At 34.1% G+C, this 46,064-nt stretch carries 42 protein-coding genes, 6 tRNA genes and 1 other RNA gene; 41 read left to right on the top strand and 8 right to left on the bottom strand.

Annotated elements, in window-relative coordinates:
- Positions 1-119 precede the first annotated feature (119 nt).
- From DFR79_RS12595 to DFR79_RS12560, 8 genes are all read left to right on the top strand, one after another.
- Positions 120-1,079, top strand: coding sequence for a sugar ABC transporter substrate-binding protein (locus DFR79_RS12595; RefSeq protein ID WP_133515826.1), 960 nt, complete (start codon positions 120-122; stop codon positions 1,077-1,079).
- A gap of 61 nt (positions 1,080-1,140) precedes the next feature.
- Positions 1,141-2,646 (top strand): sugar ABC transporter ATP-binding protein, encoded by a 1,506-nt coding sequence (locus DFR79_RS12590; RefSeq protein ID WP_133515825.1) that lies wholly within the window; start codon positions 1,141-1,143, stop codon positions 2,644-2,646.
- Positions 2,647-2,685: 39 nt separating this feature from the next.
- Positions 2,686-3,693, top strand: a complete 1,008-nt coding sequence (locus DFR79_RS12585; RefSeq protein ID WP_133515824.1) for an ABC transporter permease — start codon at positions 2,686-2,688, stop codon at positions 3,691-3,693.
- A gap of 160 nt (positions 3,694-3,853) precedes the next feature.
- Positions 3,854-4,208: a transfer-messenger RNA gene (gene ssrA, locus DFR79_RS12580) on the top strand.
- 166 nt (positions 4,209-4,374) lie between these two features.
- Positions 4,375-4,797, top strand: a complete 423-nt coding sequence (locus DFR79_RS12575; RefSeq protein WP_133515823.1) for a hypothetical protein — start codon at positions 4,375-4,377, stop codon at positions 4,795-4,797.
- Between the two features lie 58 nt (positions 4,798-4,855).
- Entirely contained in the window at positions 4,856-5,824 is a 969-nt protein-coding gene (locus tag DFR79_RS12570; RefSeq protein ID WP_133515822.1) for a sensor domain-containing diguanylate cyclase, read from the top strand.
- A 13-nt stretch (positions 5,825-5,837) separates the two neighbouring features.
- A complete protein-coding gene (locus DFR79_RS12565) occupies positions 5,838-6,992 on the top strand; it encodes a mechanosensitive ion channel family protein (protein ID WP_133515821.1) in 1,155 nt (384 codons plus the stop codon).
- Positions 6,993-7,277 (top strand): DUF503 domain-containing protein, encoded by a 285-nt coding sequence (locus DFR79_RS12560; RefSeq protein WP_133515820.1) that lies wholly within the window; start codon positions 6,993-6,995, stop codon positions 7,275-7,277.
- Here DFR79_RS12560 and nagB read toward each other — a convergent pair.
- The 5 genes from nagB to DFR79_RS12535 form a co-directional block, all read right to left on the bottom strand.
- Positions 7,242-8,012 carry a glucosamine-6-phosphate deaminase gene (gene nagB / locus DFR79_RS12555; RefSeq protein WP_133515819.1) on the bottom strand — a complete coding sequence of 257 codons (771 nt, stop codon included), beginning with the start codon at positions 8,010-8,012 and terminating at the stop codon, positions 7,242-7,244. The two genes, DFR79_RS12560 and nagB, sit on opposite strands and share 36 nt — an antisense overlap.
- A 30-nt stretch (positions 8,013-8,042) precedes the next feature.
- Positions 8,043-8,774, bottom strand: a complete 732-nt coding sequence (locus DFR79_RS12550) for a GntR family transcriptional regulator (protein WP_133515818.1) — start codon at positions 8,772-8,774, stop codon at positions 8,043-8,045.
- A gap of 107 nt (positions 8,775-8,881) precedes the next feature.
- Complete coding sequence (locus DFR79_RS12545) at positions 8,882-9,445, bottom strand: chromate transporter (RefSeq protein WP_133515817.1); 564 nt, start codon at positions 9,443-9,445, stop codon at positions 8,882-8,884.
- Positions 9,445-10,032: a chromate transporter gene (locus tag DFR79_RS12540; protein WP_133515816.1), complete on the bottom strand. Its 588-nt coding sequence runs from the start codon at positions 10,030-10,032 to the stop codon at positions 9,445-9,447. Before DFR79_RS12540 ends, DFR79_RS12545 begins: the two co-directional genes overlap by 1 nt.
- A gap of 223 nt (positions 10,033-10,255) precedes the next feature.
- Positions 10,256-11,629 carry an IS4 family transposase gene (locus DFR79_RS12535; protein ID WP_133515815.1) on the bottom strand — a complete coding sequence of 458 codons (1,374 nt, stop codon included), beginning with the start codon at positions 11,627-11,629 and terminating at the stop codon, positions 10,256-10,258.
- A 392-nt stretch (positions 11,630-12,021) separates the two neighbouring features.
- Here DFR79_RS12535 and DFR79_RS12530 point away from each other — a divergent pair, with 392 nt between their 5' ends.
- The 23 genes from DFR79_RS12530 to DFR79_RS12420 all read left to right on the top strand — a co-directional run bounded on the left by DFR79_RS12530 (position 12,022) and on the right by DFR79_RS12420 (position 32,420).
- Positions 12,022-13,083: an ABC transporter permease gene (locus tag DFR79_RS12530; RefSeq protein ID WP_133515814.1), complete on the top strand. Its 1,062-nt coding sequence runs from the start codon at positions 12,022-12,024 to the stop codon at positions 13,081-13,083.
- A complete protein-coding gene (locus tag DFR79_RS12525; RefSeq protein ID WP_166638051.1) occupies positions 13,076-13,573 on the top strand; it encodes a hypothetical protein in 498 nt (165 codons plus the stop codon). Before DFR79_RS12530 ends, DFR79_RS12525 begins: the two co-directional genes overlap by 8 nt.
- Complete coding sequence (locus DFR79_RS12520; RefSeq protein WP_243727792.1) at positions 13,533-14,489, top strand: ABC transporter ATP-binding protein; 957 nt, start codon at positions 13,533-13,535, stop codon at positions 14,487-14,489. Before DFR79_RS12525 ends, DFR79_RS12520 begins: the two co-directional genes overlap by 41 nt.
- 23 nt (positions 14,490-14,512) lie before the next feature.
- Positions 14,513-16,081, top strand: coding sequence for a sensor histidine kinase (locus DFR79_RS12515; RefSeq protein WP_133515813.1), 1,569 nt, complete (start codon positions 14,513-14,515; stop codon positions 16,079-16,081).
- Between the two features lie 24 nt (positions 16,082-16,105).
- Positions 16,106-18,355, top strand: a complete 2,250-nt coding sequence (locus DFR79_RS12510) for an N-acetylmuramoyl-L-alanine amidase family protein (RefSeq protein WP_243727793.1) — start codon at positions 16,106-16,108, stop codon at positions 18,353-18,355.
- A 1-nt stretch (position 18,356) separates the two neighbouring features.
- Positions 18,357-18,890: a GerMN domain-containing protein gene (locus DFR79_RS12505; RefSeq protein ID WP_133515811.1), complete on the top strand. Its 534-nt coding sequence runs from the start codon at positions 18,357-18,359 to the stop codon at positions 18,888-18,890.
- 24 nt (positions 18,891-18,914) lie between these two features.
- A complete protein-coding gene (gene murI, locus DFR79_RS12500; RefSeq protein WP_133515810.1) occupies positions 18,915-19,766 on the top strand; it encodes a glutamate racemase in 852 nt (283 codons plus the stop codon).
- Positions 19,766-20,485 (top strand): ribonuclease PH, encoded by a 720-nt coding sequence (rph, locus tag DFR79_RS12495; protein WP_133515809.1) that lies wholly within the window; start codon positions 19,766-19,768, stop codon positions 20,483-20,485. The genes murI and rph overlap by 1 nt, the downstream gene beginning before the upstream one ends.
- 1 nt (position 20,486) lies before the next feature.
- The gene (locus DFR79_RS12490; RefSeq protein ID WP_133515831.1) at positions 20,487-21,086 is read left to right on the top strand and encodes an XTP/dITP diphosphatase; all 600 of its coding nucleotides are present in this window, start codon (positions 20,487-20,489) and stop codon (positions 21,084-21,086) included.
- Positions 21,087-21,225: 139 nt separating this feature from the next.
- A tRNA-Pro gene (locus tag DFR79_RS12485) sits at positions 21,226-21,302 on the top strand.
- Between the two features lie 24 nt (positions 21,303-21,326).
- A tRNA-Gly gene (locus DFR79_RS12480) sits at positions 21,327-21,403 on the top strand.
- Positions 21,404-21,415: 12 nt separating this feature from the next.
- Positions 21,416-21,493: transfer RNA gene (locus DFR79_RS12475), tRNA-Arg, on the top strand.
- Positions 21,494-21,519: 26 nt separating this feature from the next.
- Positions 21,520-21,596: transfer RNA gene (locus tag DFR79_RS12470), tRNA-His, on the top strand.
- Between the two features lie 224 nt (positions 21,597-21,820).
- A complete protein-coding gene (locus DFR79_RS12465) occupies positions 21,821-23,368 on the top strand; it encodes a putative bifunctional diguanylate cyclase/phosphodiesterase (RefSeq protein ID WP_243727791.1) in 1,548 nt (515 codons plus the stop codon).
- A 115-nt stretch (positions 23,369-23,483) separates the two neighbouring features.
- Entirely contained in the window at positions 23,484-24,119 is a 636-nt protein-coding gene (locus DFR79_RS12460; RefSeq protein ID WP_133515808.1) for a TetR/AcrR family transcriptional regulator, read from the top strand.
- Positions 24,120-24,190: 71 nt separating this feature from the next.
- Positions 24,191-24,604 carry a YkvA family protein gene (locus DFR79_RS12455; RefSeq protein WP_133515829.1) on the top strand — a complete coding sequence of 138 codons (414 nt, stop codon included), beginning with the start codon at positions 24,191-24,193 and terminating at the stop codon, positions 24,602-24,604.
- Positions 24,605-24,821: 217 nt separating this feature from the next.
- A tRNA-Leu gene (locus DFR79_RS12450) sits at positions 24,822-24,907 on the top strand.
- Between the two features lie 113 nt (positions 24,908-25,020).
- Complete coding sequence (gene tig, locus DFR79_RS12445) at positions 25,021-26,301, top strand: trigger factor (protein ID WP_133515807.1); 1,281 nt, start codon at positions 25,021-25,023, stop codon at positions 26,299-26,301.
- Positions 26,302-26,438: 137 nt separating this feature from the next.
- Entirely contained in the window at positions 26,439-27,035 is a 597-nt protein-coding gene (gene clpP / locus DFR79_RS12440) for an ATP-dependent Clp endopeptidase proteolytic subunit ClpP (RefSeq protein WP_133515806.1), read from the top strand.
- Positions 27,036-27,056: 21 nt separating this feature from the next.
- Positions 27,057-28,328 carry an ATP-dependent Clp protease ATP-binding subunit ClpX gene (gene clpX / locus DFR79_RS12435; protein ID WP_133515805.1) on the top strand — a complete coding sequence of 424 codons (1,272 nt, stop codon included), beginning with the start codon at positions 27,057-27,059 and terminating at the stop codon, positions 28,326-28,328.
- Positions 28,329-28,547: 219 nt separating this feature from the next.
- A complete protein-coding gene (gene lon / locus DFR79_RS12430) occupies positions 28,548-30,896 on the top strand; it encodes an endopeptidase La (RefSeq protein WP_133515804.1) in 2,349 nt (782 codons plus the stop codon).
- The gene (yihA, locus tag DFR79_RS12425) at positions 30,886-31,488 is read left to right on the top strand and encodes a ribosome biogenesis GTP-binding protein YihA/YsxC (protein ID WP_133515803.1); all 603 of its coding nucleotides are present in this window, start codon (positions 30,886-30,888) and stop codon (positions 31,486-31,488) included. The genes lon and yihA overlap by 11 nt, the downstream gene beginning before the upstream one ends.
- A gap of 2 nt (positions 31,489-31,490) precedes the next feature.
- On the top strand, positions 31,491-32,420 hold the full coding sequence (locus tag DFR79_RS12420) for a class I SAM-dependent DNA methyltransferase (RefSeq protein ID WP_243727790.1): 930 nt from the start codon (positions 31,491-31,493) through the stop codon (positions 32,418-32,420).
- 121 nt (positions 32,421-32,541) lie between these two features.
- On the opposite strand, the gene DFR79_RS12415 is transcribed toward DFR79_RS12420, so the two are convergent.
- Positions 32,542-34,320: an FAD-dependent oxidoreductase gene (locus DFR79_RS12415; protein ID WP_133515802.1), complete on the bottom strand. Its 1,779-nt coding sequence runs from the start codon at positions 34,318-34,320 to the stop codon at positions 32,542-32,544.
- A gap of 314 nt (positions 34,321-34,634) precedes the next feature.
- Here DFR79_RS12415 and DFR79_RS12410 point away from each other — a divergent pair, with 314 nt between their 5' ends.
- From DFR79_RS12410 to DFR79_RS12365, 10 genes are all read left to right on the top strand, one after another.
- Complete coding sequence (locus DFR79_RS12410; RefSeq protein WP_133515801.1) at positions 34,635-35,684, top strand: FAD:protein FMN transferase; 1,050 nt, start codon at positions 34,635-34,637, stop codon at positions 35,682-35,684.
- Positions 35,674-36,633: a polyprenyl synthetase family protein gene (locus DFR79_RS12405; RefSeq protein ID WP_133515827.1), complete on the top strand. Its 960-nt coding sequence runs from the start codon at positions 35,674-35,676 to the stop codon at positions 36,631-36,633. Before DFR79_RS12410 ends, DFR79_RS12405 begins: the two co-directional genes overlap by 11 nt.
- Positions 36,634-36,824: 191 nt before the next feature.
- Positions 36,825-36,901 (top strand) — tRNA-Arg (locus DFR79_RS12400).
- Between the two features lie 196 nt (positions 36,902-37,097).
- Entirely contained in the window at positions 37,098-37,394 is a 297-nt protein-coding gene (locus DFR79_RS12395; protein ID WP_133515800.1) for a hypothetical protein, read from the top strand.
- A gap of 81 nt (positions 37,395-37,475) precedes the next feature.
- Positions 37,476-37,961, top strand: a complete 486-nt coding sequence (locus DFR79_RS12390) for an HD-GYP domain-containing protein (RefSeq protein WP_133515799.1) — start codon at positions 37,476-37,478, stop codon at positions 37,959-37,961.
- A gap of 109 nt (positions 37,962-38,070) precedes the next feature.
- Positions 38,071-39,588 (top strand): sensor histidine kinase, encoded by a 1,518-nt coding sequence (locus tag DFR79_RS12385; RefSeq protein WP_133515798.1) that lies wholly within the window; start codon positions 38,071-38,073, stop codon positions 39,586-39,588.
- A 34-nt stretch (positions 39,589-39,622) separates the two neighbouring features.
- Positions 39,623-41,131 (top strand): response regulator transcription factor, encoded by a 1,509-nt coding sequence (locus DFR79_RS12380; RefSeq protein ID WP_166638050.1) that lies wholly within the window; start codon positions 39,623-39,625, stop codon positions 41,129-41,131.
- A gap of 126 nt (positions 41,132-41,257) precedes the next feature.
- Entirely contained in the window at positions 41,258-42,241 is a 984-nt protein-coding gene (locus DFR79_RS12375; RefSeq protein WP_133515796.1) for a TRAP transporter substrate-binding protein, read from the top strand.
- 77 nt (positions 42,242-42,318) lie between these two features.
- On the top strand, positions 42,319-42,870 hold the full coding sequence (locus DFR79_RS12370; protein ID WP_133515795.1) for a TRAP transporter small permease: 552 nt from the start codon (positions 42,319-42,321) through the stop codon (positions 42,868-42,870).
- Positions 42,870-44,159, top strand: coding sequence for a TRAP transporter large permease (locus DFR79_RS12365; protein WP_133515794.1), 1,290 nt, complete (start codon positions 42,870-42,872; stop codon positions 44,157-44,159). Before DFR79_RS12370 ends, DFR79_RS12365 begins: the two co-directional genes overlap by 1 nt.
- 130 nt (positions 44,160-44,289) lie before the next feature.
- Here the strand turns inward: DFR79_RS12365 and DFR79_RS12360 are convergent, their stop codons facing one another.
- Both DFR79_RS12360 and DFR79_RS12355 read right to left on the bottom strand, forming a co-directional pair.
- A complete protein-coding gene (locus DFR79_RS12360; RefSeq protein WP_133515793.1) occupies positions 44,290-44,808 on the bottom strand; it encodes an HD domain-containing protein in 519 nt (172 codons plus the stop codon).
- A 2-nt stretch (positions 44,809-44,810) separates the two neighbouring features.
- Positions 44,811-45,806 carry an SDR family oxidoreductase gene (locus DFR79_RS12355; RefSeq protein WP_133515792.1) on the bottom strand — a complete coding sequence of 332 codons (996 nt, stop codon included), beginning with the start codon at positions 45,804-45,806 and terminating at the stop codon, positions 44,811-44,813.
- Between the last annotated feature and the right edge of the window lie 258 nt (positions 45,807-46,064).

Here is a 46,064-nt window from a genome sequence, read left to right as displayed (position 1 = left end):
AGGGGGAGGGATTCCTGCATTTAATGCAGATTTCTAACCTGACAACCATGATAACTATTAATATTTTTAAAAAAACTATTAGATTTGACGTAACGCTTTAATTTTAAGGAGGGAAAATAATGAAAAAGTATTTATCGTCCTTATTAGTTGTTGTTATGGTCTTGACGTTATCTTTAGCATTTGTGGGTCAGCAGGCCAAAGCTCAGGAAGATGAACAAATGGAATTCACTTTAGTAGCACACTCAGCGGCAATTTCTTTCTGGAGACCTGTTAAACGGGGTATGCAGGATGCTGCAGAACAATTAGGAGTAAAGGTTAATTTTACCGGACCTCCCAAGATGAATCACAGTAGACAGGTAGCAATAATTGAAAACTTAATTTCTTCTAATGTAGATGGAATTGGTACCACAATTACCAGTCCTACAGCTTATGATAATATTGTTCAGAAAGCACTGGATAATGGCATTCCTGTAATAGCATTTAACACTGATGATACAACCCCTAATCCAAGAATGGCATATATTGGTCAGACTCCAGTTGAAGCTGGAAAGAGAATGGGACAGGAAATAGTAGAATATATTGAAGATGGATCAAAAATAGCATTTTTAATTGGTGATCCAGGCCATACAGCTCTTCAGGCTCGCTTAAAAGGAGCTCAACAGATTCTGGATCAACATAATATAAGTTATGATGTAATTGATACTACAACTGATCTGGCTAATGCAGTAAGTACAGTAATGAATTATTATCGAGGCCATCAAGATGTAGCTGGCTGGTTTGGTGTAAGTGCCACAGCAACTGCTGGTGGAGCTAAAGCTGCCGAAAAATTAGGATTAAAAGGTGAAATTGTAGCCGGAGGTTTTGATTTAACACCAACTACTTTACAGGCTATTAAAGATGGATATGCTAAATTCACTGTAGATCAAAACCCCTATTTACAGGGTTATTATACTGTTCATGCTCTATACCTTTATAATAAATATGCTCTTTCTCCCTCTAATATTAATACCGGTGGAGGAATTATTGATTCTTCAAATGTAGAAAAAGTTATAGACTTAGCCCAGCAGGGATATAGATAAAATTTAACCTAATTAATAGGAGGGGCCTGCCCCTCCTATTTTATAAAGGGGGGATCAATTAATGTCGGAAAATATTATAGAATTCAAAGATATTACAAAGAATTTCGGAGGTACCACTGCTCTAGATCATGTTTCGTTTACAGTTAAAAAAGGTCAGGTTACTGGTTTAGTTGGTGAAAATGGAGCTGGAAAATCAACTTTAGTTAAAATATGTGGCGGAGTATTTCATCCTGATGAAGGAGAAATAATTTTAGAAGGAAAAAAAATTTCCATTAAATCTCCCCGCCAGGCAGAAAGTATGGGAATCAGTTTTGTCCATCAGGAGCTTCCAATCTGTAAAAATTTAAATGTGGTTCAAAATATTTTTTTAGGTCCTGAACTTCCCGGTAAATGGGGATTTCCAGATAAAAAATATATGTATCAAGAAGCTAAAAAATTATTTGATCGTTTAGATGTAGATATAGATCCTCATAAAGATGTAAGTAGATGCAGTATGGGAGAACAGCAGTTGATTATGATTGCCAGAGCTATAAGTAGAGATGCTAAATTCATCTTAATGGATGAACCTACAACTGCTCTGTCTCCAAAAGAAGTAAAAGTTTTATATAATGTAATTGATCGGCTAAAAGAAGAAGGGATTAGTGTTGTATTTATAAGCCACAGATTAAATGAAGTCCAGAGAGTTTCAGACCGAATTTGTGTTTTAAAAGATGGCGAGTATGTTGGAAGTTTGAGCAAAGAAGAAGCCAGTGAAGATAAGATTGCCAGTATGATGGTTGGAAGAGATGTAAAAATAATTTCCAAAGAGGAAAATGAAGATATTTCTGATAAAAATGTTCTTGAAGTAAAGAATCTAACTCAGCAGGGTTTAGGATTACATGATATAAATCTGGAGCTTAAAGAAGGAGAAATTCTGGGAATAGCTGGTTTGAGAGGGGCTGGAAGAACTGAGCTGGCCCGGAGCATTATAGGAAATTATAAAATTGATGCTGGTGAAATTTTAGTTGAGGGCAAGAAAGTAGAGATAAATTCACCTAGAGATGCAATAAAAAATGGAATAGGCTATTTACCGGAAGATAGAGGAGCACTTGGTCTTTTTCATAAGTTAAGTGTGAGGGATAATATATGTATGGCTGAAATAGATAATTTTGCCGATAAGGCTGGTTTAGTAAATAGAAAAAAAATGAATCAAGTTTCAGAGAAGTATAAAAAGGATTTGGAAATTAAAATGCATTCCCTTAATCAAAATATTATAAGTTTAAGTGGAGGAAACCAGCAAAAAGTTTTGATTGCTCGCTGGCTTGCGGTTAAACCCAAGATATTGATAATGGACGAACCTACAAGAGGTATTGATGTGGGAACAAAAACTGAAATAAGAAAGCTTATAATGGAATTAGTTAAACAGAATTTCTCAATTATTATGATTTCTTCTGAAATGTTAGAAGTGATGGCAATCTCAGATCGAATCCTGGTAATGAGTCAGGGGAGAATATCAGGAGAGTTCTCACAGAAAGAGGCTACAGAAGAAAAAATTATGAAAGCTGCAGTAGCTGAAAGAACAGGTTAATAATATCGTTTAAAAAACAGATAATGAGGATGTGATTTCATGGCAGATAATAACCCCCAAAAAGGTAATCTTGATAATGAAAGTCAGATAAGTCCGGGAACTAAGTTTAAAGAACTTTTAAGAAAAAAAGAATTTGGTGTTTTCCTGGCACTTTTATTGATAGGACTTTTCTTTACTATTATGACCGATAGATTTTTAACAGTCGGAAACTTGATGAATGTCTTAAGGCAGACGGCAGTTCTGGGAATAATAACTGTAGGAATGACCATGTTGATTACAAGTCAGGAATTTGATCTATCTGTAGGATCTATATATGCTTTAACACCAATTATTGCTGGCCTCCTGGTTAGAGATTTTGGCTTAAATATCTGGGTTGCAGTAATAATAACAGCTGGTGTTGCAGTTATAGCAGGTTTAATAAACGGATTTATTACTGTTAAAATTGGAATACCATCTTTTATAACAACCCTTGGAACTATGATGTTTTTTAGGGGTTTAACTCTTATTTTATCTGATGGCTGGCCAATTGCAGGTCTACCTGATTCTGCATTTTATTCAATAGTTGGCGGTCAATTTTTTAGTATTCCGATGCAGTCTATCTGGTTTATAATTATAGTTCTGATTGGCTATGTAGTTTTTGAGAGATCTAAATTTGGATATAAAATATTTGCCACTGGAGGTAATAAAGAAGCAGCTCAACTCTCAGGAATAAATACTGATAAAATTAAAATGATATGCTTTATTTTAACAGCTTTAACTGCAACTTTTGCCGGACTTACTGATCTGGGATATTTAGGTTCAGTTTCCCCTACTCAGGGTTCGGGCTTAGAATTAGAAGTAATTGCTGCTAGTGTAATTGGTGGAACTGCTCTATTTGGTGGTTCTGGATCTATTGTTGGTGCCTTTCTTGGTGCTTCTATTATGGGAGTAGTCAGGAATGGATTAACCTTAATTGGGACAAGTGCTTACTTTAAACAGGCTTTAATTGGTTTAGTTATTGTTTTAGCAGTAATTGTAAATGTTAAGTATACTTCTAATAGTGAGTAATAATTGTAAATAATAAAGAAAGATCTTAAGTTTATAGCCAAAAAAGGAGCTCCCTTTTTTGGCTATAACAGCGTAGAATTAATTTAATTTTTTTTGATATATAATTTGACATTCTCTGACCTTTACGGTATAATATTAAATGTAAAAGAAAGACTTATTCGGGGGTGTTCTGGCTTCGCCTGGATAGTGAACCCTTTAGAAGCGAGCCGAGGAGTTCCTTTCACTCGTTAAACACTGGGAATATAAATTATCTGCAAACGATAATAATTACACTTTAGCTGCCGCGTAGGCAGTTAACGCCTGAGCGGATCCTGTCTGTGGAGTCGTCTTAGGTGCCATACAAAACAGGCTCACCTTCTTCTGATGTCTGTAGGAAGAAGGGACATTTAACAGGCTGGCAGTAAGCAATCCTGTTCAGCGGAGTGTTTACTGTGAGACGAAAAGCTGAACTACGCTCGTAGAAACTACTGGGTGAGCTATTTAGTACGTGGGTTCGACTCCCACCACCTCCACCAAATAAAAAAATAATATAACATAAATCTTGGAACCTGATTAAAAGGGTTCTTTTTTTTATGAGCTAAGAAGTTATACATAATGTTGGGCTGCTTATTTAGTAAAAAAGAAGGAAATTATGCTCAAATGTTTAATATATATAATAGAAATCTGAAAAGGGGTGCCCTTATGTCCAGGATTGAAATTAAGGAATATATCTTAAATAATAGAGAGAGTCTGGTAGAAAAAATTATGGCCCGGCAGTGGCGGTTAATGCCCGAATTAAAAGAAAAATACAATACTGCTATGGTTGAAAAGACTAAAAGTGATACTTCATATAACTTAAACTATCTGACTCAGGCTGTTTTTATAGATGAGAAGAGTACCTTTTCTAATTATTATAACTGGCTTTATACTGTTCTAAAAGAACGAGGGATTGGGATAGATGTTTTAAAAAAACACCTGCTGGCAATTTCTGCTACTTTACCCACCCAATTAGAAGAAAGTAAAAGTTTAATAAACGCTGTTCGCGAAAATAATAAATTTACTAATCTTAAAATTATGGTTGGTGGGAGGCTTTTTCTTGAAAAAGTAATCTCTGGCAGAAAATAGGAGCAGATAGTTTTGCAGATGACGCAAAAGAAGCAGTAAAGGTGGCTGATTCATTATTATGATTAAAAAAAATCAACAGAGCAGTGGTTTTATTTTAAAGATAAATGATGACAGTCAGATAAAAGAGGTAGTTTTTGGAAGAGAAGTCAATCTGAAATTCGGGAAAAAATCAGAGTCATATATTTTTATTGTACTTAACAACCTGGATAGTGATATTATTTTGATAGCTGCCAACCAGTCAGATGGAGTAATTACTGCTGACCGGGATGATTTGATAGTCTATTTAAATGCTAAGGCCGAAGAAATGCTGGGCTGGTCTCAAAAAGAGGCAAGAGGTAAAAAGTGTACAGAAATTTTTAAAATTTTAATTGAAAAAAATAATGATCATAATATAGAGATTATTTCAGGTGAAATTTCTGAAGCTGAAGAACTAAAAATTGATCTTTCAGCAGCTTTGGTAGAAAAAACTCAGGGTAAAGTTATTATTTTCAGGGAGATCAGTCAGAGAAAAGATATGGAGGCACAATTAAAAAAATATGCTGCTACTGACCGTTTAATTGAAGTTTTAAATAGAAGAGCCGGGCTTGATTATCTTAAGGACGAAATGGAAAAGGCTGAAAAGACCGAAAATACTCTCTCACTTATTTTTATTGATGTCAATGATCTTAAACTGGTTAATGATAACTTCGGTCATCAAGAAGGTGATGAACTGCTGCAAATGATCAGCAAGATTTTACAGCATTCTCTGCGGCAGGATGATAAGGTTGTCAGGCTCGGAGGAGATGAATTTTTGTTAATTTTACCCCAGAGTAATAAGAGAGCAGCAGAGAAAGTTTGGCTGCGAATTGAAGAAAAATTAAAACAGGCTGCGGCAGCCAATGAAAAAGATTATGAAATTTCGGCCAGCCATGGTGCTGCCGAATACAGCCCTGATTATCAAAAAAGTTTAGACCAACTTATCAATCAGGCAGATCATGAAATGTATGAAGAAAAGAAAAAAATCAAATCTGAATCTGATATCAGATAAAGGAGGAAGTTTGATGCAGGAAATTGGACTTGGGACAATATTATTAAATAATAGTCTGGGAAATTATATTTTAGCGCTTTTATTTTTATTTACAGTGGTTTTTATAGTAAAAATTTTCGATAAATTTTTGCTGGAAAAGATGAATTTATTTGTGGGCAGATTTTCGCGTTCTTTTTCAGTCTTATTAAAGAAAACAATAAAAAAGCGAATATACCCCTTACTCTACCTTTTTACTCTTTATTTAGCCTTTAAAGAACTTGAGGCGAGTACTCAGATTGATAACTTTATCAATCTGACTTTAATGATCTTAACAGTTGTTTTTGTAGTTTTAGCTGCTCTTGATCTGATTACTTACAGTTTAAAAAAATACTGGGCCAAAAAACAGAGAAGTGAAGAACAGCAGAAGGTTTTAACTATTTCACTTTTTCTGGCCAAAATTATTGTCTGGATAATTGCCTTTTTATTTGTTTTAGATAATTTAGATATTCAAATTACAGGGCTGGTAACCGGACTTGGAATTGGTGGTGTTGCAATTGCCTTTGCTGCCCAGAATATTTTAACTGATCTCTTTAATTATTTTACTATCTTTTTTGATAAACCTTTTGATATTGGTGATTTTATTATTACTGGAGAGTACAGAGGTACAATAGAACATATCGGAGTAAAATCAACCAGAATTAGAAGTTTAAGTGGAGAACAGCTGATTATTTCTAATACTGATCTTGTTAATTCGCGGATTAATAATTACAAAAGGATGAAACAGAGAAGGATTAACTTTAGTTTTGGGCTGACCTATGATACTTCTCTGGAGAAATTAAAAAAAGTACCCGGGATTGTAGAGGAAATTATTAGATCTATTGATAAAACAGAATTTGATCGGGCTCACTTTACCGAATTTGCAGCTTCCAGTCTCCTATTTCAGGTTGTTTATTATGTCAAAGATAGTGATTATAAAGTGTATATGGAAATTCAGCAGCAGATTAATTTCAGCTTAAAGGAAAAAATTGAGGAACTGGGAGCTAGTTTTGCTTTCCCAACTCAGACTATTAATTTTTCCAATCAAAACAATTTAAGCACTAAACTTGAAGATATTCAAAAAAATAGTACTGAAACAATTGAGAATCAGCCAGACAATGATCAATTAAATTTAGAAAGGAAGAGTAATTAGATGTTAATTGCGAGCTGTGAAATTAAATTATACTTACCAGGAGCGGCGACTTTAAAAGATAAGCGGCAGATAATAAAAAGTCTGCTGCAGAAGAGTAAAAATAGATTTAATCTTGCTGCAGCAGAGGTAGATGCTCAGGATTATATTCAGACTGCTGTACTTGGAGTAGCTGCAGTTGGCAGTGATTATAATCAACTGCAGAGTCTGATGGATAAATATCTTGATTTTATCGAGTCTTTTCCAGAATTCTCACTCACAGATTTCGAAGTGACAATCAGCCGATAAATCATCTTTATTAATTAAGGAAGCAGCTTCCTGATCAAGCAGAATAGTGATTTCCGGGTGTGTCTGCAGTAAAGTAGCTGGAACCTGGGTAGAAATTTGACCGCTGACAGTCTTCTTTATGGCTTCAGCTTTGCTTTTTCCACTTGCCAGCAGAACAATTCTATCTGCCTTTAAAATAGTTGCCATTCCCATTGAAATTGCTTTTCTGGGGACTTCGTCTTTACTTTCAAAATAGCGGCTGTTGGCCTTAATAGTCTCTTCAGTTAAATCCACTACCTCGGTTGCTACATTTAAGTTTTCAGCAGGTTCATTAAAGCCTATATGTCCATTTGAACCAATACCCAGAATCTGCAGATCAATCCCCCGGGCTTTTTTAATAGACTTTTCGTATTTTCTGCATTCCTGCCTGGAATCTTCTGCAGTACCGTCTGGAATATGGATATTTTCTTTTTGAATATTTATTTCATTAAATAAATTCTCAAACATATAATGGTGATAGCTGTTGGGATGATCTGCTTTTAGCCCATAGTATTCATCCAGATTGAAAGTCTGGACCTCACTAAAATCTATTTCATCATTTTGATACATTTCAATTAAATTATTATACATTCCCAGTGGAGTTCCTCCTGTAGCCAGTCCCAGATTACTATCTGGTTTTAAAGTGATCTGACTTGCAACCATTAAGGCTGCTTTTTTACTCATTGCCTGATAATTTTTTTCTACAATAATTCTCATTTTTACACATCCTTTATAATAATTTTAAAATTAATCTAAATCAAAATTAAATTTAAATTTGTAGTTATCATTTCTGTAATAAGCTGAGGTATATTCTATTATTTCAGCATTTTCATTTTTACTGAACTGCTCAAAGTAGAGTCCGAGCAGTCCCTCCTTGACCTGCATTTTATCTGCAATATCGCCATCCAAAATAACGGCTTCAATTTCTGCTTCTGCATTACTCAGCTGGATATTATATTTGTTTTTAATAAGCTTAAATAGAGAATTGTTTTTTAGTTCATCTTTTTTTAAATCGCTAAAATGTTCTACAGCTAAATAGGTGTTTTCCAGCAGAAAAGGTTTATTTTCTATTAATCTGAGTCTTTCCAGCTTGAAAAGATCCGCTTCAGGATTCAGGTTCATTTTTACAGCAATTTTTTTTTCTTTGATTTTAGCAAAATTTAAAATTCTGGTAGTATAGTTTAACCCTTTTTTCTCCATTTCTTTAGTAAAACTCAAAAGGGGAGAAATGCTGCAGCTCTGCTGATAATCGCTGACAAAGGTGCCGCTCCCCTGTTTTCTAATCAGATAGCCATTATCAACCAGGATATCAACTGCCTTTTTAACCGTCATCCGACTGATATTATGATATTCAGCCAGTTCTCTTTCTGATGGCAGCCGATCACCCACCTCAAACTCTTTATTTTTAACTGCATTAAGAATACTTTCTTTGAGCTGATAATAAAGGGGTAAAGGACTTTTTTTATTAATTTCCTGCATAATTTTGCCTCCTAGAATAGGAATATACAACATGTGGTCTATACCAATTATAATACAAAAAATTATCATCTGCAAGTTTAAAAGAGACAATAATTTTTAAAGATATATTAAAATTTAAAAATAATACCGATCAGTGCTGCTGCCATTATGTAAAATATGGGGTGTTTTTTAAATTTACGAATTGCTGCAAAAATAATAATTAATAATAATAATGATTTGAAATCAAAAAATTGAAGCAGATTATTATTTAACTGTAAATTATTTAGATTAAAAATTCCTCCCCGGGCCAGCTCAAAGGCAGCTGAGCCAATTAATCCTGCCACTGCAGGTCTAATGCCGCTAAATGCTGATTTTACCAGGGGGTGCTGATTAAAGCTTTCAAAATAATGAGCAATGATCGTAATTATAATAATTGATGGAGCTGCGAGACCAGCTGTCGCAATAATTCCACCCGTAATTCCAGCAGTATTATTACCAATAAAGGTGGCTGTATTAATTCCAATTGCTCCCGGTGTTGATTCTGAAATAGCAATCATATTCAGCAGTTCGGCAGCGGTCATCCAGCCGTATTTTGCGATTAAATCCTGTAAAAAGGGGAGAGCAGCCAGTCCACCTCCCAGTGCAAACAGACCAACTTTAAAGAATTCTAAAAATAAAATAAGATAGATCATTATTTATCACTTTCCTGATTCTGGTTGTGGTAGTTGTGATAGGCAGACTGGAGATTACCTCTATAATATTGGATTGAAATACCGGCTGCTGCAGACCCCAGAATAACAAAAACCGGTGATAGATCAAAGATTACCAGCAGTAAAAAGGCAAGTAAAAATATGAGCAAACTAATTTTACTTTTATCTGATTTCTGCCACATTTTAATTACTATATCAATAATTAAGGCCACTACTGCAACCTGAATAGCTGCAAAAGCATGCTGAAAAAGATTAATTTGCTGAAAACGCTTAAAAAATGAGGCAATAAGAGTTATAATAATAAGTGAGGGCATGATAAAACCAGAAGTTGCTGCCAGTGCACCTTTAACACCGCAGAGGCTGTAGCCGGTCATTGTTGCAGTATTAACTGCTATGATACCGGGAGTGCTCTGACCAATTGCATAATAATTGTAGATATCATTTTCTTTAATCCAGCCTAAATTATCTACCAATTCTCTTTTAATTATTGGCAGCATTGCATAACCACCACCAAAGGTAAATGATCCAATTTTAAAAAAAACCAGAAATATTGTCAGTAATTTTTTCACTTTTTATTCAACCTCCGGCTAATATTATAACACAATAAAAAAATTATGGCTAAAATTTTTGATAATTTCGCATAAAACCCTATTTCCCTGCCTGAATAAAAAGGATTATGGCAGTTTTTAGAGAATAAATATATATATAACTCAAACTTCGCACATAAATAACTCTTTTGCACCTTGAAATTTCAATATTTAGCAGAATTAAAGTAATGTGATTTTCACTGTTTTAGGCAGAAATTGGAAGATGTTCTACTAAGTTTTCTGGAAGCGCCATGATAAATGCTTCTAAAAGCTGATCCAGCTGTTTTGTAGTTAATGATAATTTATCTTTAATTGTAGTAATAAAAACTTCCATCAACATATGTATAGCCTGAATCCAGCTGATATCTGCCATTTCATCAACCAGAAGATAAAACATTTGACCAAGTGTTCTGTCATCTGCATATTTTCTGTTTTCTACTGACAGCAACATATATCTGGTAAAAACTATTGCTGCATGAGCTGTCATAGCATCATACGATAATGATCTACATTCTTTACTCAGTTTTAAATATGACTTGCAAACCTTAAAGAATACTTCTATCTCCCAGCGTTTGCCGTAAATTCTGATAACTTCTTCTTCAGTTAAGTTCATGTCAGTAGTTATTAGAGCAAGATATTCATTTCTTTTGTTTCGGTTGCGAACATAGACAATACGGGCAGGAATGGATTGTTCACCCTTAACTATAGTTACTTCCACTGATAAGAGATAACGAGATCTGCCACGACGTTTTCTGTTTTCTCTAAAGATCTTTGTCAAAGGCTGCATTTTACCATTGTAAAGATAATGAACTTTTGATGTTTTTTTGGCCATGGCTATTACATCATAACCAATATTTTTGACAGCAATCAGGGAAGATGGTGAACAAAACCAGGTATCAAAAAGCACATGAGATGCTGGAATAGCCGCTTTTTTAGCAGCTTCAAGCAGTTCAAGCATAACTTTAGGGGCTTTAGTCTGAGCAAGTTTTCTTCTGGCATATCCAACAGTCCGTTTGTCAACTTCAGCTGCTTCATTAATGCGGTTTTTAGAATTCTTTGTAGAAAGCAGACAGCCATTAACTGGCAAAAAGGTGTTTCCATCTGACCAGCCTAGAGTAAGTAGTCTAAATCCAAATTTGTACTGCTTTTTTGCATGGTCATATATTTTAGAGAGCAACTCAACCTTTTTGGATCTTGAACGCTCAAAGGTTGTATCATCAATAATCAGGACATTTACACGATCATTTTTTGTTAAATGTTCAATACTGTCATCAATGATTCTACCAGCTAAAAGAGTTGTGAACTGTATCCAGTTGATGTTGATAGATTTCATAAAGCGATAAACAGTATCTTTGGCAAAGTCTTTTTCGTTTTTTCCTGTTAAAATATCCATATACATGGAACGATTATCAAAAATCAGAGAAAACAGATAGAAAAAGATTGAAAGTGTCGGTATCCCTTTAGATTTATAGGCATTTGCAGCCTTTAGTACAGAAGCAACTCGATATTTTTTAAAAAAAGTTGAGACAGTAGAAAAAATTCTCTTATCATTCTGGTAAATTTGTGGTATAATTTTCATAGCATGAACCTCCGTTATGGTTTTTTGTTTGTTGCTATTCAATTATACCAAAAACGGGGGTTTCATGCTATTTTTTTGCTAAATAATATTGAAATTTCAAGGTGCAAAAGCACTTTTACAAGTGCGAAGTTTGAGTATATAACACTAGATTTATTAAAATATTTGTTAAGTTTATCTGTTAAGGTGATAACTTTATCTATGAAAGTGAAAGGGGGTTTTTATTGTGGCAGAAATAGTAGGAATTGTGGTTATAGTATGGGCTATCGTTTACTTTTTTGACAGAATGGCTCCATAAAAATAAGAAGATAAAATTGAAGGGAGAATCAATCTGATTTCTCCCTTCTTTTACAGGTGATTAGAATAATAAATTTTAAGTTAATAGGGGAGTAATAATGTCTAATATTATAGGAAATCTAAAGATTATACTTTTATTAGTTAAAAAAGATTTAAAAGAATCTTTAAAAAACAGAACTGCCTTGATGATTATTATGCTGCCGCTTTTTGCTTCATTAATGTTTTCTCTGGTCAGTTCACAGCAGCTGGTGCGTAATTTCGAACTGGCAGTAAGTGGACAGGAAAGCAAGGAACTTATATCATTTATCAATAATAATTTTCAAAACTTTGAAATCGAAGAATATGCGAATATAGAAGCTGGTAGGGCAGATACAGCTGCAGGTAATATTGACGCTGCGCTTAATTATAATCCGGAAGCAGCAGAGATAGAAGACCGCTATCAAATATATCTGGACAGCAGAAACTCGGTTAATTTTTTTATTTTAAGAGAAAATATTTCCCAGATATTAGCCAGCTATCATAATTTAGATAGTGGACCACAATTTAATTTTAAACCTGCTGCAGATTTTAAAGCCAGCAGTTCTATTTTACCGGTCTGGTTAACTGTGACAATTACCATGATCGGCTTAATGTTAATTTCTGCTTCTTTATCCGAAGAAAAGGATAATAAAACTCTGTCAGCTTTACTTGTGAGCAGAGTAAATATTTATCAGGTAATAGCTGCTAAAACCGTATTTGCCTGGATTTTAACTTTAATTACCACAGTTTTAATGGGGGCTTTAAATGGAGTTCTTACAATTGGACTTAATAGATTATTACTTGCCTTTATAATTGTTTCCCTGGCTGCCTTTGTTTTTAGCGGTCTGGGATTAATCATCAGTCTTTTAAGCAGCTCTCAATCTTCTTCCAGATCAATTTCGACTGTGATTTATTTTCCAATTATTTTTCCAGCTCTGGTTGCAGATGTTTCTCCATTAACTCAAAAATTAGCTCTGTTTTTCCCAACCCATTATCTTTATCAGGCTCTGGACAAAGTTCTGGTTTATCAGGGAGGAAATAGTAATTTAAGCTTAGAATTATCGATTTTATTTTTATTTGCCATTATTTTTTATCTTATTATTTTGATCTATATCAGAAAGGCTGATTCTATTGTTGAATAATAAAATTATTTTTTTAGTAGTTCTGTTGATATTTTTAGCCACTCCTTTTGTTCAGGCGGAAAGCTTTAAAAGTCCTGAAGACTTTACAGAATACATTTATGCTAATTATGCAGCAGAGAATTTTGAAGAGGTTTATAATAATTTTGCTGCCGAATTAAAAAGAATACTTGCCGAAGAAGATTATCTGAAATTTCAGCAGCATAATTTTGAAAAATACGAACTGGAATATACAGAAATTGAAGTAGGTACAGCTGAGGAAATTGAATTTGAAAAAATTAAGGACAAATTTGATTATGCAGAAGATTTCGGCCGCTATTACAAGCTCCAGGTAAGTTATCTGCTAAAATTTAATCGTCTGGGACAGCGGGAAGAGAGATCCGAAAAAGATGTTTATCTCAGAAAAATTAATGATGACTTTCAAATCTTCTGGGATTATAAGAGTGCCTTAAATGATGATCAGGCTGCCGATAGAGATGATCAGGATGAGTGAACCAATAATTGAGATTAATAATTTAGAAAAAACTTTTTCTGGTTTTAAAGCTCTCCAGGGAATTAATCTTCAGATAAATAAAGGAGAGATAGTCGGGCTGCTTGGTCCTAATGGTGCCGGTAAAACAACCACCCTTAAAATATTGACCGGGCTTTTAAATGCTGATCGGGGAAGCATCAAAATTATGGGAGTAGAAATTGATAAACAGCTTCCGGCCTGGCTGAAGGCAAAAATAGGAGTTGTTTTTGAGGAAAGCAATTTATATCTGCGCCTTAATGCACTGGATAATCTTAAATTATTTGCTGGAATCAATAAGATAGGCAGTGAGAAGGTGCAGGAACTGCTGACTGAATATCAGCTTCAGGATGCTGCCAGAAAAGAGGTTAAGAAATTTTCTAAAGGAATGAAAAAGAGACTGATGATCTGCAGAGCTCTGCTGGCTGAGCCGGAAATTTTAATACTTGATGAAGCTACAGGGGGTCTTGATCCTATTTCCGCTGAAATAATTAGAGAAAAAGTTCTGGATTTAAAAAAAGAAGGAAAAACTGTCATTCTGTGCACTCATTATCTGGAAGAGGCAGATCGCCTCTGTGATCGAATAGCTTTCATTAATCAGGGTCAGGTAATAGCAGTGGATAGTCCAGCAGTATTTAAAGATAGTCTGCAGGAAAAATACATTGAGCTTAAATTTTTAGCTGATTCTGAAATGTCTGAGCAGAGAAGGCAGGATTTTATAGAAGAGATTTTAGATTCAGATGATAATTATAGTCTGCAGTCTGGATATTTGACTCTGCAGCTAAATATTAATCAGCAGCTTTTCGAAAAGGCGGCAGGGCTTAGCTCTAAATTCAAACTGCTTGGTCTGGAAAAAATAGAGGCTGATTTACAGCAAGTTTTTAATAACTTAAATAATTAACGATACTTATCGGGGGAGATAGGATGCAGGGAATTTCACCTCACTTTGATTTTCTTTTTAATAATCTAAATAAAATGGCCTATATTTTTTTTAATCCCACTCGTTTTGGTCCTGTTAATCAAAAAATGGCTGATTTTTGTTCCTGTGAAATTTACGAATTGGAAGGCCAATCAATATCAGTTATCCTGGATCAAGATGAAATAGAAAAAGTTAAAAAGTTTAATCAGAAAATTTTTGAAGAGGGTTTACGCAAAAGTGCTAAAATGGAAATTGAAATAAATACAGAATTACACATAATTGAGGTTGATACAATACCTCATCATAATCAGGATGGTGAAGTTGATTATTTACTCTGTCTGGCAGAGGATATTACTGCTGAAATAAAAAAAGAAGAGAGATTTTATAGGAACAAAAAAAGATACAGCAGTATTTTTAAAAAAGCACCTCTGGCTTTTGTTGTTTCAGACAGGAAAACCAATATTATTGACTGGAATGATAAGGCGGAGGAGATTTTTGGCTGGCAGAAAGAAGAGGTTGTAAATAAAAACTTTAATCTTATTGTGGCAGAGGAATCCTATGCTGAAATTACAGATGTAATAGAGAATGTTTTTGAAGAGAAAAAAAGTTATAACATTAATAAAAATATAGCAAAAGACGGCAGCGAACTTTACTGTGAGTGGAATACTGCTTTGATAAAAGATAAAAACGATAAGGTACTGGAGATTATTTCTATTGCTCAGGATATCAGCGAAAAGATAAGGACCAGAAAAAGAATAGAAAATCAGAAAGAAGAATTGAAATATAGTGAGCTAAGAACTCAGTTTTTCGCCAATATTTCTCATGAACTGAAAACTCCATTAAACTTAATTTTTTCAAGTCTGCAGCTGCTGGAATATAAACTTCAGAATTCAGAGGCCCAACAGAATAATCAATTTGATAAATATTTAAGCTCAATCAGAAATAATGGGTTTAGACTTTTGCGCCTGGTTAATAATTTAATTGATCTAACTAAAATTGATGTTAATACTTTTCAGCTGCATCGAGGTAATTTTGATATTATAGAGCTTGTGAAATCAGTAGTTAAAAGTACTGGAGATTATCTGGAGGCAAAAAATAGAAACTTTCGTTTTGAAAGTGAGCTGGATTCCCAAATTATTGCCTGTGATCCTTTTAATATAGAAAGAGTAATTTTAAATTTAATCTCAAATGCTGTAAAATTTACAGCAGAAGGAGATGAAATTTTATTAAGAATTGAAAAAGAGGAAGCTCAGGTTAAAATATCTCTCAGAGATACCGGAATAGGAATCAAAAAAGAGAATCAGGATATTATATTTGAACAGTTTAGACAGGTTGATCAAAATTTCAACAAAAAAAGAGAAGGTAGTGGTATAGGATTATCTCTGGTTAAATCTATTGTGGAAATGCACGGTGGGAAAATAACTTTAGACAGCATTTATGGTATTTACAGCTGTTTTAATATCTATTTACCACTAGAAAAAATTGACAAAAAAACGCTGGCGGCAGAAAGTTATTCTGCTGACAGCCTTTTAAATAAGGTAGAACTGGAGTTCAGCGATATTAATTACATTTAGAAGTAAGGAGGGGTTTCCTTGTCAGTGCTCAAAAAGTTTACAGCTATAATCGTAGTAATAATTTTATTATCTTTGATTTTAACTAATAGTGCAGCAGCTCAAAATACAATTTATTTTAATGGTCAGGATATTTCTTCTCAAATTAAAACTATCAGCCGTGAGGGTGAGCTTCTTATCAGAGCAAGGGACCTGGCAGAACTTCTGGATGCAGAGTTAACCTGGAGACCTGCTTTAAAATCACTGGAAATGGAATCTCAGGGTGTTACAATTAAAATTATGGCCAACAGTCGTTATATTCAGATTGAAAATGATGCAATCAGAACTGAGGCTGGTCTGCAGCTTGTTGATAATCAGGCTTATATTCCCCTGGCAAAATCTATTGAGGCATTTGGATATTTGCTTGAGTACCAGAGGGATAACGAAGAATTATATATTTTTCAGCCAGAAACAACAATTAAAAATGTTTCCTGGCAGGAAGATGGTAATCAACTCATGATAAAAATGGATGAGATTACACCTTATAGAGTTTTACATAGTGAGGATGGAACTAAAATAACAATAGAGATTGATAAGGCGAAAATAGATCAGGAATTTAGCGATAATATCTCTAATAACAATTATTATCTGAAAGTGATAAATGTTCCCGATCGAGCTTTGTTAAGATTGGTTATTAAAAGTAAAACTCCAATTCCTTTTCAAATTGACGGAGGGGTTTACGAACACGAAGATTCGCTTGTGCTGAGTTTTTTACCGCAGTTAAAAGATATTACAATTAATGAAAACAATCTTTTAAGAGTAGAAGCAACAGGTAAAATTCCTGAGGCTAAAACTAAATATCTTTCTGATAGTAGAAAAATGATTATTGATATTCCTTCAGTGGTAATCGGTAATTTTGATCAGCAGATTGAAGATCATCCTTTAATTAAGGATATTAAAGTAACTCAGCATGATCTGGATCCGGTTATTCTAAGAATTGAGGCCACAATGGCCAATGGTGATATATTTAAACCTGTCCAGCGGGAAAAAAATAATCTGCTGACATTTAAACCAGGTCAGCGCTCCGAAATTAGTAACCTGGAATATGCAGCTGGAAGTTTTAGTTTTACATCTTCTTCTGCTTTAAATCCAGAGCTGTTTTTGCTTAAGTCACCACCCAGATTAGTTATGAATCTCTATCATGTTAATAGGGGTAGTGGCATAGTCGACAAAATTGAAGTTAATAATTCTCAGATTAAAAGTCTGAGAACGGCAAGATTTGATGAGCAGACAGTAAGGATTGTTGCTGATCTAGAAGAACTAACTGGCTATAACTGGGTGGAAAAACAAAAAAATGGTCTCTATTATTATACAGTTAATTTAAAAAATAAATTCTCAAAGATAACAACTAAGGATAATCATGATTATCAGTATTTAAATATATTAATGGAATCTCAGGCTGAGTACGAGGTTAAGAAGTTTAATTATCCTCACCGGATTGTTGTTGATTTCAAAAACACATTAAATAATTTAAGTAACTTTAATTCAATTGAAAAAAGCTCATTAATTAAAGATATTAGAAGCAGCAATTATCAGCTGGAAGGAGAAGAAGTTACAAGACTGGTTTTTGAACTAAATGAATACTACAGTCATAAAGTGAAATCTTATCAGAGTGGGAAGGGAATTAAAATAGCTCTTGCTAAGGAATTCTTAAGTAAGGAAATGAAACAGGATCAGAAAATTAAAAGTCATTTAATAGTTGTTGATGCCGGTCACGGAGGATTTGATCCTGGTGCAATAGGAGCAAATGGATTTGAAGAAAAAATACCTAATCTGGCTATAGCCAGAGAAATAGCGAGGTTACTTGCTGATAAAAAGCATAAAGTGCTTTTGACAAGAAGCTCTGATAAATTTCTTTCTTTACAGCAGAGAGTTAAATTTGCAAATAATAAAAATGCAGATCTTTTTGTAAGCATTCACGCTAATTCTTTTAACAATTCTCAAACTGGAGGAGTAGAAACATATTATAATCAAAGCAGTAATAACCAGAATAGACTTTTAGCTGAAAAAATACATGATAAGTTAGGTAGAAACTTAGGCATTTTCGACCGGGGAATTAAAGAAAGTAATTTTTATGTAATTAAATATACTAATATGCCTTCAGCTTTAATTGAAGTTGCCTTTTTAAGTAATCCTCTTGAGGAAAAACTTTTAAAAAGCCAGGATTTTCAGCATAAAGCAGCAGCTTTAATTGTGGATGGAATACTTGATTACCTGGAAGAAAGCGGGGGTAAATAATATGTCTGCAAAAATGTTAAGTGCTGATCAGAAAAGAAAAGGGCTGCTTATTTTCAGGATTTTACTGCTGACTGCAGCAGTATTATATCTTATTTTTCTTGGCTACAATAATTATCTATTAGAGAAAAAAATAAAAGTTTATTTTGCAGCTGACAATGCCAGTTATCTGCAGGCGGAAAGTAGAACCCTGGATCCAGATATTGATATATATCTTCAAATATTTGAAGAACTTAAAGCTGGCCCAGAAAGTGATAATTTAACAAAAACAATTCCTGAAGGCAGTCAATTAATTGATTATCAGCTTGACGATCAACTATTAACCCTGAATTTTAATCGAGCCCTGAAAGATAACCACTGGGGAGGAAGTACTGGCGAAAGGCTGACAGTGTATTCTATTGTAAATTCTTACACAGCCCTCTCCGAGGTTGAGAGGGTAAAAATACTGCTGGAGGGAGAAGAGGTGGAAAGTCTGGTCGGACATCTTGACTTAAGCCGTCCCTTGATGTACAATCAAAAACTGACTGAGGGTAATTAATGATCGAGATAGGAGTTGGTTTTGTTGGAAGATTCAAGTAGAGCAATAGGATTATTAGATTCAGGTGTTGGCGGCCTGACAGTTGCTCGCGAAATTTTTAGACTGCTGCCGAAAGAAGATATTATTTATTATGGTGATACTCTGCATCTTCCCTATGGACCAAAAGATTTAAACTTAGTCAGGGAATATGTAGAAAAAATAATAAAGTATTTAATTAATAAAAAAAATGTTAAAGCAGTTGTTATTGCCTGTAATACTGCTACATCTGCAGCTTTAGACCATGTTCAAAAAAAATTTGAGATACCTATCTTTGGCATGATCAAAAGTGCTGCCTTAAAAGCAGTAGATATAAGTGCCAGGCAAAAAATAGCAGTGATTGGGACAGAGGGTACAGTTAATAGTTTTGCCTATCAAAATGAAATTTTAAATCTAAATAATAGAGCTGAACTATATGCTGAAGCCTGTCCGAAATTTGTTGATTTAGTAGAGCAGGGTAAATTTGATGGAGCAGAGGTAGAAAAAACTGCCCGCAATTATCTTTTACCTTTAATCGAGGCTGAGGTCGATTCTTTGATTCTGGGCTGTACTCATTTTCCTTATTTAAGTCCTCTCTTGTCCGAAATAATGGGGAGCAGGGTTACCTTAATCAATCCTGCTCACGAAATGGCAGTTGAAGTGCGAGATAATTTAACTGAAATAGATCTGCTTAAAAAATCATCCCTAGAACATCCCAGGCATAGATTTATAGTGAGTGATCGTTCCAGAATATCAAGAAGGTTTTTAGAGCATGGCCGTAAATTTTTAGGTTTAGAAGTTTTAAATTTTAAAGAAGAAAATATATTTAGCAAAGAATACAACTGGGAGGAAAGTATATAATGCGTACAGATGGAAGAAAAGTTAATCAATTAAGAGATGTGGAAATAACAAGGAATTACACCAAGTATGCTGAGGGTTCTGTTTTAGTTGAGACTGGTGACACCATGGTTTTATGTAATGTATCTATAGAGGATAGTGTCCCTTATTTTTTAAGAGGCCAGAATAAGGGCTGGTTGACTGCGGAGTACTCTTTATTACCGAGAGCAACTCAGGATAGAAATATTAGAGAAGCTGCCAAACGAAAATTGAGCGGCAGAACTCAGGAAATTCAGCGTTTAATTGGAAGAAGTTTAAGAGCGATTATCGATCTGGATAAAATGGGAGAAAGAACCATCTGGGTTGACTGTGATGTTCTCCAGGCTGATGGAGGGACCAGAACTGCTTCAATTACCGGTGCTTATGTTGCTTTAGTGGATGCAATTAATTTTATGATTGACGAAGGAAAGTTAAGTGAAAACCCTCTCCAGGGATTTATGGCAGCAACAAGTGTAGGGATAGTTGAGGGAACTCCAATGCTCGATTTATGCTATGAAGAAGACTTTAAAGCTCAGGTTGATATGAATATTGCAATGACTGAGGCTGGAGAAATTATAGAAATTCAGGGGACCGCAGAAGAGCATCCCTTTAGTAGAGAAGAGTTAGATCAACTATATGATCTGGCAGAAAAAGGGATTCTGGAACTTATTGAAGAACAAAAACTGGCTCTGGTTGGTAAGTAAAATGAGGAAAATTGTTATTGGAAGTGGAAACCAGCACAAAATAGAAGAAATCAAAGCTTTTTTTTCGGATTTGGAATTTGATTTTGAGGGTCTGGATCCGGAATTAGAACTGCCAGAAGTTATAGAAGATGGAAAAAGCTATCAAGAGAATGCATTAAAAAAAGCCAGGCAGCGGGCTGAAGAATTAAATGAGATTGTACTTGCTGATGATTCAGGGCTTTCGGTTGAGTATTTAGATGGGGCACCGGGAATTTATTCTGCTCGTTTTGGTGGAGCTGATTTAAATGATCAAGAAAAATATTTAAAAGTTCTGGAACTTTTAAAAGGACAGCCGGAGGCGAAAAGAAAAGCAGCCTTTATTTCAGTAATTGCACTTGTAGATCCTTTCCGAAATATAGAAATTACTGTTAAAGGTAAATGTGAAGGTATAATTGCAAAAGAACCAGCAGGAGAAAATGGATTTGGCTATGATCCAATATTTTATCTTCCGGAATATGATAAGACAATGGCTCAGATTAGTCAGGAAGAAAAGAATAAAATTAGTCATCGAGGTCGGGCTCTTCAGAAAATGAAAACTAGAATAAAAGAGAGTTATAACTAGTAAAAAGAAGTTTTAGAAGTTTAAATCAATCTAAAGCCATATAAGTGCCGTTTTCTTCTTTGACCGAAAGCGGCATTTACTATATACTATTAATTGTCGCCGCGAAAAAAGTTATTAATTTTTGGGGCACAAAACACGTCGGAGCGTGGCGCAGTTTGGTAGCGCACCTGCTTTGGGAGCAGGGGGTCGAAGGTTCAAATCCTTTCGCTCCGACCATTTTAAATTATAGAAAATTTTTGAGCGGGAGTAGCTCAGTTGGCTAGAGCATCAGCCTTCCAAGCTGAGGGTCGCGAGTTCGAGTCTCGTTTCCCGCTCCATTTTATTTTATTGCGCCCGTAGCTCAGCCAGGATAGAGCAACGGACTTCTAATCCGTAGGCCACAGGTTCGAATCCTGTCGGGCGCGCCATTTAAAACTCACAACAACCTAATATGGTGGATGTAGCTCAGTTGGCTAGAGCGCAGGATTGTGGCTCCTGAGGCCGTGGGTTCAAGCCCCATCATCCACCCCATTTAATACATCTATTAGGATGTATTTTTTTTATTTTTAGATTAAATTTTATGGCTATTTTGCAGCTTTTTTTCTATTTCTTATTAATAATCTTGACTAATAACTTTTAAAAAAGATATAATTAACTTAAGTTCAGAGATTAGATAGGAAGTTATAAATTCAGTTAATGATTTAAAGTTCTAACTGAAACATTTTGCCTAGATTGAAAACTTAGGAGAGATAAAGATGGGAAAAAAATCTCGACCGATTAAGAATATTGTTTTAGCTTATTTTATTTTTGGTATACTCTGGATTCTGTTTTCTGATATCCTGGCGGGTTATATGATTAATGATCTGAATTTTTATCAGAGTTTTCAATCTATTAAAGGTATTATTTTTATATTTGTTACAGGAATTTTTCTATACTTTCTTCTAAAAACTAATCTTAAAGAGATTACAGAAAAAGAACAAAAACTTTATCAACAGGCGTATTTCGATAATTTAACTTCACTCCCCAATAAGAGATCTCTTTATCATGATTTATCCAATAAAATTGAAAATAGTCAAAAAAATAGAATCCAGTTTACTTTCGCCGTTTTTTATCTTGATCTAAGTGATATTGATAATTTGACAGAAATTAGAGGCTATACCCATGGTAGTGACCTCATTAAAAAAATAGCTAAAACTTTAAAAAATGATATTTGTAATCATCATGATTGTAAACTTTACAGTTATAATTATAATAAATTCATTTTAGTTTACAATAATCCAGGTAAAAATATTGTTTATCAAGAAGAAGCTAATAAAATTATTGATAAAATCAATAATCTCTGGAATAAAGACGAGATTGACTATTTTATCGATTTAAAAATAGGTATTTCCACTTATCCTGATTCTGGAAGAGATGTTGAAACATTAATTTCGGCCTCTCAGCTGGCAGCAAGTAAATGTGATTCGGGAAATAAAGGATTTCAGATTTATAATCACTATCTGTTTCTGGATAAACTGGAATTAGAAAATTTAAAAAGAGATTTAAGAACTGCAATTAAAAAAGAAGAATTCGAGTTATATTATCAACCTAAAATCCGATGTTCTGATCATAAAATCTGCGGTCTGGAAGCTTTAATCCGCTGGCAGCACCCAGATAGAGGAATGATATCCCCTTATAAATTTATTAAACTGGCAGAAGAAACAGGATTGATTATAGATATTGGAGACTGGGTTCTCGAACAGGGTTTTAAACAGCTTTTAAAATGGCAGCAGAAATATAAGGGCCAAATCGGTCTTTCTGTTAACCTCTCACCAATGGAACTTTATGATCAGCAGAAGATTAATAAGATAAAAAAACTTCAGCAGCAGTATCAAATAAAAAAAGATTTACTGGAATTTGAAATAACTGAAAATGTAATGCTGGACAATAGGGGAAATCCCCTCCAGATACTTCAACAGCTAAAAAGGCTTGGTTTTTCAATTGCACTGGATGATTTTGGAATAGGATATTCTTCTTTTAGTTATTTAAGCAGACTTCCAATTGATACTCTTAAGATCGATAAATCATTTATCGACAAATTAAATGATGAGAAAAATATGATATTAATCGATTCTATTATAGACCTCTCCCATAAAATGAAGCTGAAAGTAGTTGCAGAAGGAATTGAAACTGCCGAACAGCTAAAAACAATGAAAGATTTAAATTGTGATCAGATTCAGGGCTATTATTTTTATAAACCACTTCCCTTATCTGAGCTTGAAGAAATCTTAGAGGAAGAATTTAAGATATCTAAAATGGTTTAATCTCTGGCTGGATATATAATATTATCAACATTTCTTTAATTTAATAAAAAGATATGCTATAATATATTCACTCTATACTGACTAAAAGTCAAAAAACAAGTGGGGGTAACTAAGAGTGGCTAAGCAAACAAAAAAATCGCTTAAGAGGCGTAATACAATTTTAAATGAAGCGGAAAAATTATTTATAGCGGAAGGTTTTGAGAAGACCACTGTTAAGGATATTGCACAAAAGGCAGGAGTTGCTAAGGGAACATTTTACTATTATTTCGATACCAAAGAAGATATAATTTCTTCTCTATTGGAAAAAAGATATAGAAAGACTGAAAAAAAGGCAAAACATGTTTTAAAAAGTAAGGAAATGACCTCTTTAGAAAAATTAGAAAAGGTAATTTTACGACTGATTTTCAGCAGAAGAGGTAATTTTAAGGTATATGAATTTTTTAAGATTGATGAAAATGCTAAATTTATGAAAGAAAGAAACAAGGAATTCTGGAATAAATTTATGCCTATTTTTACAGCTATAGTAAAAGAAGGTGTTGAAAGAGGAGAGTTTGAAACTGATTATCCGGAAGAAGTTACAGAAATTTTATTTATGGGAATTGATAATTTTCTACACCGGCATTATGCTAAATTTACAACAGAAGAAATGTATGTAGATAAATTTGCAGCTGTGGAAGAATTATTAAATAGAGCTCTAAACTTAAAAGAAAGAAAAATTGATTTATCTTTAATGAAACCCGAAAAATCATAAGTGATTTAAATTCAAAATAATTGAGAGCTTTAGTTTCTGAGTTAATAACATTAGATACTGGTGGTGAAAACATGAAAAAAGATTTTAGTGATAATCAACTGCTGGCGTTTCTGGGTAGACTGGCTAATAAATGGGGAACAGGGCATCAGAGTGTGAGTAAAATCCTGGATAAATCTCGTAATTTTATTGAGTCTAAAGATTATAAACTTCCCTTTATTGATAAAGTAACTGAACTGCTGGAAATGTTAAGTGAATACTCAAAAGGAAATTTCAAACTAAATGATGCAGCAGTGGGTTGGATTGTTGCAGCTCTTGCTTATTTAATTTTACCAACCGATTTAATTCCTGATTTTTTGCCGGGTGTTGGTTTTACTGATGATGCAGCAGCTTTTATTCTGGCATTCAAACAGCTTTCCCAGGAACTTGAAAATTTTCGTGAATGGAAGGAGTCAGAGTCAGAAACTATAGATATTGAAATAGAATAAATTATTTTTAAAATTTACTGGATATTTTCTTTCATTTATTATATAATTGAAAAGATGAAAATTTTAGGGCAGGGATTATATATTTATTCAATAAAAAACCGAAGATAATTTGATAATTGACAAAAAATCCTTGACAAGAGTAGAAAGCTATGCTACCATTATATGTGCTTTTTGTGAAAAAGAAAAAACTAATTTTCACTCACAGCATTATTTACTTGCGAAAGTGGCGGAATTGGCAGACGCGCTAGATTTAGGATCTAGTGGGCAATCCCCGTGTGGGTTCGAGTCCCACCTTTCGCACCATTTAATAATTCTGTCATTGACCCCCGATATTGGCCCGGTGCCAGATCGGGGATTATTAACATATAGAGAGTTTTTAAAAAGTTTTATTTAAATATCAGTTAGGAGGAATATTAATGGAAGTAAAAAAAGAAGTTTTAGAAGGTAATAAAGTTAAACTGGACGTTGAAATAGAAAGTGACCGGGTAGATGAAGCTCTAGAACAGGCATATCGTCAGGTGGTTAAAGATATAGAAATTCCTGGTTTTAGAAAAGGAAAGGCCCCTCGAAAAATTATTGAACAGAGATTTGGTGAAGAGGTGCTGCACAAAGATGCACTTGATATTCTGATTCCACAGGGATATAGTGAAGCTGTAGAAGAAGCTGATATTGAGCCAGTAGCACAGCCTGATATAGAAGATTTTTATATTTCCAAAGGAGAGCCTGCTACTTTTACCGCAATGGTTGAAGTAAAACCAGAGGTTGAGCTTGGTGAATATAAAGATTTAGGTATTGAAAAAGAAGATGCTGAAGTTCAGGAAAAAGAAATCAAACAGCGTCTGGAAAAAATGCAGGATGAATACAGCCAGTTAGTTACTGCAGAGCGAGAAGAACTGCAGGAAGGTGACTTTGCTATTATTGACTTTACCGGTTATGTAGATGGTGAAGAATTCCCGGGTGGTTCTGCAGAAGAGTACAGTTTAGAGATCGGTTCCGGCAGCTTTATTCCGGGTTTTGAGGAACAGTTAGTTGGAATGAAAGTAGGAGAAGAAAAAACTGTAGAGGTTACATTCCCCGAGGATTATCAGGCAGATGATCTTGCTGGTGCAGATGTTTCCTTTGATGTTGTTCTGAAAGAAATTAAAGTTAAAGAAAGACCTGAACTTGATGATGACTTTGCTGTTGAAGCAAGTGATTATGAGACTATGGATCAATTAAGAGTTAGTATTGAAGAAGAAATTGCTGAACAGAAGAAAGAATCTGTAGAAAATAACTTTAGAGAAGAGATTATTAAAAAGGCAAGCGAAAACGCTGAAGTAAATATGACTGATACTCTGGTTGATGAACAGCTGGATCAGATGTTCCAGAGATTAACACAGTCTATCTCCCAGCAGGGAATGGATATAGAAGAGTACCTGAATTATATGGGTATGGACGAAGATGCCTGGAGAGAACAGAATAGAGAAACAGCTTCTGAACGTGCAAAAGAACTTCTTGTTCTGGAAGCTATTGCCGATGTTGAAAATATTGAAGTAACAGAGGAAGAAATTGAAGAAGAAGTTAATGAAATTGCAGAAATGCATGATCAGGATCCTGAACAAATAAAAGCTATTTTACAGATGCAGGGCCAGCTTTCACAGCTAAAAGAAGATATTATCAGACAAAAGACAATTGATTTCTTAACAGAAAACAACTAATATTTGATTAGATTGTTAAACATTAACTGTTTTTCAATGTGTTTTTAGATATAATTTATAGGTACCAGGTACAAAAATCGTTTTCGGGTGCCAGGTACCAAAAATAGGTACAAAATAATTCAGGGAGGTTTTAAACTATGAGCCTAATTCCAATGGTCGTTGAACAGACCAACCGTGGGGAAAGATCTTATGATATTTATTCCCGACTTTTAAAAGATAGAATTGTATTTTTAGGTTCTCCAGTAACAGATGATGTGGCAAATACTGTTATTGCTCAACTGCTTTTTTTAGAAGCAGATAATCCAGATAAAGATATTTATTTATATATTAACAGTCCAGGTGGTTCAGTAACAGCTGCTCTGGCAATGTATGATACAATGCAGTATATTAAACCTGATGTAGTGACAATTGGTATGGGTCAGGCTGCAAGTGCAGGTGCACTGCTGCTTGCTGCTGGTGCAGATGGTAAGCGCTATGCTCTTCCTTATGCAAGAGTTATGATTCATCAGCCAGCTGGTGGAGCACAGGGTAAGGCAACTGAAGCCGAAATCCATATTAAAGAATTAATGAGAATTAGAGAATTACTGAATCAAATTCTCAGTGACCATACAGGTCAGAGTGCGGAAAAAATTGCTCAGGATGTAGAAAAAGACTATTTCATGACTGCAGAAGAAGCTGTAGATTATGGATTGATTGATGAAGTAATTACACGTAATGAATTAAATGAAAAGTAATTTAGCCCAAGAGGTGATAAAATGTTTAAATTTGGTGACCACGATCACGAAGATGGGGAATTGAAATGTTCCTTCTGTGGTAAGAGCCAGGACCAGGTCAAAAAATTAGTTGCCGGTCCAGGAGTCTATATTTGTGATGAATGTATAGAACTCTGTAATGAAATTGTAGAAGAAGAATTAGATGAGGAACTGGATCTTGAGTTTGAGAGTGTTCCGAAACCTAAAGAAATAAAAAAATATTTAGATGAGTATGTAATTGGTCAGGAAAGAGCTAAAAAATCACTTTCCGTAGCAGTTTATAATCATTATAAAAGAGTTAATTCTAATATGATGGTTGATGATGTAGAACTGCAGAAAAGTAATATTATGATGGTTGGACCAACAGGCTGTGGAAAAACACTAATGGCCCAAACTCTGGCCAAGATAATAGATGTACCAATTGCGATAACCGATGCTACTTCCTTAACAGAAGCCGGTTATGTAGGAGAAGATGTGGAAAATATCCTGCTTAAGTTAATTCAGGCTGCTGATTATGATGTAGAAAAAGCAGAAAAAGGTATTATTTATGTTGATGAAATTGATAAAATTGCCCGCAAATCTGAAAACACATCTATTACTAGAGATGTGTCTGGAGAGGGAGTTCAGCAGGCACTGCTTAAAATTATAGAAGGTACAGTTGCCAGTGTTCCACCCCAGGGTGGACGCAAACATCCTCATCAGGAATTTATTCAGATAGATACAACAAATATTCTCTTTATCGCTGGTGGAGCCTTTGACGGGCTGGAGAAATTGATTGACTCCCGGATCAGCGAAAAGGTTATGGGTTTTGGTGCTGATATCAAAACCAAAGAGGAAAACAAAAATATTGGAGATACTTTAAAGCATATTCAGCCTCAGGATTTACTGCACTATGGTTTAATTCCTGAATTTATAGGTAGAATGCCGGTTCAGGTAACCTTAGATCAGCTTGAGGAAGAAGATATGGTCCGGATTATGAAGGAACCACGTAATGCTTTAGTAAAGCAGTATGAGAAGTTCTTTGCCATGGATGATATTGAGTTAGAATTTACAGATGATGCTCTGATAGCAATCGCTTCTAAAGCCTTAGAGCGGGACACAGGAGCCCGTGGTTTGAGATCAGTTGTAGAAAATACTGTTTTAGATATTATGTATGAACTGCCATCAAGACCTGAAATTAGAAAGTGTATTATTACTAAGGAAGTTATAGAAGAAAATGCTGATCCAATTCTGGAAATTGAAGATGAACTTCTGGAAGAGGAAGAAAGCGCCTAACAGCTAAAAGATTAAATAATAGAAACTGTTTAAGATAAATTAAGCTGTGATAAGATCTAGAGATAATATTACTCCTAAAGAGTGAGTGGTATTATCTCTTTCGTTTTTTTTGAAGAATATTGGAGGGGAAAGTTAAGTAATCCCGAATTATAAAAATAGAATAGATTATAAGCAATAAGTAATTAGTTATTTAAATATAATTGATAGAGGTGAAAATTAATGGCTGAAGAAAATGAAATTAAAGAAGTAATGGAGCTGCCTCTACTGGCATCCCGTGGGGTAATTGTTTTTCCACATATGGTAATTCCTCTTTTAGTTGGCAGAGATAAGTCTGTTGCTGCTCTGGAGGAAGCAATGATGGAGGAAAAGAAAATTATTATAGCTGCCCAGAAGGATGAAACAGTAGAAGAACCGGAAATTGATGAAATATACAGTTTTGGAACAATTGCAGAAGTTAAGCAATTGGTTAAACTTCCCAATGGAATGATTAAAGTTGTTGTAGAAGGTTTAGAAAGAGCTGAGGTTATTGAATATCTTGATACAGAAGAATATTTTCTGGTAGAAGCAGCAAGTCGACCAGAAGAAAAAGTTGAAGTTACTACAGATGTTAAGGCTTTAATGAGAACAGTAGTTAAAGAATTTGAGGAGTACATTAAATATAACCGCAATTTACCTGCTGAAACGATTATGTCAGTCAGCAACATTGAAGATCCTGGTCGTCTGGCAGATGTTATTTCTTCTCAGGTTGAATTAAAATATAAGCAGCTGCAGGAATTATTAGAAGCAACTGATATTATAGTCCGTTTAGAAAAAATGCTGAGTCTGCTGCAGGATGAAATTGAAGTTTTAAAAATTGAGCAGGATATAAATAAAAGAGTCAAAAAGAAAGTAGAAAAAAATCAAAAAGAATATTATTTAAGAGAAAAAATGAAAGTTATTCAGGATGAACTTGATGAAGATAAAAGTACAACTGACGAAATAGATGATTATTATGAAAAACTGGAAGAAGCTGATTTACCCGAAAAGGTAGCTGAAAAGGTTGAAGAGGAAATTGAGAAACTTGATCGAACTCCCAATATGTCACCGGAAGCCACAGTTATTCGTAATTATCTGGATTGTATTCTGGATCTTCCCTGGAATTATGAAAAAGATAATGAAATTGATATTAAGAATTCGGAGGAGATTTTAGAAGCAGACCATTATGGTCTGAAAGATGTTAAAGAAAGGATTTTAGAATATCTGGCAGTTCGCAAAATGGCTCCAGCCAAAAAGAGTCCAATCTTATGTCTGGTAGGAGCACCAGGTGTTGGTAAAACTTCTCTCGGACGTTCAATTGCCAGAGCTCTGGATAGAGATTTTGTCCGCCTCTCCTTAGGTGGAATTAGAGATGAGGCAGAGATTAGAGGTCACCGCCGAACCTATATCGGTTCTCGTCCCGGAAGAATCATTAATGCAATGCGTGATGCCGGCAGCAAAAACCCGGTTTTTCTGCTGGATGAGGTTGATAAAATGAGTTCTGATTTTAGAGGTGATCCTGCTTCTGCCCTGCTTGAAGTCCTGGATCCAGAGCAGAACAAGGAGTTTGGTGATCACTATCTGGAAGTTCCTTTTGATCTTTCACAGGTTTTATTTGTAACAACTGCCAATGTGGCTCATACAATTCCGGCACCACTGCTTGATCGAATGGAATTGATTGAGATTCCAGGCTATACCGAGGATGAAAAGCTTAAAATTGCAGAGGGACATCTGCTGCCCAAGATTTATGAAGATCACGGTTTAAAAGAAGATCAGATTAACATTTCTTCCAATGCGATTTTAAAAGTGATTAGGGAATATACCAGGGAAGCTGGAGTGAGAAATCTGGAGCGCAAACTTGCTGCCATTACTCGTAAGGTGGCCAAGGAATTTGTGGAAGGAAGAGATCGCAAAGCTCTGGTAGCAGTCAATAGTGTGGAAAAACATCTGGGCTTACCTGATTATGAACATCAGGAAACTAATCTGGAGAATAGAGTTGGAGTGGCAACCGGTCTGGCCTATAATCAGGCTGGAGGAGATATTTTAGATATTGAGGTTGCAGTAGTCCCTGGAAAAGGAGAGCTAACTCTGACTGGTTCTTTAGGAGATGTAATGAAAGAATCTGCACAGGCAGCCTTAAGTTATGTTCGCTCCAAGCAGAATGAATTAAATTTAAGTGATGGATTTTATAAGAAATATGATATTCATATTCATGTTCCTCAGGGAGCAGTTCCCAAGGATGGACCTTCAGCAGGTATCACAATTGCTATTGCGTTAGCTTCTGCTTTAACCGGACGTAAGGTTAGAGGAGATTATGCAATGACTGGAGAAATTTCTTTAAGAGGAAGAGTACTTCCAATCGGTGGTTTGAAAACTAAAATTCTTGCTGGACGCAGAGCGGGAATAGAAAACTTTATTTTACCGAAAAAGAACGAAAATATGTTTAAAGAAATTGAAAAAGAAATCACCAGAGATCTTAATGTGAGTTTTGTCTCTCATATGGATGAGGTAATGGATCTTTTATTATTAGAGGATGAGAATCATGCAGATTAGTAATGCAGAATTTTATACAAGTGTATTTAAATATGAAGACTGCCCCAGGCTGCAGCAGCCTGAGGTAGCTTTCAGTGGTCGTTCTAATGTAGGTAAGTCATCTTTGATCAATAGACTCACCAGACAAAAAAAACTGGCCAGGACCAGTAATACTCCGGGTAGAACTCAATCCTTAAATTATTATAATATTGAAGATAAATTTTATTTAGTAGATTTACCTGGCTATGGTTTTGCCAATGTACCGCAGAAGGTTAAAGACGACTGGGCAGAATTAATTGATACTTATTTAAATTACAGGGAAAATTTAATTGGAGTAGTTCAGATTATTGACTGCCGCCATAAACCAACTAAAGATGATAAAATGATGGTCGAATGGCTTCAAGCCAGTGGTTTAAGCTATCGGATTGCTGCTACTAAAGTGGATAAAATATCAAATAACAAAAAGGCTAAACAAAAAAAATTAATTTACAAGGAGCTAAACTTGACAGAAGAGGATAATTTTACTTACTTTTCCGCTCAGACTGGAGAAGGAAGTAGAGAAGTTTATGAGTATCTTGATTTTTTGATGCAGCTGGCAAAAGATAGGGGCTAAAAATGGTGGAGCACAGCTATACCACATATTTTGCTGAAATCTATGATGATGTAATGAAAAATGTACCTTATCAATACTGGTCCAGATATTTAAAAGATCTTTTAAAATATTATAAACATCAGCCAGAGTCAGTACTGGAACTGGCTTCTGGAACCTCTAATATGACCTTTAAGTTGATTGAACTGCAGTTTATCAATAGAATTACTGCGCTGGATTTATCCTCAGCTATGCTGGCTAAGGCTGCAGAAAAATTAGAAACTAAAATTAAGAACTCTCAGGACTTCAATTATTTTTTTACTGAAGAAAATGAAATGAGTTATCAGCTGGAGCAGGGAAAGCGTCAGCTGAGTATTAACTTTAAGGCTCTAAATATGACCGATTTTTCCTTTGAAAACAAGTTCGATCTAGTAGTATCATTCTTTGATAGCCTAAATTATTTGACTGATATAGATCAACTAAAGAATTGTTTTGAGAGTGCTGCAGATTCCTTGACCAAAGATGGTCTTTTTATCTTTGACATGAATTCAATTGGTAGAATCAAAACAATTGAGGAAAAGTCATTTGTAATTGAAGGAGATAGTTATGAGTGTTTCTGGGAAGATCTTGTAAAATCAAAGGAGAATTTATGGCAGGTTAAATTAAAAATCTGTCCGGATAATGACCAGCTGCCCTGTTTTGAGGAAACGCACAGTGAGCGGGGCTATAAAATTGAGACTATCTTAAGGCTGCTCAAAAATAGTGGTTTTAAAACTGTAGATGTTTATAATGCCTTCAGCTTTGCAAAAGGAAAAAACAATTCGGATCGTCTTTACTTTGCTGCTGCAAAAAATGAAGGTAGATTGCAAAATAATCAGGGTAAACTTAAAAAAATATATTATGGAGCCAAAAATAGAATTGATTACTTTTTGGTTAGCTTAAAATATTTATTCTAGTATTTCTTAAAGAAACTTTGCAGCTGAAAATAACATTTAAATTAGAAAAGCAGGAGCCTTAATTAAAGCTCCTGCTTTTTTTCTTATTCTAGTTTTTATTAAAAATGATTTAATCTATAATCTATTGTTTAACTACTTTTTGCAGATCCTGATCCTTATCTTTCGGTCTGCTCCAGATCTTGCTTTTAAGCCACGGTAGAACATAATAATCGAGCCCGAAAGAACGTCCGGAACCTATTAAAGCGATTGAGCCAAAGAGGAACCAGAATAAAGGACTAAAGTGTCCGGGATAGTCACTGGACCAGTGGGCATATTGGCCGGCCAGTAAAAAGTTAACTGAAAATCCAGCAGAACCTAAGGCGCCCAGTGTTGCAAATAAACCAAAGATTAAGGAAATACCTATTCCTATCATACTTAGAGTTACTACAATTTGAAAGAAAAGTGGAAACTTAAAGATGATAGCTTCATTTAGCCAGACATACCAGCCAACAGCATAGTCACCAATCGGTGATGCTGAAGCTCCAGAGACTAAATAATCTGGACTCCATAACCAGCCGTCTCTTACTTTAGTATAGCCTTCATAAAGCCACATAATTCCAACAAAAACACGCAAAAGAACTAACCAGAGTGATCTCGAAGTCTCACTGACAAAGCCAAACAGCTGTGGCAGTAAGCCTTTATGAGAAGCCTGTTCTTTCATATATTCAGTAATCATACTGTATGTTTCTTTTATTCCACCTATTTCAAAACGGTAGAACATATTAACAGAGTGTTTCATAAACATAGCTGGAATTCCTGTTAATGATAAGCCCATAACTTCAGCAACTGCATAGCTGCTTCCAACTGAAACCATTACTCCATGTAAGTTTGGTTCAAGTTCTTCTTTAGAACCACCTTTAATTTCAGCTACCACATTTTTAGCTGCACATTCTCCTGTCTGCTGAGCAGACTCGACTAATGCAGGTAAGATCTGATCATCTTTCCAGGGAGCCGCTGCATTATCACCAATAGCATATACATTGGAATAATCTTCTGTCTGCAGATATTCATTTACTTTTATCCGATTTGCACGGTCAGTAGCCAGACCAGAATTTGCAGCAAAGTCAGCTGCCTGTACACCACAGGTCCAGATAATAGTCCGGGCATCAACTTCCACTCCATCATTTAAGATTAACTTATTTTCTTCTATTTTGTCAACAAATTCACCTGTTTTGATATTAACTCCGTTATCTCTCATATAATTCATTGCTTTTTCTACCAGTTCATCACTGAGATTTGGAAGTATTTGATCAAGGCCTTCAAAGTTATAAATTTCTATTTCATCTCGGGGTATATTATATTCTTTGCTGTATTCATCAAGCCATTCAAGTAACTCACCAACCATCTCAACTCCGGTAAAACCTCCACCGGCAACTGCAAAGGATAGCAGTTCCTTTCGTTCAGCAGGATCATTAGTGATTCTTGCTTCCTGCATACAATTCTCAACATGTTTTTTGATACTATTTGCATCATCCATCGACCATAAAGTAAAGGCATGTTCCCCTACACCCTCAACTCCACAGTGACTCGGCTTGCTGCCGGCTCCCATAATTAAATAATCATAGGTATATTGATGATCTTCAGAACTTAAAATCTGATTTTCAAAATCGATATTATTAATCTCATCCTGAATTACATTTACCCTGGTTGAAGAAAAAATTCTCTCTAAATCAATTTCGAGAGCATCTTCATCAATCCTATTACCTGCCACCTCATGTAATTCTGTTAACAGGGTATGATATGAATTCCTGTCAATGAGAGTAATTGTAGAGTCAGGGTGTTTTTTTAATTTTTTATGTAGAGTTTGAGCAGCAGCTACTCCACCATAACCTGCTCCAAGTATAATAATATTATTACTCAATTTTTTACCTCCTTTAATTTATTTTCCCTTATTTTTATTAGCTTTATCCTGTCATGACCGATTTATTAAGCTTAAATTTTTAAATTCACATACACTAAAATAACAGTCATGAGTTATTTTTTTCACACTATCATTATAGCATAATATAAATAAATTGCAAATTTCTTAGTTAAATACTCAGGTTATTTTTGCAATTTCAAGTATTTATGATAAAATGTAAGTGATTTACCCGAGGTTTTCAGGATATTTTTTATTATTTTGTGTAAAAATTAATTTAGTTGTAGAATAAATTTTATCAAATAGGAAGTGATAATTTGTTTAAGAACAAAAAGTTAATTCTGATTACTATACTTGCAGTATTTTTATTGATTTTAACCGCCTGTGGAAATAAGGCAGAGGAATTGCCTCAGGCAAAAGATACTGCGTTTTTAATGGATACTTTAGTTCAGATGCAGGCCCATGGAGAAAATGCAGAAGTTGCAGTTGAAGAAAGCATGGAAAGAATTAGAGAAATTGAAAATTTGATGAGTAAAACTATTAAATCCAGCGATATTTATGAATTGAACCATAATCCCAAAACAAAAATACAGATTTCTCAAGCAAGCATGGCTGTTTTAAAAAAAGCATTAGAATATGCTAAAATGACTGATGGTAGTTTTGATCCAACAATTGGAGCACTAGTTGAATTATGGGGTATCGGAACTGAAGATGCTGCCGTTCCGACTCAATCTGAAATTGAAAAAGCTTTATCAAATACAGGCTATCAGTACTTAAAGCTGTACGAGAATTCAGCCAAAATTACTAATCCAGGAGTTAAAATTGATCTGGGAGGAATTGCCAAGGGATATGCTGCCGAAGAGGTTAAAGATGTAGTGCAGAAACATGGGATTCAACATGCTTTTGTAAATCTCGGTGGCAATGTTCTGGTAATTGGTAATAAAGTAGATGGTTCTCCCTGGAAAATTGGAATTCAGGATCCCCGGGAGGGAAGAGGAAATGTGATGGCTATTGTTGATGCAGTTGATTCAACTATAGTTACTTCTGGTAATTATGAAAGATATTTTGAAGAAAACGGTAAGCTCTATCATCATATAATAAATCCTGAAACTGGCTATCCAGCTCGAAATAATCTTTTAAGTGCCAGTATTATTAGTGAGAATTCTTTTGATGCTGATGCACTTTCCACAGCTGTTTATGTAATGGGTCTGGAAAAAGGGATGAACTTTATTGAGTCTCTGGAAAATGTTGAAGTTATGTTTATTACAGAAAAGTTGGATGTTTATCTTTCTTCAGGTTTAAAAGATATAATAGAGATTACTGATTCTGATTTTAATATAATTGAAGGTGAAAGCTTTGCTAATTGAAGATAAACTCTATCAGAAAATACGCAAGGAATTAAATGAAAATATTATTAAAATTACGAAATCAAAAAGACCAATAATTAATCAAGCAGTGGAAGATTTGATTAATGGTGGTGGTAAGAAGTTACGGCCCTTTTTAATGTTTCTTGCTGCTTCTTTTGGAGATTATGATAAAGAAAAACTGCTGCAGCTGGGAAGTGGAATTGAGCTGCTGCATATGGCTTCCCTGGTCCATGATGATATTATAGATAATGCAGCTCTGAGGCGGGGTAAGAAAACTGCTCAAAAAAGATTTGGCAAAAAAGAGGCAGTTTTTATTGGTGACTTTTTGTTATCTCGAACCTTTGATATCTTTTTTGAATATCTGGATAAAAAGACTCTCCGAAAAATGAATAAAAATGTAAGACTTTTATGTGAAGGAGAAATTGAACAATCGGAAAAACGATTCGATTTTCAGATTGGAATAAGAGATTATTATAGAAGGATAAGACATAAAACAGCTCTTCTTTTTGCTTTAAGCAGTTATCTTGGGGCTTATGTCAGTGGAATAAGAGGTAGAAGGTTAAATATTTTATATAAACTGGGTTTAGAAATTGGGATGGCTTTTCAGATTCAGGATGATCTTCTTGATTTTGAAGGTAATGAAAAAGAGACCGGGAAATTACTTGCTCAGGATTTAAAAGAAGGAGTAATTACTCTCCCTGTGATTTTACTTCTTAATAAGGATAAGTATAAAAATAAATATGAGGTATACAATAAAACTATTTTAAATGATAAAGTAGTAAATGAGATTATTGCTGATGTAAAAAGTTCAGGTGTGCTGGAAGAAAGCCGGGACATTCTTCATCTCTTTATTAGTAGAGTAAAAAAATATCTGGTCCAATTACCGGATAATAAGGCGAAAAAGAAATTGAAAAAGTTAATCGAAGTTCAGGTTGAACGCAAATTTTAGATTGAAAAAAACTACAAAATATTATATTATTATTTGAGTAAGAGGTAATAATAAGCTGTTATTTATTTTCGATAGTCCTTAAATCTCCCAATAAAGAATAGAGCAACAGATTATCTCAAAAATCACAGATAATCTGATGCTCTATTAGGTATTAAAATATTTTCCAATTCCCGATATGATTGAGCTCACGAGGGGTTATAGCTCAGCTGGATAGAGCAACAGATTCCTAATCTGTAGGCCGGCGGTTCAAATCCGCCTAACCCCACCACTTATAATGCCTGATATAACAGTAAAGACAACTAAAGTCCACCGGCTAATCGGTAGGGCTTTTTTTAGTTTTGCAGCCCTTTTGCAGCCATATATTTAATATGAATATTCAAATTATTTACTATTATGAAATAAAATGATAATATTCATAATATAACATACATATTTGGGGATATAATCTCATGGGGGGGAAAGTTTTGGATATTAAATCTTTTATTGATATTATGAACAATAAAGCAATAATATTAGACGCAGATTTTAAAATTAAATTATTTAATCGAGAATGGGAAGATTATTTAGAAATTAATTTTGATAAATCTTTCGAAGAAATGATCGGGCAAAACTATTTATCAGAATTTAATAATTTGGGTTTATTGTCCCATAATAAAGTTAGAGAAATCAAAAGCAAGTTAGAGAGCTTAACTATTGGGGATTTGAATAAATTTTCAGTGGAGTGTTTACACAATATATCAAAAAATAGTCAGAAAGAATGATTTGAGATTACAGTCAAAGCTTTTGCAGATAATTACATAATAATTTACGATGTAAAAAGTAATGAAACTAAAGAACATGTTATGAGAGTTGAGCAATTATCAGAAAAATTTGGAGAATATTTAAATCTGGACTATCAAGAAATTATTAATTTATCACTTTTAGCTAAATTACATGACATTGGAAAAGTATCTATTTCCGAAGAGATTTTAAAAAAACCAGGTAAATTAAATAAAAATGAATGGAGTATAATGCAGCAGCATTGTAAAAGAGGTTATGAAATTGCTAATTCTATTACTGAATTTTCTCCAATTGCAAAATATATATTATATCATCATGAAAGATGGGATGGCCGAGGTTACCCCGAGGGTTTAATGGGAGAAGAAATCCCATTATTATCAAGAATAATTACAATTGTTGATTCTTTTGATGTAATGACTCATGCCAGGCCATACACTGAAGCTATAAGCGTTGAGCAGGCATTTAAAGAATTAAAAGAATGTTCAGGAAGCCAGTTTGATGCGGATTTAGTTTATGAATTTTGTAAAATGTTTATTAATGATAAATAATTTAAATTACTCAATATTTTGACACTGTTGCGGTTAAAGTAGTATCATTATAAGTAGGTTTTAAATAGTTGTCTAAGATATTATAGATTGAAAGAGCTTACCGGTGGAGGTGTTAATCATATTTTCCAGAATTATAGATTTTATTAAAAAACCAAAAAGATCAATTCGAAGTAGAATAATCAGCATTTTTATTATTATAATTATTATATTAAATATAGTATTTTTTCTTTCGTTTATTCGCCGGGATCGAGAAATTGAAATCTATCAGGACAATGTGGATGTCAATTTTAAACTAAATCAACTATCCCTAAAAATTACTGAGAACTCACGCCACTTTGAATTGCTTTTTCAGGAGAGAAATGAAGAAAATAGAGAACTTTATCAGAATTCTAGAAATAAAATTTCAGAATTGATGACTGAAATTGAAGCTGAAGTTAGTCGAGATCCAAAAAGCAAGACATTTTATAGGAACTTAAACAATATGCTGGATTATCAAAAACAACTGGCCTCTGATCTATTAAATACCACAGTTTTAAATCAGAGAACCTATCAAAAATTAACCAAGATTGGGACCCTCTATTCTTATATGAACAGCCATACCCAAAATTTAATTAATTCTTATCTTGCTTATCACAGCAGCAATTATGTTAATTTGCTTGTTGATACACAAAACAGATCTAAAACAATTTACGCAGTTGTGATCTTAATTAGTGTAGCTGTTTTCATATTTGCAGTCTTAATGGCCAATAACATTTTGAATACAATTGAAAAATTATCTTCTTCAGCTCGATATCTCTCTCTGGGTCACTGGGAGATTGAGGATATTGAGGAAATTAATTATCGGGAGCTCAATATTCTGGCACAGACATTTAATATAATGAAAAATAATATCAGAAATTATATTAAAGAACTTAAAGAAAAATCAGTGCTTGAGAATAAACTAAACCAGAAAAAGATGGAAAATATAGAAAAAGAAAGGCTTTTAAAAGAGTCTCAGCTTTTAAATCTGCAGATGCAGATGGATCCTCATTTTTTATTTAACACTCTAAATACGGTTTCCAGAACAGCTATGTTTGAAAATGCAGCTGAAACTCAAAATTTAATTATTGCTATCTCAAAAATTATGCGCTATAACCTTGATCATAAGGGGAAAATGGTGGAACTTAAAAAAGAAATTGAAGTTTTGAAAGCCTATCTTACAATTCAGGAAACTCGTTTTAAGGAACAGATGGATTTTGAAGTTAATACAAATGGTGATTTAGAAAACATTAAAATCCCGCCGATGATTATTCAACCTATTGTAGAAAACTCAATCATTCATGGTCTTGCCGATACTGATTCAGAAGGTAAAGTTTTAATTGAGATTAAAAGGTTAAAAGAAAAAGTAGAAATCAAAGTTAAAGATAATGGGGTAGGTATAGAAAGTGAAAAACTAAAAGAAATCCTGACTGATAAAGAGCAAAAATCAAGAAACAAAGAAGAAAGAGAGAGTTTAGGTATTTTAAATGTGATTAAAAGGCTAAAGCTTTATTATGGAGAAAATTTATTAAGAATCAACTCTACAATTAATGAGGGAACTGAAGTTATAATAGAAATACCTGTTAATGATGAAATTAATAAAGATTAGAAATTTAATAAAATTAGAATTTGGAGGAAAAATGATGATCAGGTTATTAATTGCAGAAGATGAACATTTAGAAAGAAAAGCAATAAGATTCTTTATAAATAAACTTTATCAACAGGAAATAAAAGTGGTGGCAGAAGTCAGCAATGGTCAGGAGGCAATTTTTCAGGCTTTAGAAAACAAGGTGGATCTGGTTTTAATGGATATCAAGATGCCCAAAGTTAACGGCCTGGAAGCAGCCGAAAAGTTAAAAGAAAAAGATCCTGAAATGGAAATTATAATTTTAACTGCTCACAGTGAGTTTGATTATGCCAGAAAATCAATAAAAATTGGAGTTAGTGATTATCTTGTTAAACCATATGTGGAAGCAGATTTTAAAGAAGTAGTAGATAATGCAATTCAAAAAATCCGAAAACAGAAAAAAAATAATGAAAAAGAAAAAAGAATGCTCGAAAAAATTAAAAATATAACTCCTGTCTTAGAAAAAGAGAGCATTTTAAATATCGTCTATAATACTGAAACCTCTTTAGCCGATTTTTTGGAGCATAAAAAAATGCTGGGTATTCAGGGCAGCAAATATTTTTTTCTGACCATTAATTATGCGGATAATAGTAAAATCAATGATTCTTTTTACAATTCTATAAAAGCTAAATTAAAAGAAATTTTCGCAGGAGTTATTTCTTATAATGGTTTAATTAACAGCATTTATTTAATTATTGACAATAATTTGAATTCTAAAATTAATTCTCAGCAGTATCAAGAGTTGGAAAAGCTAATAAAAACTAAGACTAAAAACAGCAGTAAATCAGTGTATATTAATAATAGTGATTGTTCTTCTGATTTCAGTAAAATTAGTGAGATTTATAATCAAACCAAAAACAATACTCCTGATACTCAATATTCTATCAATAATTATCCCTATCAGAATGAAAAGAAGGTTTTTGCCAAAATTATTGATAAAAATAAAGAATCTGCAAAAAAAGAGTTTAACGAAATTTATGATTATTTACTGCAGGTAGAAAATTGTAATTTAAATAAAATAAAATCTTTTTTACGAAGGTTTTTGGTCTTCCTCAATCGACGCTTAATGGAATATTATAATGAACAGCAGCCTTTTCTGGAAATGCAGAGATTAGAAAATGAAATTAAACAGATTAATAATTTAGAAGGACTTCAAAACTATTTTGAACAGCTAATTGATAATTTGATTGCTGATCTTGATAATAATGCCAAGGAAAAGAAAGTTGATATTATAGAAACTGTCAAAGATTATATAAGAGAAAATTATAGTAAAGATATTAGTCTGGATGATGTAGCAGACTACATTTCTTTTAGTAAATATTATTTAAGTAAATTATTTAAAGAAGTTGAAGGGATAAATTATAAGGATTATTTAATCAAAGTTAGGATGGAAGAAGCCAAGAAAAGACTAAAAAAAGGAGATAAAATTAAAGTTGTTGCCGGTGAAGTTGGCTACTCTGACCGCAATTATTTCAGTAGAGCATTTAAAAAATACACTGGACTTTCCCCGGGCAAATTCCAATAATTGAAGTTTTAAGCCTAATTTTCTGAAAACAAACAAGTAAATGAATAAGATAACAAATTAGTCTATAGTATTCCTGGAATTTGCCTGATACAATAAGTTTAGAATAAAATTTAAGGGGGAAAAATAATGAAAAAAGTTTTAGTTTTAGTTTTAGCTAGTCTTTTGATTTTCTCTTTCGCAGTCTCGGCTCAGGAAATGACCTTGCGTCTGGCAGATAATCAGCCAGAAGGTTACCCAACAGTTGTCGGTGCAAAAGAATTTGCTCGTTTAGTTGAAGAAAGAACAAATGGTAGAATTGAGATTGAAGTTTATCCTGGTGGAATCCTGGGAGACGAAAGTTCTACAATCGAACAGGTTCAGTTTGGTGCTATTGACTTTGTAAGAACCTCAATTACACCAATGGCTAACTTTGAGCCAGCAATGAATGTTTTATCTCTTCCCTATTTATATCCCAGTGAAGAATATATGTTCCAGGTTCTTCAGAGTGATATTGGAGATGGAGTATTAGAAGGTCTTAAAGATGCAGGTATTGTTGGTTTAACCTGGTATGACTCTGGTGCTCGCAGTTTCTATACTGCTGACACAAAGGTTACAAGTCCTGAAGATTTAGAAGGTTTAAGAATTCGAGTTCAGGAAAGTCAGTTAATGATGGATATGGTTGAAGCTTTAGGTGCTTCTCCTACTCCTATTGCCTGGGGTGAGGTTTACAGTGCACTTCAGACTGGTGTAGTAGATGCTGGTGAAAATAACTATCCAGGTTGGTACTATAACAGTCACCATGAAGTTGCTCCTTACTTTGTTGAAGATCAACATAATCGTATCCCAGAATTGATTATCATGAGTAAAATGACCTGGGATAAGTTGAGCCCGGAAGATCAGAAAATTATCAAGCAGGCAGCTGTAGATTCTACTGAAGTACAGCGTGCAGCCTGGGATAAGCGTACTGAAGAAGCTAAGAAATTAGCTGTAGAAGAAGGCGCTACAATTACTACTTTAAATGCTGAACAGAAGCAGGCTTTCCAGGACAAAGTTAAAGGTCTATATCCTAAGTACAGTGAAGGTTACGAAGATCTGTTAAATAGTATTTTAAACTTTGAAATGGAAAAATAATAAAGTTAAAAATAAGAATTAATATTTAAAATTAGGTGGGGGTTTTTACCTCCACCTTTTAAAAAAGGGTGACGCTTATGTCTGAGAAAAAGAAAAAGGGGAAAATTAAATCAGTACTGGATTTATCAGAAGAGCTAATTAGTTATTTAGCTATGATTTTTTTAGTAGTGATGATAATTATAGTCAGCACAACTGTTTTAACTCGTTATACTATTAACTTTACTTTTCGCTGGACTGATGAAGTTGCTTTAATGATGATGATCTGGTTTGGATTTTTAGGGATGGCCCTGGGAGTCAAGCAGTCTGTTCATTTAAGTATTGAGTATTTTATGAGTCTATTTCCTGATAAATATCAGGGTTATATTTATAGGGTTGAAAATTTCCTTGTTGGACTTTTCGGCTGGTATTTGCTCAGATTTGGCTGGCAGTTATTTAGTCGTTTCAAAACAACAGTTTTACCTGCTACTCAGTGGTCCAGGGGACTGCTATTTATTCCCTTGCCAGTTGCAGGATTTTTTATATTAGTCTATTCAATTTTTCAATTTTTTGGAATACTGGAAAACAAGTCTTCAATTGTTGATGAGGCAGCTCTGGAAGAAGATAACGAGATTTTAGAGGAGGGGAATTAATGGATCCAGCAGTCATTTTATTATTAGGTTCTTTTTTATTAATGTTATTTATCAGAATTCCCATTGCCTTTAGTCTCGGCCTTTCGACAATGCTTACAGCTTTATATCTTGATCTGTCACCAATGGTAGTAGTACAGCAGATGGTGAGTGGGATTAATTCATTTTCACTAATGGCAATTCCATTTTTCATTATTGCCGGTGAGATTATGGGTCAGGGTGGAATATCTGATCGTTTAATTAAATTTTCTAATGTAATTATAGGCTGGATGCGCGGCGGTTTAGCCATGGTAAATATTTTAGCCAGTATGTTTTTTGGCGGGATTTCTGGTTCTTCAGTAGCAGATGTGTCCTCAATTGGATCAATTATGATTCCAATGATGGAGCAGAAAGGCTATGATAAAGATTATTCTATCAATGTTACAATAACTTCTTCTGTCCAGGGAATTATTATCCCACCGAGTCATAATATGATTATTTATTCACTGGCAGCAGGGGGAGGAATTTCAGTAGCAAGGTTATTTTTAGGTGGAATAGTTCCTGGAGTTCTTTTAGGAATTGCCCTGATGATTTTAAGTTATGCAATTGCAGTTAAAAGAGATTATCCCAGGGAAGAAAAGGTTTCTTTCAAAGAAGCTTTAAAAATAACCAGAGATAGTATGCTAGGACTTTTTACAGCTGTAATTATTATTGGTGGAGTAACAACCGGGGTTTTTACAGCAACTGAATCCGCTGCTATAGCTGCAGTCTATGCCTTTATTATTACATTTTTTGTTTATCGAGATATACCGATCTCTAAGTTTGTTGATATTTTGAGAAATTCTTTGAGTACTCTATCAATGGTGGTGGCAATAATTGCAACTTCAAGTGCCTTTGCCTGGATGATGTCTTATTTACAGGTTCCGGGAATGATTACAGAATCGCTTTTAAATTTATCAGAAAACCCGATTGTTATAATGTTAATTGTTAATCTGATTTTATTATTCCTGGGTACAATTATGGATATGGCACCACTGATTTTAATTGCAACTCCTATTTTATTACCGGTTGTACGAAGTATTGGAATGGATCCAATTACCTTTGGAGTTGTAATGATGCTTAACCTGGGAGTAGGTCTCTTAACTCCTCCAGTTGGTTCGACACTATTTGTTGGTTGTTCAATTGGTAATGCTCCGATAGAAGATATTGCAAAATCACTGATGCCATTCTATGCAGTACTTGTAATTATGGTATTACTATTATCCTTTGTCCCTGGTTTAACCCTCTGGTTACCCAATTTATTAATGGGCTAACCTCCAGAAGGATAATATTTAAATAAAGTAATACGAAATATTAGATGATACGTAAAAGCAAATATCTCCTTATTAAATTAATATTTGCAGAAAAAGACGGCCCTTTCCCGGGGTCGTTTTTTGTTATTATTTAATTATTAGCTAAAAATTCTTTCCTGGCTAATTCTTTTCCTATTTCACAAAGAAAAACCTTCTCAATTAACTTTTCTTTTTCGACTTTGTTTTTGCTTTTTAAATTATAAACTTCAGGTAAATTTACCAGCCAGTCAGCATCATAAAGCAATTTAAAATTGTTGCTGCTAACTTTACCCGGGGTATGATGATGAGCTATTATTTCAGCAATTTCGTCCATCATTTCAAAATCAACATTTAATGATTCCATAATTTCTCTGGCTACAGGTGGACCTTCAATTTCCTGATAATGGCCGGCACTGCTGTCATATTTAAGTTCTGCATTCTTGATACCTATATCATGGAGAACTGCAGAATAAATAATTACCTGTTCATTGATATCTTTTTTAGGGTGTTTTTCCTTAAAGATATCTATTAATTCTTCTGCAAAACAGGTAACTCTTAAAGCATGATTAATTCTTTCCTTATCTTCTGCAAAATAATTTTCCAGCTCTTCAATCAGCTTATTTTTGAGCATTTCTACCTCCCATTTTCAGCAATAATTTTATCCATTAATTTATTCCATTCCTGATCAACTTTTTGTTCTTCAGGGTGGGTATCAAACCATTCGATTGATTCCTTAATTCCCTGAGCAAAAGATACGGTTGCCTTAAATTCAGGTACGAAACGTTTAATTTTAGAGTTATCAAATACAACACTTACTGCCTTATCTCCCAGCAGGGAACCTCTATATTTTGGATCATACTCAGCAATTTTTTCGGAAGCAACATGGATAAGTTCCATATCTTTAACCCCGGCCGCTCTGGCAATTTCTCTAAATATTTGATTCCAGTTTAGAGTTTCATCAGAAGTAATCTGGAAGGCATGACCAAGAGCCTGCCTATTGGACAGCAGACCAACAAAAGCTTGAGCAAAATCACTGTTATGAGTCATTGTCCAGAGAGAACTGCCGTCTCCATGGACCAATATTTTTTTACCCCTGCGCATTCTGTCAACAATTGACCAGGGAGCCTGGTGACTGTTTAATGCTGCCGGAATTGAGGTTTTTCCATAAGTATGAGATGGTCTAACTATGGTAATTGGAAAATTGTTTTTTCTGTATTCAGCCATCAAAATATTTTCACAGGCAATTTTATTTTGAGAGTATTCCCAGTAAGGATTGGCCAGAGGAGTTGACTCGTCAATTAAATAACTGGTCTGAGGTTTTTGATATGCCGAAGCTGAACTGATAAAGATATACTGATCAGTTTTGCCTCTGAAAATTTCAATATCATTTTTTACATGTTCTGGAGTAAAAGCAACCCAGTCAACTACAGCATCAAAATGATGCTCTTCTAATTTTTCTTTTGCCTCTTTTTGATTACGAATATTTCCTTCAATTATTTTTGCTTTTGCTGGAGCCAGATGGTTATTGTTACCTCGATTGAATAAATATAAATCGATACCTTTTTTTACTGCCAGTTCTGAAACTGCCTGACTGATAGTTCCTGTTCCACCGATAAATAATACTTTCATTTTATTATTCACTCCTTTAGATTTTAAGCTTATAAATTAAATTTCAATAACTAATACAAATTATCTCTTATTTAATATATTCAATATTAGTTATTTTTCTCCTTTAATTCTGTTTTATTTAGCTGAAAAACTTTAAGTTATAAAACAATTCCTTTTTAACTTCCAGAGATTCCGCAAATGATTTTTAAAAAATAAGGAGAATACCGTTCAAACAGTATTCTCAGCAGTAGTACCAAAATAAAGAATATTAGAAATATT

Origin of the sequence: Halanaerobium saccharolyticum (assembly GCF_004362045.1) — a bacterium.
Taxonomy (GTDB): Bacteria; Bacillota; Halanaerobiia; order Halanaerobiales; family Halanaerobiaceae; genus Halanaerobium; species Halanaerobium saccharolyticum_C.
The sequence above is the reverse complement of the archived record's forward strand: the minus strand, read 5'-3'. Positions and strand labels throughout refer to the sequence as shown.

Coding starts and splice junctions, on each gene's coding strand:
- DFR79_RS12505 (WP_133515811.1), top strand. CDS start 18,357: ATGTCTGCAAAAATGTTAAGTGCTGATCAGAAAAGAAAAGGGCTGCTT.
- DFR79_RS12370 (WP_133515795.1), top strand. CDS start 42,319: ATGTCTGAGAAAAAGAAAAAGGGGAAAATTAAATCAGTACTGGATTTA.
- DFR79_RS12595 (WP_133515826.1), top strand. CDS start 120: ATGAAAAAGTATTTATCGTCCTTATTAGTTGTTGTTATGGTCTTGACG.
- clpX (WP_133515805.1), top strand. CDS start 27,057: ATGTTTAAATTTGGTGACCACGATCACGAAGATGGGGAATTGAAATGT.
- clpP (WP_133515806.1), top strand. CDS start 26,439: ATGAGCCTAATTCCAATGGTCGTTGAACAGACCAACCGTGGGGAAAGA.
- DFR79_RS12365 (WP_133515794.1), top strand. CDS start 42,870: ATGGATCCAGCAGTCATTTTATTATTAGGTTCTTTTTTATTAATGTTA.
- DFR79_RS12390 (WP_133515799.1), top strand. CDS start 37,476: ATGAGAGTTGAGCAATTATCAGAAAAATTTGGAGAATATTTAAATCTG.
- DFR79_RS12565 (WP_133515821.1), top strand. CDS start 5,838: ATGCAGGAAATTGGACTTGGGACAATATTATTAAATAATAGTCTGGGA.
- DFR79_RS12530 (WP_133515814.1), top strand. CDS start 12,022: ATGTCTAATATTATAGGAAATCTAAAGATTATACTTTTATTAGTTAAA.
- DFR79_RS12560 (WP_133515820.1), top strand. CDS start 6,993: ATGTTAATTGCGAGCTGTGAAATTAAATTATACTTACCAGGAGCGGCG.
- DFR79_RS12575 (WP_133515823.1), top strand. CDS start 4,375: ATGTCCAGGATTGAAATTAAGGAATATATCTTAAATAATAGAGAGAGT.
- DFR79_RS12420 (WP_243727790.1), top strand. CDS start 31,491: ATGGTGGAGCACAGCTATACCACATATTTTGCTGAAATCTATGATGAT.
- DFR79_RS12360 (WP_133515793.1), bottom strand. CDS start 44,808: ATGCTCAAAAATAAGCTGATTGAAGAGCTGGAAAATTATTTTGCAGAA.
- DFR79_RS12550 (WP_133515818.1), bottom strand. CDS start 8,774: ATGCAGGAAATTAATAAAAAAAGTCCTTTACCCCTTTATTATCAGCTC.
- rph (WP_133515809.1), top strand. CDS start 19,766: ATGCGTACAGATGGAAGAAAAGTTAATCAATTAAGAGATGTGGAAATA.
- DFR79_RS12465 (WP_243727791.1), top strand. CDS start 21,821: ATGGGAAAAAAATCTCGACCGATTAAGAATATTGTTTTAGCTTATTTT.
- DFR79_RS12455 (WP_133515829.1), top strand. CDS start 24,191: ATGAAAAAAGATTTTAGTGATAATCAACTGCTGGCGTTTCTGGGTAGA.
- lon (WP_133515804.1), top strand. CDS start 28,548: ATGGCTGAAGAAAATGAAATTAAAGAAGTAATGGAGCTGCCTCTACTG.
- yihA (WP_133515803.1), top strand. CDS start 30,886: ATGCAGATTAGTAATGCAGAATTTTATACAAGTGTATTTAAATATGAA.
- DFR79_RS12380 (WP_166638050.1), top strand. CDS start 39,623: ATGATCAGGTTATTAATTGCAGAAGATGAACATTTAGAAAGAAAAGCA.
- DFR79_RS12375 (WP_133515796.1), top strand. CDS start 41,258: ATGAAAAAAGTTTTAGTTTTAGTTTTAGCTAGTCTTTTGATTTTCTCT.
- nagB (WP_133515819.1), bottom strand. CDS start 8,012: ATGAGAATTATTGTAGAAAAAAATTATCAGGCAATGAGTAAAAAAGCA.
- DFR79_RS12585 (WP_133515824.1), top strand. CDS start 2,686: ATGGCAGATAATAACCCCCAAAAAGGTAATCTTGATAATGAAAGTCAG.
- DFR79_RS12355 (WP_133515792.1), bottom strand. CDS start 45,806: ATGAAAGTATTATTTATCGGTGGAACAGGAACTATCAGTCAGGCAGTT.
- DFR79_RS12545 (WP_133515817.1), bottom strand. CDS start 9,445: ATGATCTATCTTATTTTATTTTTAGAATTCTTTAAAGTTGGTCTGTTT.
- DFR79_RS12535 (WP_133515815.1), bottom strand. CDS start 11,629: ATGAAAATTATACCACAAATTTACCAGAATGATAAGAGAATTTTTTCT.
- DFR79_RS12520 (WP_243727792.1), top strand. CDS start 13,533: ATGATGATCAGGCTGCCGATAGAGATGATCAGGATGAGTGAACCAATA.
- DFR79_RS12515 (WP_133515813.1), top strand. CDS start 14,513: ATGCAGGGAATTTCACCTCACTTTGATTTTCTTTTTAATAATCTAAAT.
- DFR79_RS12570 (WP_133515822.1), top strand. CDS start 4,856: ATGATTAAAAAAAATCAACAGAGCAGTGGTTTTATTTTAAAGATAAAT.
- DFR79_RS12590 (WP_133515825.1), top strand. CDS start 1,141: ATGTCGGAAAATATTATAGAATTCAAAGATATTACAAAGAATTTCGGA.
- tig (WP_133515807.1), top strand. CDS start 25,021: ATGGAAGTAAAAAAAGAAGTTTTAGAAGGTAATAAAGTTAAACTGGAC.
- DFR79_RS12490 (WP_133515831.1), top strand. CDS start 20,487: ATGAGGAAAATTGTTATTGGAAGTGGAAACCAGCACAAAATAGAAGAA.